This is a genomic window from Enterococcus aquimarinus (assembly GCF_001885765.1).
Lineage (GTDB): Bacteria > Bacillota > Bacilli > Lactobacillales > Enterococcaceae > Enterococcus_I > Enterococcus_I aquimarinus.
Window position 1 is genome coordinate 57,672 of the sequence record NZ_JXKD01000003.1, and the last position, 57,671, is coordinate 115,342.

Below are 57,671 nucleotides of genomic sequence, written 5' to 3' on the forward strand. Positions count from 1 at the left end.
GATACAAACGTACTCTTCAACAGTAATCGTTATACAGCCTGAAAACACCCCTAAAAGTTAGATTTTTGGTCTAACTTTTAGGGGTGTTTTCATTGGTATTTAAAAAACTTGGATCCCTTCACGATCAATCGATAATGTTTCGATTCGCGCCGTAGAATCTAAAGCTTTCAATAACTGAACCATGCGTTCAGTCTTCGCTTCAGGACACAAGACAATCACTGTCGGACCTGCTCCACTTAAATAACAACCATACGCTTCTTCATCGTTGCATATTTGACGAATACTCGCTAAATGCGGAACTAACTTTTGACGGTATTTTTCGTGCCATCGATCTTCTTGCATCATTTTTCCAGCAAGAGGGAGATTCCCACTAATCACAGCCGCAATCATCACATTTGCGATTCCACTAGCTTCGACTGCTTCTTTATAAGAAAAAGAAGTCGGCAGCACTTCACGACTGGCAGAAGTCAGTAGTTCTTTATTTGGGATAAAAGCAATAATGTCACATTCTGGGAAGTAATGCTTCACATGACTGACACTATCTTGTCGACGATCTGGAAAATAGCACGCGACCGCAAAGTCCCCACAAATCGCAGGCGCAACATTATCGGGATGGCCTTCTATTTTTGTCGCAATTTCTATTTTTTCTTTAGGTGATAAATTTAATTGATTCAAACGATTCGCTAATTCAATTCCTGCGACAATAACCGAAGAGCTGCTGCCTAAACCACGGGCTAACGGGATATTAGAACTCATCTTAATTTTATGTGGTTGCATTGTTGGCGCCAGACTAAGGGCTGTTGTAATCATTAAATTCGACGCATCTGTCGGTACATCGTCTCCTAAATCGTGGAGAATTTCCCATTGTTCTTGCGCTTCTAAAACTTCAATAAAAAGATATAAGGACAAGGCGATGCCGCAAGAATCAAAGCCTGGACCGAGATTCGCACTGGTAGCTGGTACTCTAATTTTCATCGATTTCCCCCATTATCCGAAGTACACTTTGTACTTCACCGAATTGTGCCACAAAAGATAATTGTTCTTGCAATTGTTCTTCGGTCACGGTTTTAAGTAATAAGATGAGGCGATCCGTTTCCTCAATTTTAGAAAAAGCAATTGCTTGTTTTTGGTCGTCTAAATATGCATTCACTTTGTCTTGTGACGCCATCGTTTCTGCTAAATGGACACTGAGATAGTAATGATTAACAATCGTTTCTTTTGGAGCCAACGGAAGCTCTTCTTTTAATTCATTAAATGGTGGATACAATTGAGCTCCTTGAGATTGCTTGGCAATTTCGATTAAATCTGCCAGGACACTAGTGGCAGTTGGTAAAGCCCCCGCCCCTGGGCCGTAAAGCATGGATTTCCCAATCCCTCGGCTTTCAATATAGACCCCATTATTTTCGTTTTTAACGGTAGCTAATGGATGCTCTTTCGGTAACAAGACCGGTCCGACTGAAGCTGAGATACCAGCAGAAGTTTGCTTGACCTCTCCCACTAACTTCACTTCATAACCAAGTGATTGCGCACTAAAAATATCTGCTAAGTCTAAGCGACGAATCCCTTCGATTGATAAATCATTGATCGTTAAGCTTTTTCCAAAGGCAAACGCGCCTAAAATAATCATTTTATAGGCAGCATCGATCCCATCCACATCGTTTGTTGGATCTGATTCAGCAAAACCTAGTGCTTGTGCTTTCGCTAAAGCAGTGGCATAATCCATTTTTTCTTCAACCATCTTTGTTAACATATAATTCGTTGTACCATTCACAATTCCTTGAATACTCGTAATGTGATCTGCCATGTAGCTAGTCGCTAAACTCCGTAAAATCGGGATGCCTCCTGCCACGCTAGCTTCATAATAAAACCCGACGTGGTGATCTTTTGCGACTTGAATTAATTCCTCTCCATGTTGTGCAATTAAATCTTTATTCGCTGTAACCACATGTTTTTTGTGTCTTAATGCGGCTAAAATATAGTCTTTGGCCGGTGAAATACGACCAATCAGTTCGATGACAATATCAATCGTTGGATCTTCTGTGATTTCTTTTAATTCGGTCACTAATTCAAAACCATGTTCTGCTGCTAGTGCTTGTTTTTCAGCTTTGTCCAAGACCAGGACTTTTGATAAATTCAACGTGACTCCGGTTTGTTTTTCGATTTTATGCTTTTGAATTGCGAGCATTTCTACCACACCCGTTGCGACGACGCCTAACCCTAATAGGCCAATATTCATTTCTGTTTTCATATGCTCCCCTATTCTTAAAAAATTATTAGAAAAAATTATCATTTTTTAATATTTACTCTTAATATATCAAAAACCGCCACAAAAAAAAAGAGAAGAATTGTCTTCCTCCTTTTTTTTCACAAATTAGTGACGAATATGTTCGAGGGTTTCTTCTAAAATATCAAAAACATGCTGATCATCTAAGCGATAAAAAACCGTCTTTCCTTCACGACGAGCCTTCACCATTCGATTGTCTTTTAATAATTTCAGTTGATGAGATACGGCCGATTGCTCCATTTGGACTACTTCAGCAATTGACGTCACATTTCGTTCACCTTGCTCCAAGGTCAATAAAATTTTCAGACGTGTCGCATCACTCAAAAGTTTAAATATCCGGCTGACTTTCTCGATTTCTTGAAGCGTCGGTAACTCTTGCATCCTACACCTCCGTGATTAATCTCTTTATTTTTACTTTTTTGAAAACCACTAACCAACGATTTCGTTAATCGCTGCTTCGAGGGCCTCAATTTTTTCATCCGCAGCTACTTGTGAGTCCGCTTTGACACCAATGTAAAACTTCATTTTTGGTTCTGTTCCAGATGGTCGTACCGCAATCCAACTATCATCCGCTAAGACATATTTTAAAACATCTGACGGTGGCGTTGTTAGCATTTCAACTGTTCCATTTTCAAACGTTTTCGTTAAGTGTTTGAAATCTTCTGTTTGAATGACTTTGACATCGGCAAAATGCGTTGGTGCTTTTTCTCGGAACGTCTGCATCAAGGCTGCAATTTGAGCTGAACCTTCTTGCCCACTCATTGTCACTGAAATCGTCTTTTCAGAGAAATAACCATACGTATCAAAAATTATTTGTAACGCATCATACAATGTTTTGCCTTGTTTTTTATAGTAAGCGGCAACTTCAGCAAATAAAACTAAAGCTTGAATCGCATCTTTGTCCCGTACAAAAGGTTTTACTAGATAGCCATAACTCTCTTCAAAACCAAACATAAACGTATGAGAGTGATCGGTTTCAAATTGTTGAATTTTTTCAGCAATGAACTTAAAGCCTGTGAGCACATTCATCATTTCTACGCCATAGCTATTGGCAATCGCGGTAGGGAGTTCACTTGAAACAATCGATTTTAAGACAACCGCGTTTTTCGGTAAAGTTTTTGCTGCTTGATGGGCCTCTAAAATATAGTGGATCAAAATCGCGCCAATTTGATTTCCTGACAACACTTGATATTCCCCATTTGGTAAACGAATCGCCGCACCTAAACGGTCAGCATCTGGATCGGTCGCAATGAGTAAATCTGCCCCTTCTTTTTCTCCTAGGGCAATCGCATACTCAAAAGCGGAGTGTTCTTCAGGATTAGGTGATTTTACGGTACTAAAATCTGGATCAGGCTCGCCTTGAGTCGGTTCAATAATAAATTTTTTGAATCCTGCCTGCATTAATGCCCGTTCTCCTAACATTTTTCCAGTTCCATGTAAAGGCGTATAAATCAATTTTAACTCATCACCCATTTCATCAATTAATGGTTGATTAATCGTTACGGATTTAATTTCAGCTAAATAGGCTTGATCGACTGGTTCACCAATAAAATGAATCAATCCTTGTGCTTTTGCTGCTTCTTCAGATAAAACGGCAATGTCTAATGGATTTTCAATTTCACGAACAAACGTGGTTAAGGCCGCAGCATCGGCAGGCGGCATTTGCCCTCCGTCTTCTCCGTAAACTTTATAACCATTGTAATTCGCTGGATTATGCGATGCCGTGATCATAATGCCCGTAAAGGTATTTAAATGACGAACCGCAAATGATAATTCGGGTGTCGGTCTTAAACTCTCAAAGACATACGAAGGAATGCCATGTTGGGCTAACGTACAGGCCGCTTCTAAGGCAAATTCTGGCGATAAGTGACGCGAATCGTAGGCAATTGCAACTCCTCGTTTGCGTGTGTCTTCATCTTGTGTATCAATGAAACGAGCTAGCCCTTCCGTTGCTTGACGGATCGTATAAATGTTCATTCGATTAATACCAGGACCTAAAATACCACGCATTCCTGCCGTTCCAAATTCAAGTGGCGCATAAAAAGCATCTTCTAGTGCATCTGTTTGATCGCTTAACGCGGCCAATTGTTGCGATAACGACTCATCTAAATTTTCATAAGTAGACCATTGTTCGTAAATTTTTCTCCAAGACATAAAAAAACCTCACTTTCAAAATAAGTAGATAAACCAATTATACCATTATTAACTTTAGACTAAAAGAGCTTGTCTTCTTTCTGTTATCATTCTTCTAAACGCTAAAAAAGTGATCAGCCTTCAAAGCTAATCACTTTTTTATTTTAGAAAATAACTGTTATCTATCTATTACTTTTTGAACGATTATATCTTTACTTAGACGGTTGTCTTAGGATCTTTTTGCTCTTCAATAAATTGAAAAACTTGTTGTCCAGCAATACTACCATCGCCGACTGCGGTAGTCACTTGACGTAATTCTTTCTCACGCACATCACCAACCGCATAAACACCCGGAACGGAGGTACGCATTTGCGTATCTGTGATAATCCATCCGTCCTCATTGGTAATTCCTGTATCTTTGAAAGCTTCAGTTAGTGGATCTAAGCCTACATAAATAAAGATACCGCCCGCTTCTTCTTCATGAATTTCTTTTGTTCTCACATTTTCAATGACGGCACCCGTCATGCTCATCTTGTTTCCTTTAATTTCTGTGACAACTGAATCCCATAGGAAAGAAATTTTAGGATTCGCAAATGCGCGATTTTGAATGATTTTTTGTGCACGTAATTCATCACGACGGTGAACAATCACAACTTCTGAAGCAAACTGTGTCAGGAACAAAGCCTCTTCGACAGCAGAATCGCCTCCACCTACGACTAATAGTTTGCGATTGCGGAAGAACGCCCCATCACAAACCGCACAATAGGACACGCCGCGACCCGCAAATTCTTGCTCGCCTTTAACACCTAATTGACGGTGTTCACAGCCCGTTGCAATAATAACCGTTTTGGTTTGATAAATCTCGCTGTCTGTTTTGACTTCTTTATAGTCGCCACAATCGTTTATCCCTTCTACAATTCCATAGGCATGTTTTGTACCAAATTTTTCAAGGGGACTATACATTTTTTCGGCTAATTCTGGTCCCATGATTCGGTCAAATCCTGGATAATTTTCAATTTCAGCGGTGTTATTCATTTGACCACCTGGAGCACCACGTTCGATTAATAAAACTGATAAATTCGATCTTGAAGCGTATAATGCTGCCGTCATTCCTGCCGGTCCTGCACCGATAACTATTACATCTAACATATATTGTATCCCTCCGATATTTTCACTACAATCACTTTATTCTTTTCATTATCCATTGTCTACCAATACGCTCTAATAAAATGAAAGGAAGTGGCTGAAAACCCTTGACATTTTATACCTATCTTGTAAAATTGCCAAGACATTACAAATAATAACTATAAGAGAGGAAAAGCAATTTGACAAGCATAAAAAAAATTACGCCATCTGATCGTGAGTTACTCTTTCTCAGCTGGCCGATCTTTGTGGAATTATTTCTCAGAGTCGTCATCGGAAATATTAATGTGTGGATGATTTCCCACTATTCAGAACCTGCTGTCGCTTCCATTGGCGCGGCCAACCAATTATTAAACCTGATGGTATTTGTTTACGGTTTCATTACGATTGGTACCCAGATTATTATTGCTCAATACATTGGGGCCAACAAATTACGCGACATTAAGCACGTGATACACACGGCATTATTTGGTTCATTTACAATTGGCATGATGATTAGTATCGTGTTCTTCTTTTTCTCCAAATCTTTACTCACTTTCATGAACTTAAATGAGGAACTAATACAAATTGGAAATAGTTATTTGCAAATTTTCGGTGGTAGTCTCATTATTTCTGCGCTCTCTGCGGTGATTATTGCCATCTTACGAACACATGGTCATACAAAACCAGCCCTGCTTATTCCAATGACAGCCAGTATCTTATCGGTAATCGGTAACTATTTTGTACTATATCAACCTTTTGGCTTGCCAAGTTTTGGTGTCAGTGGCCTCGCGTACTCGAGTGTGTTCGGTAATATGATTGGCTTAATCATTTCAGTAGCACTCTTAAAACGCTACATCGGCTTTTCTATTTTCTCTTTCCGCTTCAGAAAAATTTCGTTTCCTATTTTGAAAGCCATTTTGATGTATGGTTTACCTTCGTCAGGAGAAACATTATCTTATCAAGGCGCCCAAGTTGTGGTGACAATGATTGTGGCATCACTGGGTGCTAGTGTGTTAATTGCCAAATCTTATATTAGTGCGATTACCCAATTCGTTTATTTGATTGCTTCAGCTTTAAGTCAAGGGAATCAGATTATGGTTGGTCGTGATGTCGGAGCAGGCGAATTTGAGCGTGCGTATAACAGAGGCATGCGAACGACGATCATCGGTGCAAGTGCGTCTTTGATTATTTGTCTGATTACGTTTATCTTTATCGAACCAATCATGGGGATTTTCACAAGCAATCCGGAAGTCATCCATATCGCGAAAGAAGTCTTTTTAGTGGAAATTGTCCTCGAAACCACTCGTTCGATTAATATGATTTTAGTGGGTTCGCTCAATGCAAGTGGCGATGTCAAATTCCCACTCATTTGTAGTTTGCTTGTCTTATGGGTGATTAGTTTACCCTTCTCCTATTCTCTTGCAATTTGGGCAGGATTTGGCTTAGTTGGTGTGTGGATTGCTTATGCGATTGATGAAGCCTTGCGGTCGATTTTAATGATTCGACGGTGGCGCTCCAGAATTTGGGAATCCAAGTCACTCGTGCAACAGACGACCACATTAGATGAAGTTTCCGTTTAAAAAAATGAACGACTTGCTTTTTGTAAGTCGTTTTTTTATCATCTTTTTTTTATATCTTGTATACTTAAAAAAAGGAGATGAATACGATGTCAATTTATCAATTTAATGCTACTTTGGAAACAGGAGAAATTTACTCTCTCGAACAATACAAAGGCAAAGTCATTGTGATTGTCAATACAGCAACAAAATGTGGGTTAGCCCCTCAATTTAAAGAACTAGAAGCCATCTACCAGACCTATAAAGATCAAGGTCTCGTCATTTTAGGCTTCCCATCGAATCAATTTCATCAAGAACCCGATTCAGGAGAAAAAGCTGCAGAAGCTTGTCGAATGACTTATGGTGTAACGTTCCCAATGCATACACTAACAGTGATTAACGGCAAAGAAGCCGATCCTTTGTTTCTCTACTTAGAAGAACAAGCACCTGGTCTCTTAACGAACGATATCAAATGGAATTTCACAAAATTCTTAATCAATCGTGAAGGAGAAGTCGTTGAGCGTTTCGCTCCAAAAACAAGTCCAAAAGAAATGATCGACCCTATCGAAAAAGCATTAGGCTAACAAAAAAGACAACGATCTCACAGTCGTTGTCTTTTTTGTTGCACTAATTTAAAGGTGTTTTGTGAAACTTAGACGTCACTACTTTGCAGTTGATACATCGCCGAGTATAAGCCGTCGAACTGAACTAATTCGTCGTGATTTCCACGTTCGACAATCTTCCCTTTGTCTAAGACTAAAATTAAATTCGCATCACGGATCGTCGACAAGCGATGCGCAATGGCAATCGTTGTCCGGCCTTGTCGCATATTCGTCAAGCCTTGTTGAATCAGACTCTCTGTCTCGGTGTCAATATTGGCCGTCGCTTCATCCAAAACTAAAATCTTAGGTTTCATCACCATCGTTCGTGCAAACGAAATTAATTGTCGTTGCCCACTCGAATAACTCGCACCACGCTCGATCACTTTTGAATAATAAGTATCTGGTAAGCTTTCAATAAAGCGATCTGCTTGGACAAATTTTGCCGCTTGAACGACTTCTTCATCCGTAATCTCTTTATTCAACAAGCGGATATTATCGGCAATATTCCCATAAAACATAAAGGCATCTTGTAAAACCAAGCCCATTTTTTGTCTTAATTCTTCCAAAGAAAAATCACGAATATCTTGATCGTCTATTAAAATTTGACCTTCGCCAAATTCATAAAAACGCATTAAGATGTTAATAATCGAACTTTTACCACTCCCGGTATGCCCGACTAACGCAACCGTTTCTCCGGGATTTACGATAAACGAAATATTTTCTAACACATTCACCTTCCCATCATAAGAAAACGTCACATTTCGAAATTCAATTTTTCCTTCGATGATTTTCGCACGGGCGTTGTCTTTTTGTTGGGGCGTGTACTCTGTCTCATCCATAATTCGCAACACACGACTACCCGCTACGATTCCATCCGTAAACGTACTTAAAAAGTCCATCATTTGTGTCATAGGATTAAAAAATGTTTGAACGTAGGTTGTAAAGGCAAAGATTAACCCGACTTCAACGGGTGATTGCATGGCGTTGAACCCAAAAGCCGTTAAGACGACCGCTAAAGCAAATGTATAAAGTAGACTGATAATTGGGCCCAATAAGAGGGAGTTCATCTTAATCATCGCGTATCGGGTAGCTAAGTACTCGTCATTCGTCTCTTCGAATTCTTTCATGAACCGTCTTTCTTGTCGGAATTGTTGAATAATTTGCATACCTGAAATCGATTCATTCAATTTTGTATTTAATTGACTTAATTTCTCACGCATTTGGCGATAAACACGGGAACTAAAACTTTGATAATACCAAATCACAAACCCGAGAATTGGCAAGAAAGCTAAGATGAGTAGGGCAATTTTTTGATTAATTTGAAACATCGCAATAAACGATGATACGACCGCAAAAATCCCGGTTAACACGGTTAAGAAAACGTGCCAAAATTCAAATAAGGTTTCCGTGTCGTTAGAAACTCTTGAGACAACGGATCCTGCCGGCGTTTGATCAAAATAACGCATCCCGAGGGTATGTAATTTTTCAAATAATTTGACACGAATATGTTGATAACTTTGGAGTGACGCATTGGAGTATAAAAACCATTGAAAGAACCAAATGACAGCTTTCAAAATCGTCCCTAATAAATATAGCATCGCAAAAAACAAAATAATTTGTAACGTTGCACTTTGGGTCGTTAAATAGCGATCAATCAACGTTTGCAAAATTCTTGGCATTAAAACATTAATTGTCGCTAAAACAAGTGCAAAACCAATAGCGATGATAAACGTCATTCTAAACGGTTTCGCATAAGCAAACAAGCGTTTAATCACAACGAGTTGTTCTTTAAAGGGCATTGATGTTGCCCATTCGGATTGCTTTTTTTCCATCATTCTTCTCCCCCTTCAATTTTAGCTTCTAACTGTTGTTTTTCCCACATTTTTTGATACCAACCACCTGTTGTGATTAACGTTTCATGAACACCACGCTCGACGATTCTTCCTTCATCTAAGACAATAATCTCTTGCGCATGCATGACACTACTCAATCGATGAGCCGCAATAATCGTTGTTTTGTTTTGACGATACGCTTTTAAATTAGAAAGAATGACTTCTTCCGTTTTCGCATCGACGGCCGACAGGGCATCATCTAAAATCAATAATTCAGGATTCGTAATTAAGGCACGGGCAATTGAAATGCGCTGCTTTTGTCCGCCTGATAGGGACACACCACGCTCTCCGACTAATGTATCATATCCTTGCGAGAAGGCTTCGATATCCGAATGAATGCCTGCTAATTCAGCCGCTTGATTGACACGCTCTTGTGGTAACTGCGGATTCGCAAAACGAATATTATCCCGAATACTCATCGAAAATAAGAAGTGATCTTGTGGCACATACCCCATTGATTGCAATAAAGCGTCTAAGGTATAGTCTTTAATATTATGCCCACCAAATAAAATCGTGCCTTCGTAATGATCATACTCACGCATTAACAATTTTAAGAGCGTTGTTTTACCGGCGCCCGTCTTGCCAACGATGCCTAAAACAGTTCCTTCTTTTAGTGAAATTTGAATCTCTTCTAGGGCTGTTGTATCAGCATCTGGATACGTGAAAGAAGCTAAATCAAGCATGATATTCCCTTTAGCAGGTTCTTTCCGCGCATTAAATGCTTCGACAATATGCGTTTTCTCCCCTAGTAACTCTGAAACACGATCGTAACTCGCATTGCCTCGTTCCAAAACATTAAACAGACGACCAATGGCAAACATCGGCCAAATCAGCATCCCAATATAACTCACAAATGAAACCAATTGTCCAATCGTGATAATGTCATTCATAATAAATTGTCCACCTACGATGATTGTTAAAACATAAGACAACCCAATAATTAGTGTAATGACTGGGTCAAACAGGGCGTCTAAAAAGTTCACTCGTCGATTTTTTTGAATCGCTTGTTGGACTTTTTCGGTAAATTCGGCAATATCTTCTTGCTCTTGACCGAATGTCTTCAAGACTTTCATGCCTGTAATACTTTCTTGTGCTTTATCATTAATCGACGAGAAGGCTTCTTGGGAATCCCGAAACGCATCATGTAACTTTGAGCCTAAGACGCGTGAAGCGACCGCTAATAACGGTAAGGGAATCAGCGCAATCAAGGTTAAACGCCAATCCACAAAAATCATCATCGCAATCAAGGTCATGCCACCGGTAATCATCGAGTCAGCAAACGTTAAAATTCCGGCACCTGCCACATTTTGAATTGCTGATAAGTCATTGGTTGCATGAGCCATTAAATCACCGGTCCGGTATTTTTGGTAAAACAAGTGATCCATTTGGGTGAAATGATGAAACAACTGACGACGCAGACTTCTTTCTAAACGTGCGGCGCTCCCCCAGATGTTCGTTCGCCAAATGAAACGAAAGACGTATTGCGCAATGGCGGCTAGCAGTAATAAACCAATCCAGGCAAAAATTTCTTGAAGATTAATTTCATCGGCTGCGATTTTATCAATAATAATTCCAATTACTTTCGGGGGAACAAGTTGCACAATCGCAACGACTACGAGCGCAAAAACCCCTAGCAGATAGTGCTTTTTCTCTTCTTTAAAGAACCAACTTAATTTGCGAAAAATAGACATTTTAACACTCCTTTATTTTTTCTCTCCTAAAAAAAAACAGGCTATAATCAGCCCGTTTAAAAAATCGTTTATTTTTGATTTTTCATTTGTTGCAACATTTGACGTATTTTCTTTTCAGAAGGCTTTTGACCCATTGATAACATCATTGTGCGCAACATATCTTCATTAATTGGTGGGTTTTTCTTTAAATAATCTTGCATGTATTTACGTGCAAGAAAGAAACCACCGACGGCACCGATCGCTGCACCGATTGCAATAAATAAAATAGCTAGTCCCCAGTTCATGGTAACACTCCTTCCTTACGAATACTCTCAACTAAACATTTTACTAGATATTAAAACAAAAGAAAAGGCGCAATCGGTAAAGATTTTAAAAGAAAGAGCTTTTTTTACTGATTATGCAAGTAAAGCTATCTTTTATCCTTGATTCTCAATTTTTTCTAATAAAATAGGATCAAACACACCACTCTTTAACATCGCAATTTCAAAGGCATATGGCGGCTTTTTATTTTTCTTATCTTCGCCCACATAAGGGGTTTCTAAAATTTTAGGTAAATGAGCTAATTGCGGATGATGAACAATTTTATGTAAGGCCTCAAAACCAATTTCACCAAAACCAATATTGGCGTGGCGGTCTTTTTTCGCGCCTTGAATGTTCTTGGAATCATTAATATGAATGACTTTTAAGCGATCCAAACCAATGATTTTATCAAATTCATTTAAAATACCGTCAAAATCCTCTCTGACATTGTAACCAGCATCATGAATGTGACACGTATCCAACGTAACCGATAATTTTTCGTTTAGTGTCACGCCGTCAATAATGCGCGCAATTTCTTCAAAACTACGGCCGATTTCCGTCCCTTTACCTGCCATCGTTTCGAGGGCAATTTGCGGAATTTGATCAGCAGTTAAGACTTCATTCAATCCTTTCACAATTTGCGCAATCGCAGCGTCCGGACCCGCACCGACATGCGCACCTGGATGCATGGTGATTTGAGTGCCTCCTAATGCTTGCGAACGGATAATTTCATCGCGCAAAAATTGTGTCGCAAAGCCAAAATTCTCGACTTTTACGGTATTGCCTAAATTAATAATATAAGGAGCATGAATCACCATATGACTCATTCCGTGTTCTTTCATAAAGGCAGTACCCGCTTCAATATTCATTTCTTCGATTGCTTTACGGCGCGTATTTTGCGGGGCACCAGTATAAATCATAAAAGTAGAAGCGTCATAACTGGCTGCTTCTTCTGCAGCACCCAGTAACATTTTTTTCCCATTCATTGAGACGTGTGATCCTAATAACATGTTTATTCCTCCTCTTATCTCTTCCTTTCAAAGTATGAAGGAAGAAGTCCAATTTAACAATACATTTGCTTACATTTCAAGCATAAACCAGCAAGACAATCGTCATTAACGGTAAACTCAATAAGAAACTCATCGAAGCAGCAAAACCTAACACTTCTTCTTTTACACCAGAAGCTACCGCAAACATAATACCAAATAAGGGAATTGGGGTGAGTGCTAACAAACTTAGCATTGATTTGATTAAGTCACTTAACGGTAAGAAGTATAACAGTGCAATGACTGAAAAACCAATTCCATAGCGTAACGCTAACACACCAATCACTTCTTTTATCGAATCTCTTGGTAAGCGGAACTCCAAGTATAAGCCAATCATAAACATCGATAAGAATACATTCGACGACGCTACCGGTTGCGTTACAATTTTGACCACTTCAGGTAAATCGATGGCGAAGTATCGAAGAAAAAACATCACGAGATAACACACAAAAGGAACCGATTTAGCTAATTGCGAAAAAACGTGTTTGAAGCGAACTTTCGTGGAATGACCAATCACTTGATCCACGATAATCTTATTCCCACCTGAGAGTAACAAATTGTTCCCCACATCAAACATGGAAATAAGCGGAATGCCCAGTGGTGCGATACTTTGCACAAAAGGTAGTGTAAAGTTCCCAATATTAAACCCAGAGGCCCCATACAGATAAAGGGCTTTGGCTTGTGGATTTTTTTTCCTAGAATAAAGATAGGCCAGTAACAGTTGGAGCATAAACCAAATAAGAGCTAGTAACGTAAATAATAATAACTTTTTATCCATTTTTAAATCGATAAAATTCACGATAATCACTGCTGGTAACGTAATATTCATAATAATTCTGGCAATCATTGTGCCATCATTTTTTTGTAAAATCCCGACCCGTTTCATGATGAATCCTAAAAAAATCATGAAAAACAAACTGATAGCTTGCAAAATAATGTCGACCATTGACTTCACTCCTTCTAATCAAAATTGAGGCATTGTCGTAATCGACAGCGCCTCAATTCTTTCTATCCATTAAACTTAAAATTGTAACAAATGATATTTCTTCTTCCCACGACGGATAACGGTTGAATGACGGTCGATTTTATCGCTCTCACTGATCACGTAAGTAAGCTCTTGGATTCGTTCACCATTAATGTAAATGGCACCATTTTTGATATCTTCACGCGCTTGGCGCTTAGAAGGCACGACATTGGCTGTAATTAAGAGCTCCACAAGTGCTAAATCATCTTCTTGTGTCACGTTATAAGTCGGAACACCTTTAAATCCTTGTTTAATCTCTTCACCAGAAAGACCTTTAATGTCTCCACTAAAGAGCGCTTGCGAAATGCGTAAAGCTTGTTCATACGCTTCTTGACCATGTACTAAGCTGGTCACTTCTTCGGCTAATTTCTTTTGTGCAAGACGTGATTCCGGTGCTGCCAAGAATTCTGTCTCAATCGCTGCAATTTCTTCTAAACTTAAGAAAGTGAAATATTTCAAGAATTTAATGACATCGCGGTCATCTGTATTAATCCAAAATTGATAAAATTCGTAAGGGGTTGTTTTTTCGGCATCTAACCAAACGGCATTGCCTTCTGTTTTTCCGAATTTTGTGCCATCTGCTTTGGTAATTAAGGGCATTGTCAAACCAAAACCTTGCACTTCTTTTTCACGACGCAACAATTCAATTCCTGCTGTAATATTTCCCCATTGATCGCTCCCGCCGAGTTGTAAGAGACAACCATGAGTTTCATATAATTTTAGAAAATCGTACGCTTGGAGTAATTGATACGCAAATTCCGTATATGAAATCCCTGTCTCAATACGACGTTTGACGCTTTCTTTACTCATCATGTAGTTAATCGTAAAATGCTTTCCAACATCACGCAAGAAATCGATTAGTAGTGTTTCTCCTAACCAATCATAATTATTGGCAATGACTGCTGGATTCGTTGCATCTTCAAAATCAATGAAGCGCGAAAGTTGATGCTTAATACTTTCAGACCAGTTTTTAACTGTATCGAGTGTATTTAATTGACGTTCTTGATCTTTAAATGAAGGATCGCCAATCATTCCTGTACCACCGCCCACTAACGCAATTGGCACATGTCCGTGTTGTTGAAAACGACGCAACATTAACACGGGAAGTAAATGACCAATATGTAAACTATCGGCAGTCGGGTCAAAACCAACATATAATTTCACTGTCTCTTCATTTAGTTGTTTTTCTAATGCGACCTCATCTGTTGTTTGATGGATCAATCCACGATCTTTTAATTCGTGAAAAAAGCCTGATACCATTTAAAATTCCTCCTTGCAATTGGTGATAATGCTAATCTTAACTGAAAGATTAAGGAAAGAAAAGGTAATTTTCAAATTTAACGACATTTCTATCTATTAGAATCGTTTTTTGATATAATAATAGCGTTACAAATTTTAAAAATGAGGTGACAATTTTGCCCAAACCAAAGAAACAACGAACCGAACAATCCCCCTTCTTTTATTTAAATGTGGTATTGCGGGTGTTCTACTCTATTTTGCTAGTTGGTATCTCCTTTCTAGTGATTGGAGGCGCATTAGGTGCAGGTATTGGAATTGGTTATTTTACGTACTTAGTTGAAGATACGAAACTTCCCGAAAAGAAACAATTACAACGTGATCTGGGTGAGATGACACAAACATCCCAATTAACCTATAACGATAATAGTCAAATCGCTACTATCCGCTCAGATCTTTTACGGACGAATGTCTCCTTCGATGAGATTTCACCGCTGATTACAACGGCCATTATTGCCACAGAAGATGAGCATTTCTACGAGCATAATGGGATTGTGCCAAAAGCGGTCATTCGCGCGCTGGCTTCCGAAGTCACAGGTTTTGGTAGTAGTGGGGGCTCCACGCTCACGCAGCAATTGGTCAAACAGCAAATTTTAAGCAATGAAACGACCTTTAGCCGAAAAGCCAATGAAATTTTGCTAGCCACTGAAGTTGAAACCTCTTTTACAAAAGAAGAAATTATAACGATGTATTTAAATGTTTCTCCTTTTGGACGTAACAACCGCGGTCAAAATATTGCAGGTGTGCAAGAAGCCGCGCTAGGAATTTTTGGTGTGAATGCCAGTGAAGTGAATTTGCCTCAAGCAGCCTTTATTGCAGGATTACCGCAAAGTCCGATTGTCTACAGCCCGTATTCAAATACAGGAGAGATTAAAGAGGCGGAATATTTAGCATATGGCTTAGAACGAAAAGATTTTGTCTTGTTTAGTATGTATCGCAATCATGATATTACAAAAGAAGAATACGAAGAAGCTCTAGCCTATGACTTAGCCGCAGATTTTATTGAACCACAAGCAATCGAGCAAGAAGATCAAAATTTCCTATATTATGCCATTATGGGAGAAGCAGCTTCAATCGTTGCGCAAAAATTAGCGGAAGATAACAAGCTATCTGAAGAAGAATTTGCGAAAGAAGACGTTCAGGCTCAATATTTAGAACGCGCTAACCAATTATTAGCAAACGGTGGGTACACCGTTCAATCAACGATTGATAAAACAATTTACAATGCGATGCAAAATGCAGTCGCAAATTACGGATCCTATCTAGATAATTGGGCTGGTGCCACGATTGAAGTCGGAAATGTTCTAATGGAAAATAAAACTGGACGTATTCTTGGTTTTATTGGCGGACGCGATTACGACAAGAATTCTTACAATCATGCCTTTAGTTCAAAACGTCAAGCCGGTTCTGCCATCAAACCCGTGCTCGTTTATGCACCGGCGATTGACCAAGGTTTAGTTGGTAGCGAAACGCGTGTGTCCGATTTCCCAACGACTTGGCAAAACGGTGAAGATGCCGGAACGCCGATCTTAAATGCGACGAATGCAGGGTCAAAAACATTTGAGACTGTCCGAGAAGCAATCGTTCGTTCTGATAACATTCCAGCTCACCATCTGTATCAACATACTTTGGAAAACATGGGAACACCTGATGCCGTCTATCAACAATACTTGAAAAAAATGAACTTTCCAGAAACGCCAGTGTGGCAATACGCTGCTGCGCCACTTGGGGTAACCGAAATCACTACTTTGGAACAAACAAACGGATTTCAAACGCTCGCAAATGGTGGCGTCTACGAAGAAGGCTACTTAATTGAATCCATTACCGATTCTGAGGGAAATGTGTATTATCAACATGAAGCCGCACCTGTCCAAGTCTTTTCAAAAGCGGCAGCATCGATTACGATTGATTTACTCCGGAGTGTTATTACCGACGCATTCACCACTGATGTGAAATATCAGATGAGCAACTTAGATTGGAATCTAGGTAATGCCGATTGGGTCGGAAAAACAGGAACAACCGATGAGAACGTTGACTCATGGCTTGTTCTTTCGACACCTGAAATCACTTTAAGTAGTTGGTCAGGGCGAGAAGATAGCAAACCCTCCGATTCGTATGGTGGTGCTCGTACCGCAAATTACATGGCTCATCTTGCCAACGCGATTTATCAAGCAAAACCAGAAGTTATTGGAACAAATAAGAAATTCAATCTCGATTCAAGTGTGATTAAAGCCAACGTTGCCACTTTTACCGGCGTAAAACCTGGTGGGACAATGACGGTTAACAACACTACTTTCAATACTCCGACTGAAACAACAACTTCTTATTGGGCTAAAAATGGTCCTGCAGATCTTAGCTTCCGCTTTGGAATTGGTGGTACAGATGCCAATTACGCAGACTATTGGAAAAAAGTGATTCCAAAACCAAAACCGAAACCGACGACTCCTAAAAAAGAGACCGAGGACGAGAAGAAAACGGACGAAAAAGAAGAAGATAAAAAAGAAGAAAAAGAAGCAGACGATGAGAAGAAAGATGACACTGAGACTGAAAAAGAAAATGATTAGGACGACTGATTAGCAACACACAAAAAAGGGCCTGACTCAATCAAACTTGAGCCGGCCCTTTTTTTGCGTGTTAATTTTTGGTAGAACCTCTTTCAGCAATGCCGTAAGGTAAGATAATTGTTTTTTCTTCGACTTCTTCTTTGTTCATCAATTTTGTTAATAAACGCATTGAAACCGCACCGATATCATAAAGCGGTTGCGTCACACTTGATAGTTTTGGACGAGCGACTTGTGTTAATAACGAGTTATTGCTCGTAATGATTTCAAATTGTTCAGGAACTTTGATTCCTTTGTCAATTAAACCATCTAAAATACCAATTGCTAATTCATCATCCGTCACATAAGCTGCTGTTGCCCCACTATTTAATAAGCGATCGACTAAAGCTAAACCGTCATTAAACGAATAACGTGATTCAAAGACTAATCCTTCATTGTATTCTAATTGGTTTTCTTTCAAACCTTCTTTATAGCCGACGATTCGTTGTTGACCATTAATAGCATCAATTAATGCCCCACTAATAAAGGCAATTTTTTGATTGCCATTTTTTGCAAGTAATGAAATGGCATCTTTTGTTGCTTCGAAGTAATCAATATTTACACTACCTACTTGATGATCTGGATCAATCGAGCCTGCTAAAACAACTGGTGTTTTCGAGCGAGAAAATTCGCCACGGACTTCATCTGTAATTCGATGTCCCATAAAGATAACACCATCAACTTGTTTGGCTAACAAATTATTTAATACGTTAACTTCCTTCAAGTTATCACCGTCAGAATTCGCTAAAATAATGTTGTATTTGTACATTGTTGCGACATCATCAATTCCACGAGCTAAGGAGGCAAAGAACATGTTACTTACATCGGGAATAATGACCCCCACCGTTGTTGTTTTTTTACTTGCTAGACCACGCGCAACTGCATTTGGTCGGTAATCAAGACGATCGATGACTTCTAATACTTTTTTACGAGTAGCTGGTTTCACGTTTGGGTTTCCGTTTACGACACGAGAAACGGTTGCCATTGAGACGTTTGCTTCACGCGCTACATCATAAATGGTAATTGTTTGTTTATCCATCTGACATTTCTCCTTTTAAATTAATTTATTTTTATTTTCAGAAAATGTTGTTTACATTTCTTAGTTAGAATAGCAAAGATTTGGTTTATTTGCAACCGTTTTAGTTTCATTTTCATGAAAATTAAATCTAAGTAGTTAATTTTCTCATTCATAGTATAATGATAGTAAGAAAAAGAGAAAGAAGGATTAAGATGAACATCCAAAAAATCAATGAACTAAAAGAATGGTTGAATGAACAAAAGATTCCCCTAGCCTATATCAGCAATCCTCAATCAATTGCTTATTTGACAGGTTACCATAGTGATCCACATGAACGTGTACTGGCACTTTTCATTTCGTTAGACCAAGAGCCTTTTTTATTTACACCCGCTTTAGAAGTCGAAGCCGCTAAGAAGAGTCCTTGGAATCAAGATGTTGTAGGGTATTTAGATACAGAAGAACCATTTAAAATAATAGCGAAAGAAATCCTTTTGCGCTATGGGAGTCCACAAATTTGCGCATTAGAAAAAGCAGCTCTTTCTGTCGATCGTTACGAAGAACTGACAAGTTATTTCCCTAATACTGCTTTTACCAGCGATATTTCACCTTTTATGCAACAAATGCAATTAATCAAAACACCAAACGAAATCAGCGGACTTTTAGAAGCAGGCTCATGGGCAGATGTTGCGTTTGAAGTTGGGTTTTCAGCGATTCAAGCAGGCATTAGCGAACAAGAAATCGTAGCGGAAATTGAATATCAACTCAAACGAAAAGGCGTCTCACAAATGTCCTTTGACACGATGGTACTGACTGGATCCCGGGCAGCGGATCCCCACGGTACACCGAACCAAACACGTTTAGTCGATCATTCATTCGTGCTATTTGATTTAGGTGTGGTATGGAATGGCTATTGCAGTGATGCAACCAGAACTGTCGCCTACAAAGAGCCTACTGCCTTCCAGGAAGAAATTTATGCACTTGTTCTAAAAGCCCAGTTAGCGGCTCAAGAAGCGGTAAAACCAGGGATTACCGCGAGTCAATTGGACAAAGTTGCGCGCGATGTCATTGAGGACGCAGGCTATGGTTCATACTTTAATCATCGCTTAGGCCATGGAATTGGAACCAGCGTCCATGAATTTCCTTCCATTGTCGAAGGAAATGATTTGGTAATCAAAGAAGGAATGTGTTTCTCAATTGAGCCAGGTATTTATATCCCTAATCAAGTCGGTGTCAGAATTGAAGATTGTGTCTACGTAACCAAAGATGGCTGCTTACCTTTTACAAAAACAACCAAAGAGTTAACAATTATTGGTGGATAAAATCAGCATCTATGGCACTTGTCATGTTCCCAGATGACTTGTAAAGGATTTGAAGCATGATACAAATATCAGTCGTCTACACTAAAAGTAATACAGTAAAAAAGCAAGCACAGTGAGCTTGCTTTTTTACTGTATTAAGATTGAGCGACATTTATGTCTTAATGCGTTGCTGATTCCTGTTCGTGATCTGGATTATTTTCTTCAATCACTTCTTTAAGTTCTTCAATTTTCTCTTCAAGTTCTTCTTCTTCAATTGCTTCAACAATCACGTCGTCTTCCAATACGTCCTCATGGTCATCCGCGGCTAATTCTTCTGTTTCTTCAGACGCCAAATCGATGACAATGTCTTCGACTTCTTCAGCCATTGGGATGATAATATCTTCAATCGCTTCACTAGTCTCATCTGAAACCGACATTTCTTCGCTTATTTCAGCTACTTCCTCTTCTATTTCTGATAAAATATCGTCGGAATGATCTGTTACTTCATCCACTACATCTGAAACTTTTTCTTTTAGCATTTCTGCTAACTCTTCCAATCGTTTTGTATAAATCGTCGTTTTATCTTTAATTGTTTGCTTCATATCTTGGCCTTTTTCTACCGTGTCATCAGTATAATCAGAAGCCGTATCTAATAAATCATCGACTTGTCTTGCTAAACGATTCCGTAAGTCTTTGCCTGACTCTGGTGCTAAAATCAATGCGGCTACGGCTGCTGCTGTTCCTCCAACAATTGCACCTAATAAAAATCCACTTTTTTTACTCATATACTTTCCCTCCATTATTTGCTTTCGTTTGATTATGTTTAAAGCGGTTAATTGTCGCTTGACTCACTTTTCCAATGATACTTGCTTGGGTCACAGATTTTCCCATTGTGGCAAAACGAGTTGCCATTTCTCTACCGGATGCATTCAGGTCAGAAACGCTCGTACTTAAATCGGCTACAGCATCAAATAATGGGTCAATTGTTTCGACTTTCTGATTGACTTTTCCCATTAATTCGTTACTTTTCACTAGTAATCCTTCAACTTCTCGGACTAAAATATCCACGTCTCTAGTCACTACTTGAATCGTTTGATTGACTTGTGTAACAGTTGTTTCCGCTTTTTGGACCGTTTTACCAATTTGTCCTAGTAACCGTACGACTGCAACAACCAGTACTGCAAATGCTCCCGCTGCAATTAAGGCAGCAATTTCTCCTCCTGACATTGTTTAACCCCTTTTCTTTTTCAAATTTTTTAGCAAAAATAAGCTCAGTTCTTGTAAATAATAGATTTTGTAGACGTTATTACTCGTTAAGATCTTTCTTTATCTCTTCTTGTATAACGGGATCTTTTCTTTTTTTTTCTTTTGATAATTTTTGACCTAGTTCGATAATATAGTCCGTTAAACTATCTTGCACTTCAGGATGTTTTAACCCATATTCGATACTTGTCTTCATAAAACCGAATTTATCTCCGACATCATAACGTGTCCCTTTAAATTCACGAGCAAACACGCGTTGTGTTTTATTCAATGTATCGATTGCATCCGTTAATTGAATTTCACCTCCTGCACCAGGCTCTTGATTTTCTAATACACTAAATATCTCAGGCGTTAATAAGTAACGACCAATAATCGCTAAGTTACTTGGTGCCTCTTCTGCCTTTGGTTTTTCAACAAAATTCTTTACATTATAGAGTCCTGGCGAAACTTCTGCACCTGGGTTAATAATGCCATACTTATTCGTCTCTTCATGAGGGACTTCCATAACCGCAATAGCAGACGCATGAGTCTCTTCGTAGTCCATCATTAACTGTTTCGTCAAGGGAATCTCATCTTCCATCAGGTCGTCTCCTAACATTACCACAAAAGGCTCGTTCCCAATAAATGATTTGGCTTGAAGTACCGCATGACCGAGACCGAGCGGATGTTTTTGACGAACAAAATGTAAATTAATATCCGTTGTTTCTTCGACTAATTTTAATAATTCTGCTTTGCCTTTTTCTTTTAAGTTTGTTTCTAATTCTAAATTCGCATCAAAATGATCTTCAATAGGTCTCTTTGCTTTTCCAGTTATAATAATAATATCTTCAATTCCTGATTTTAAAGCCTCTTCCACAATAAATTGGATTGTCGGCTTATCAACAATCGGTAACATTTCTTTGGCCATCGCTTTTGTAGCAGGTAAAAAACGTGTGCCTAAACCTGCTGCTGGAATAACCGCCTTACGAACTTTCATTTTGCAAGTCTCCTTTGCCTCTTTCATCTCAAAAACTCCTTAAGTATATTCGTTTTCTGTTTTGCCATCACGTAGCATAATCGCTTTTAAAGCAGATTGGATATTTTGACCTTCGTATAATACTTGATAAATGGCTTCAGTAATCGGCATTTCCACGCCTAGTTGTTGTGATAGTTCCATCGCCGCTTTCGTTGTTGAAACACCTTCAACAACCATTCCCATATTTTCTAATACGGTCTCAAGAGATTCTCCTTGGCCTAACAAATGACCTGTCCGCCAGTTACGTGAGTGAATACTTGTACACGTTACAATTAAATCTCCGACACCGCTTAACCCAATAAATGTCAACGGATTGGCACCCATCGCGACGCCTAGACGACTAATCTCGGCTAACCCACGGGTCATAATAGCTGCTTTCGCATTATCACCAAAACCAAGCCCGACCATCGCCCCAGCTCCTAAAGCGATAATATTTTTTAAGGCCGCTCCCATTTCTACTCCGATAACATCTTGATTGGTATAAACTCGAAAATAATCGTTCATAAATAATCGTTGAACGTACGTTGCAGCGTCAAGGCTTTTACTTGCTGCTGTAATCGTTGTAATGTCATGGACCGCGACTTCTTCTGCGTGACTAGGACCGGATAATACGATAATTTCTTTACGGGATTCAACAGGGATTTCTTCCGCTAAGATTTCCGATATCCGTTTGTGACTTCCTTGTTCTAGGCCTTTTGAAGCGTGAATAATAGACGGCTTATTTTGAAGTAATGGTGTCAGTTGGCGCGCTGTTTCTCGAATCGCTTTTGTTGGAATAACAAAAAGAATGCTATCCGCTCCGGTAACTGCTTCTTCTAAAGACAGGGTCGCGCGGATATTTTTTGGCAGAACTAATTCTGGTAAATAATAGTGATTCGTATGTTTTTCATTGATCTCGTTAATCTGTTCAGGATTTTTCCCCCACAAAATCACCTCGTGGCCATTTTCTGATAAAACTTGTGCTAATGCAGTGCCCCACGAGCCCGGACCTAAAACAGCAATTTTTTGTTTCACAGTGGAAACCTCCTTAAATATTCTTGCGTTGTAATTGGTGCCTATTCAAATTCTAGCATATTTATTGAAAAATATCTGTTAAATAAGTGATTCATTTGGCCCATATGAACGATTATAAAATTTTAAGTTTGGATTTGTTTTACGACGCCAGATTAAAACAGCCCATCCTCCGAAAAATAACACGAGCGATAGCACTTGTGATACGCGAATATCACCGACTAAATACAAACTATCCGTCCGCATCCCTTCAATCCAAAAGCGTCCAAAGCTATACCAGATGACATAAGCGATCGCTATTTCGCCTTGTTTGAAAAGATTTTTTTGCTTACGTAAGAGAATCAGTACGATGAAGCCTAAAAAATTCCAAAGCGATTCATATAAAAATGTTGGTTGACGATACGCGCCGTCAATATTCATATTTTCAATAATAAAATTCGGTAAATAAAGACTTTCTAGAAACGCTCGTGTCGTCTTACCACCATACGCTTCGTGGTTCATAAAGTTCCCCCAACGACCAATCCCTTGCGCTAAGAGAATATTGGGCGTGGCAATGTCAAGAAACGTCCATGGAGAGATGAAATTTCTTTGACAAAAAAAGTAAAGCCAGATTCCACCCGCAATTAATCCACCATAAATGGCTAGACCCCCAGATCGAAGGTTAAAAATTTGCATTGGTTCTTCCAAATATGGTCCGATGTTAAAAAGAACATAATACAGTCGTGCCCCAATAAAAGCGACTGGTAAACCGACTAACATAAAATCTGAAACATCATCTGGTTTGAGGTTAACGCGAATCGATTCACGCGTACTTAACCACATGGCAACCACAATACCAAAAACAATAATTAAAGCATACCAATAAATTTCAATACCAAATAAATCAAAAGCTACACGATTGATCATTTTTCCACTCCTTAAATTCCTGAATTTTCTTCAATGAGACGCGATAAGCGCGATTCAAATTCTTTCGTCGCATCATATCCCATTGATTTTGCTCGGAAATTCATCGCGGCTACTTCCACGATAATCGAGACATTACGTCCTGTTTTTACAGGAATTTTGATGCGCGGAATGTCAACGCCACCCAATTGAACGATTTCATCGGCAGAACCTAAACGATCATACGTTTTTTCTTGGGTCCAATTCTCTAAGTAGACGACCAGTTGGACTTCCATCGAACCTCGAACCGCACTTGCACCAAAAAGATTCATCACATCAATGATTCCTACGCCACGAATTTCAATTAAATGTTCCAATACTTTGGCTGGTTCACCAATTAACGTGAGTTCATCTTGCTTGTAAATATCCACACGGTCATCGGCAATTAAGCGATGGCCTCGTTGGACAAGTTCTAATGCGGTTTCACTTTTTCCAATGCCACTGTCACCTTGAATCAAAACGCCGAGACCGTAAACATCGACTAGGACACCATGGACATTCGTTCTTGGTGCGAGTTCTCCTTCTAAATAAGACGATAATTCACCCATCAAGCGTGATGTTGAGATTTTTGATCGTAATAAGGGAATTTTATATTCATCACAAGCTTGGACCATTTCTTTGGATACTTCTAATCCACGAGAAACAATAAATGCCGGAGTATCCTCACAACACATCCGTCTCATCACCATCAAACGCTCATCTTCTGTCATGCGCTGAGCAAAGGTGATTTCCTTATTACCAAATAATTGGAGACGATTATGAGAATAATAATTAAAATATCCCGTTAATTCTAATCCTGGACGAGAAATATCACCCGTTGTAATATGACGAGTTAATGCTTCTTCATCTCCTGTTACAATTTCAAGTCCTAGAAATTGGACTAATTCACTGACTTTGACTACCTCTGACATCTTCCATCCTCTTTTCTAAACATTTTTCTGTCTATTTTATCATTTTATCACTCTCAAGGAAAAGATACTACCAATGATAAACTTTATCATTTTTTTTTCATATTTTATGCTATCATTTAGAAAAAGGAGGCATTTAACGATGAATTTTAACAACTACGAATACCTTCGTCCTAACTACGAAGAGTATCGAACAGAATTTTCCAAAGCACTACAACAATTATCCGAAGCAACATCGATTGAGAGCGCAACAGCCGCCGTCAGTCATCTAAATGAATTACGCGCACAGGTTGAAACCGCTTATAATTTAGCGACCATTCGTTATTCTATCGATACGAATGACACATTTTATGAGGAAGAAGATCAATTTTGGAATGACTATCAACCCCATTTCCAAGGGCTAGATTTTGAGTTCTATCAAACATTGCTCGCATCACCTTTGTTAGCAGCTTTAAAAGAACATTTTCCAGCGACACTTTTCTTATACGCTCAAAGTCGTATCAAAACGTTCCATCCAGATTTAATTCCTCTTTTTCAAGAAGAAAATCAACTAGGTTCCGATTACTCTAAACTCGTTGCTTCTGCTCAAATTGATTTTGATGGAAACATCTATACGCTGTCTCAGATTACCCCTTTAACTCAAAGTGTGGATGAAAAAACACGCCGTCGAGCAACTGAGAAAGTCGTCGAATTTTATGCGACACATGCCAACGAATTTGAAACAATTTATGACAATATGATCAAAACTCGGACGCAAATCGCGACTTCACTTGGTTTTGATAATTATGTCGCTTTTGCCGATGTCTTGATGAATCGTTGGGATTATGATCGTCCAATGATTGAAACGTATCGTTCGGAAGTTTTAAAGAAAATTGTACCCGTAACACAAAAACTTTATCAGCGACAAGCTCAGCGTAACGGTCTCGAACAACTCAACTTCCATGATTTATCACTCGTTTTTCCAACAGGAAATGCCACACCTCTTGGTACGCCCGAAGAATTAGTAGAAAAAGCACGAATCATGTATCATGAACTCGCACCAGAAACAGGAGAATTCTTTGACTTTATGGTTGAAAGAAATTTACTGGACTTATTAAGTAAAACAGGAAAACAAGCAGGCGGCTATTGTACTTATATCCAAGATTATCAATCACCTTTTATCTTTGCGAATTTTAATGGCACGTCGCATGATGTTGATGTCTTGACCCATGAAGCCGGTCATGCTTTCCAGACATATGAGTCTCGCTGGATTAATGAACCCGAAATTGTCTTTCCGAACTACGAGTCTTGTGAAATTCATTCGATGTCCATGGAATTTATTGCTTGGCCCTGGATGGAATCTTTCTTTGAAGATCAAACAAATAAGTATAAATTTAATCACTTAGCGAGCGCTTTACAATTTTTACCATACGGTGTCTTAGTGGATCACTTCCAACAAAAAGTCTACGAAAATCCGACATGGACAGCTGAAGAGCGAAATGCTTGTTGGCGTGAATTAGAAAAACAATATTGTCCAGAACGCAACTATGACTTATTTCCGGAAATGGAAAAAGGGATTTATTGGTTCCGTCAAGGACATATTTTTACTTCACCATTTTACTATATTGATTATACGTTGGCTCAAGTATGTGCCTTCCAATTTTGGAAAAGATTCAATGTCGAACAAGATCCAACAGCTTGGCAAGATTACTTAGCGATTTGCCAAGTCGGTGGAACAAAAACATTCTTAGAGATTCTCGATATCGCACACTTGCGTTCGCCATTTGAAGCAGGCGCGCTTGACGAAACCATTACGATTGTGGATGAGTATTTAACCCATGTGAGTGAAGAAGAAATTCAATAAATAAGAAAAGCCAGGAACACAAGTCGTGACTCGTGTTCCTGGCTTTTTATCTTTCATTTCATTCACTTCATTATTCTGGGTCAGGATTGACGTGTATATTTCTCTAATTGACGCTGATTGACAATCATATTCACGAAAGATAAAATCATCGCTACCAAAATTGCAGCGCCAAAAGAAGAAAAACCAAAGTTATATGGTCCGACTAAATGAGACGTCCACTGCAACATGATGGCATTCACTACAAAACTAAAGAATCCTAACGTTAAGAGTGTCAACGGGAACGAGATAATCATTAAGATTGGTTTGATAAGCACATTCAACACTGAGAGAACAAGACTAGCGACGATTGCGGTTGTAAAGCTTTTGACAAAAATCATCTCTGGAAACAACACGGTAAGAGAGATGAAGGCTAGAACATTCACCACCACACGTTGAAAATAGGTCACTAGAAATCACTCCAGTCGTCTTCGTCTACTTTCTCAGCTTCTTTGCGTGAAGTTGTTTTTTTATTCCCTTGCGCTTGATTTCCTCGATAATAGGGATTATCGTGTCCATAAAATTGTTGCGTCTTTTTTGGTGAAGGAATGATAATCGCCAATAGGATATAGAGTAAAATTGGTGATCCCATGCCCATTAATGAAATAAAGACGAATAGAATTCTAACAATCGTTGGATCGACTTTGATATAGTCAGCAATTCCTGCTAATGTTCCAGTAAGAACCACGTTTGTTTTTGATTTTGTTAATTTTCGTTGCATATTTTCCACCTTCCCTGATTGAAACAATGATAATCAATTTTCTATTTTGAAGGATTATCGAATTGTCCGTTCTAATTTAAATTGTTTCTTCGCTATTTTTTAAATAAATATTTCCTGTAGTACTTGTCAATTCGATTGTTGCCATTTCATCAGTCACACGACGGAATTGTAACAATTGGTTCATGCGCTCATTTTTTTCACGAACGACTTCGAAGTCTGTTAAACGGTTATGAATCTTTCCTAAACTAGAAGTTGCCGTGCCTTCCAGTCCTTGTTTGAGCGGTAGCGCAATTTTAACATCTCCATTGACCGTGTTCGCTTTTAATCGACGTAACGTTTCATCATTTAACGTCAAACGAATATCACCATTCACTAAATTCACGCTTAGGTTTTCTGGTATACTCTTCATGCGAACAGAACCGTTGACGGAATCAATGATTGAATCAATGATTCTGCCAGAACAAATCGTGATATTGCCATTTACCCCCGAAATTTCAAGCATCGACGCCTTAAGCTCTTCTAACGTGACATCCCCATTGGTTGATTTTACATAAATGTCCTTGACTTCAAACCCTTGAATTTCGAGGTCACCGTTTAATAATTTAAAAGCCGCATAGTCATACGTTCTTTGCGGTAAGTAAAAAATCGCATCAACCCGAACTCGTTTATTTGGTACTTTAAACACGAAACGATCTTCTGTCAGATCAATTTGGCTGCGTTCTTCAAAAGCAGCAAGCGGTGTCGCAGCATCCATTTTACCATAGAGTTTAATCATCGTTTCAACTTTAATTTCTTCTTTATCCCAAAATTTAAATTGTAACTGTCCATTGGCTACTTGGATATCTAAAATCGTTGCCGTCACCTCTTCAAAGAGGTACTCTTTTTCTAATTTCGTTGTCGCAACACCTGGGAATTTAACGTTAATATCTTTCCATTCAACATTTTCGCTGACACTTTGTGAAACTGTTTTAAATGTCTTTTTCAAGAATTTCCCCATTTGGTTCGTGACATCTACCACTTTCTCACCAACTTGGCTAAACGTTTCGTTGGCTTGTTCTTTCCAATCTTCAGGAATATCCATCTTTTGTTGAAATTCTTCTTTCTTTTGTGACCACTGAGATCGACGAATGTTTTTTAGTTGCCCTTCTAAATTTGCTTTTTCGTCATATAACTCGGACAATGTCCATTCTAATTCTTTAATTTCTTCTTCTAACGCGATGCGAACTTCTAGTTCCGCTTCCGTAAGAGCATCTAACTCTTCTTTCGTATTTAATTCCATCAACGCTTCTCTTACTTCAGCTAAAGTTGTTTTTAAACCATCGATTTCAACCATCACTTCATCTAAATCAACAGAAGCTTGATTTGATTCGGTCGCTAAACGATCTAAAATGTCCTCTAAATTTTTTTGATCTTGCGCTTGACGATCTTCCTCGTCTTCTTGTGATTCTTCTGTATGTTCAAATGCTGTATCGTCCATTATATTATCTACTGAATGCTGCGTCTCTTCATTTTGGGTTTCAGTCGTTTCAGATTGTATTTTTTTGCCCATTTCTTCCAATAAGTCTAAGGCTTCATCCGTAGAAAGCACACCTTTTTTGACTAATTCCAATATTCTTTCTCTTTCGTTCATGGAAATTGCCTCCTCAAGCAAATATTTTAGTACAAGTTTACCTTGTATCCCTATTATGCCCCTTTTCTCGAAAGAAATCATAGGTCTTAAGTACCAATTTTAGATAGATTTCGCTATAACAATTGATAAGGACTTGTCATTTTTTTGTAGAGTCAAAAATAACCAATAACCAAAGACGAAACTGACAGCCGTCTTTGGTTATTGGTTCATCTTAATTAACTATTTTTTAGAAAAATTCATCACGATTAGAGTTTAACTCACTAATTTTACCGGTTGCGAGGTAAACGATCCACTCACAAATATTGGTCACATAATCACCAATTCGTTCTAAATATTGGGCAATATTAATATATTCAGTCCCCATCACGATTAATTCCGAATCATTTTTCATTGCTTCAATCGTTTGATAGTAAATGTTGCTGTACCATTCGTTGACTTGATCATCCATTTTCGCAATCAATTTAGCATCGTCTTTATCCGTCTTCACATACGCAATCAAGACATTGTCTACCATCTTTTTGACGTAATCAGACATGTCATTCATTTCCTTCTCGATTTCCGGAATACGGTTTTCACCTTTAACACGAATCGTTGATTTTGCAATCGAAACCGCATGATCCCCCATCCGTTCTAAATCCGAACTGGCTTTCATCACGGTAATGATGCGACGCAAATCAGTAGTGACTGGTTGCTGAAGGGCAATCATTTCAAAACTTTTTTTCTCTAAACGGACTTCTAATTGGTTAATCATCTCATCTTGGGCAATCACTTCTTCTGCTAAGCGTCTGTCATGTTTCACATAAGCTTGAACGGAATTATGAATTGCTTTACTTACGAGCATTCCCATTTCATAAAATTGATTATGTAAGTTCAATAAATCTTCTTCAAATTGTGTTCGTAACATTCGTCTCTTCCTTCCGCTACTTTACTTTATAGGTAAGTTTATTATTAACCAAAACGGCCAGAAATATAATCTTCTGTTTCTTTCTTTTTAGGATCTAAGAAGATTTTTTTCGTATCTTCAAACTCAATTAAATCACCATTTAAGAAAAAAGCAGTTTTATCTGAAATACGTGAAGCTTGTGACATATTGTGCGTCACTATGATCATTGTATACTTTTCTCTTAATTCTAACAACGTATTTTCAATTTTTCCGGAAGAAACTGGATCGAGTGCGCTCGTCGGTTCGTCTAATAAAATAATTTCAGGATCGACTGCTAGCACGCGGGCGATACAAACCCGTTGTTGTTGACCACCGGAAAGAGACAAGGCACTTTGATGTAATTTATCTTTGACATCTTCCCAGACAGATGCAGCTTTCAAACTTTCTTCGACCACTTGATCTAAGACTTGTTTGTTCGTTTCGCCTTTTAGTTTTAAGCCGTAAATGACATTCTCATAAATCGAAAATGGAAAGGGATTCGGTTGTTGGAAAACCATGCCAATTTCTTTTCGTAATTCAACGATATCAGTCTTAGGGCTATAAATGTCACGACCTTTATACATGACGCTCCCGGTAATCGTAACACCTGGAATCAAATCGTTCATTCGATTTAATGAACGTAAATAAGTCGATTTCCCACAACCGGAAGGTCCAATCATCGCGGTAATTTCGCCTTTGTTAATCTCTAAATCAATGCCTTTTAAGGCTTCTTTTTTGCCATAATATAAATGTAAATCTCTCGAGGAAAGGATGATTTCACTCATTTTTTTCTCCTGCCTTTCTTAACCAAAATGTCCAGAAACATAATCTTCGGTCGCTTGGATTTTAGGACGAGTAAAGATTTTACTTGTTTCGTCGTATTCAATCGCATGACCAAGGTAAAAGAAGGCAGTATAGTCACTAATCCGCGCAGCTTGTTGCATGTTATGTGTCACGATAACGATTGAATAATCATCTTTTAAACTCACAATCGTTTCTTCTACTTTACCTGTTGAAATTGGATCTAACGCACTTGCTGGCTCGTCTAATAATAAAATATCTGGTTTCATCGCAATCGCACGGGCGATGCAAAGTCGTTGTTGTTGACCACCAGATAAAGCCAAGGCACTTTTATCGAGTGAATCTTTTACTTGCTCCCATAGTGCGGCTTGCTTCAAACTTGTTTCGACGATTTCATCGAGTTTATGTTTATCTTTTTCACCATGACGTTTCAAAGCAAAAGCGATATTTTCATAAATTGACTTACTAAAAGGATTTGGACGTTGAAAAACCATCCCGATTCGTTGACGCGTTTCATAGACATCTACTTGTTTAGAGTTGATATTCACGCCTTTATACATGATTTCTCCCGTTACTTTCGTATGCGCAATCTCATCGTTCATTCGATTTAATGACCGCAGATACGTCGATTTCCCACAACCTGACGGGCCGATTAATGACGTGACTTTATTCTTTTTGAATTGTAAATCGACACCTTTAATTGCTTCGTTGTCACCATACCAAACATGCAAATCATTCGTATGCAAAACAACGTCTTCAGGATTTTCCATTGTAATAATATTACGTTCTTCCCAATTATATGTTTTCATCTGAGTCTCCTTAAGCAGAAGTTAATTTTTTGTGTAGTCGTTTACCAATTGCCCGGGCACCAAAGTTAAAGCCTAGAACAGCCAAAATCAAGACTGCTGACGCTCCAGCAGAAACAGCTGCGCCATCAGGCATTGTGCCTTCTGTATTGATTTTCCAAATGTGAACCGCTAATGTTTCTGCTTGACGGAATAAACCGATTGGACTCGAAACACTCAATGGATTCCAGTTGGTGAAATCTAAGGCTGGTGCACTTTGCCCTGCCGTGTAGATGAGCGCGGCAGCTTCACCAAAAATTCTTCCTGAACTTAAAATAACGCCAGTTAAAATACCAGGTGTCGCTTCCGGCACAATGACGCGTAAGACTGTCTCCCAACGAGATAACCCTAGGGCAAGTCCCGCTTCACGTTGCGTGAAATGAACGGCTTTTAATGATTCCTCCACATTCCGAGTCAGCAAAGGTAAATTAAAGAACGTTAACGCTAATGCCCCTGAAATAATAGAAAATCCATATTCAAATTGAATAACAAAAATCAAGAATCCAAACAAACCGACGACCACTGATGGAAGCGAACTTAAAATTTCAATCGCCGTCCGAATCACATCAGTCACCCAGTTTTTCTTTGAATACTCTGCTAAATAAATTCCGGCACCTAAAGAAATCGGGAAACTGATTAACATCGTAATAAATAATAGGTAGAACGAGTTAAACAATTGAATCCCAATCCCGCCACCTACTTCATAAGCACGTGAAGGTTGTGTCAGAAATTCCCAAGAAATATGAGGAAGTCCACGAACTAAAATATAAAGTAACAACGAGGCTAAAATCATGACAATCACAGCTGCGATGCCATATAAAATACCTGTTGCTAACTTATCAACTTTCTTTGCATTCATTATTTCAGACTTCCTTTCTTCCCAATTAAGCGGATCACAATGTTAAAGACTAATGACATAAAGAGCAAAATTAACGCTAATGACCAAAGTACGTTATTTTCAACCGTTCCCATGATCGTATTTCCAATTCCCATCGTTAAAATCGATGTTAACGTAGACGATGGTGTAACCAAGCTAGTAGGAAGTAGTGCCGCATTTCCGATTACCATTTGAATCGCTAGCGCTTCTCCAAAAGCACGCGCCATACCAAAAACAACTGCGGTTAAAATACCTGGAACTGCCGCTCGTAAAACTACTTTATAAGTTGTTTGCCAACGAGTTGCGCCTAATGCGAGCGATGCTTCACGATAATGGCGTGGCACACTCTTTAAAGCATCGACCGTCATTGTCGTAACAGTTGGTAAAATCATGACAAACAAGACAAACGTCCCTGCTAGAATACCAAAACCTGTTCCTCCAAATACCGAACGGACGGCTGGAACAATAACCGATAATCCAATAAAACCATAAACAACGGAAGGGATCCCAACGAGTAACTCAATGACTGGTTGTAAGATTTTTTGTCCTTGTTTTGGTGAAATTTCAACCATAAAAACAGCTGCGCCAATCGCAAAAGGCGTCGCCACAATCGCTGATAAAAAAGTCACTAAAAACGAACCGACGATCATCGGTAAAGCCCCCACTAAAGGTTGCCCGTTTTCTCCTACTTGACTAGGATTCCACTTCGTTCCAAATAGGAAGTCAAAGAAATTTACTTTATCGACAAAGAACGTTGCGAGTCCTTTACTTGCTACAAAATAAAAGATGGAAACAACTACAAGAACAATTAATAAGATACAAAATAAGCTAATTAATTTTCCTCTTTGTTCCATTTTTGCACGTTTTGATTTTTTCATTAATATTTGTTTTACATCTTCCAAGAGAAAGCCTCCTCAAAATCTATTGATTCTACCTCTAACTAGTCTACTCGTTGTAAGTCAATTTTACTTTAACCTTTTGTAAATCGAACGTAAAGTTTGTAAATTTTGTGTAAACCCGGTATTAAGGTAGAAGATTTCCTTCCCAATCTCGTTGCACTTGCATTGAAGAAATGGAAATATAGCCTAATTTTCCAACAATATTTTCTTGTACATCCTCTGATAAAATATAGTCAATAAAATCTTTGGTTAAACCTGTTGGCTCTCCTTTAGTATACATATGTTCATAAGACCAAATAACCCATTGATTTGTCCGGACATTGTCATCTATCGGTTCTACACCATCAATTTTTAACGTTAACACCTCGTCATTGACATAAGAAAAAGCAACATAACTAATCGCACCTGGCGTGTCGGCTACAATTTGCCGTACCATTCCACTTGAATCTTGTTCTTGTGATTGTTTGGCTGTCGCACCATCTAAAACCCAACGTTCAAACGTATTTCTTGTCCCACTACCATTGGCACGATTTAATAAGACAACTTTGAGATCGTTACCGCCAATTTCACTCCAGTTTGTGACTTCACCAATAAAGACCCGTCGTAAATCTTCCATCGTAATATCCGTTAGTCCGACTTCTTTATTTACAATCGGTGTAATACCCACGACTGCAACTTGATGACTAATTAATTTAGAGGCATCAATTCCACTTTTTTCTTCCGCAAAAACATCAGAATTCCCAATTTGAACGGCTCCAGATTGGACTTGGCTTAAGCCTGTACCACTTCCTCCACCTTGGACATTAATAAAGCGGCCTGGATTCGCTGTTTGAAAACTCTCGGCCGCGGTTTCAACTAACGGTTGTAAAGCAGAAGACCCTACGGCCGTAATGGATTCCCCACGGTCAATCCAACTTGCACAACCACTTAAAACGGTCATTAATCCTAGTATTGCTATTGCTGCATATTTTTTTTTCATACTGAAACTCCTTATATTAAAATTAATAGGTATTTAAATTCCCTTTCATTTTCTATCTTAACATTTCCCTAAACTTTTTGAAATTAGAATTCACTAAAAGATGAACCTCTCTTTTCATTTCGAAAAAAAGAATGCCACCCATAACCTCCAAAAATTGAGATGATTCTTACACTTATTCTATCATAATGTTCTTACTAACACCCACTCTTACCTTTTTAGTAGAAAAATAAATTTGGTCCAGAACGTTTACGAATAGGACAAAAAAAAGAAGTAGCCCATACTTCACTACTTCTTTCTTATTGAAGATTAAATCTTTAAAAAACGTCTCATTGAGATAATCGAACCAAGTGATCCAATCGTAATACCAATAAGAATTAAAGCACCACTCACTTGAAACATTAAGACACCTGGTTCAAGTAAACTATAGTTAGAGCGGAGTAAAATAGGATTTAGCATCCGATAAATTTCAGGATAGCCCAAAATAATCAACGCAACTGGAAGCGCAGACCCGAAAAGACCAATCCAACCACCTTCTAAAAAGAACGGCCAGCGAATATACCCATTTTTAGCACCCACTAAGCGCATAATCTGGATTTCACGTTCACGTGATAAAATCGTGATTCGAATTGTATTAGAGATTAAGAACATTGCTACAAAAAGTAACAAACCTGAACCAACTAAGCCCCAAGTGCGTACGCCTTCTGCAATCCCAAAAATTTTATCTGATAAATCTTCCCCATACGTCGCTTTGTGCACCACTTTGCTATACTCTGAGGATTGTGCTGCCTTCGTAATATCTTTAACATATTGCGGTTCTGTTGCACGCACAATAAAAACATTTAACAATGGATTATCTTGATCAAATAATCCCCAAACATCTCCGTAAGATTCTTTTACTCGTTCAAGTTCTTCATCTTGACTTGAAAATTCAACCGATTCGACATGGGGTAAAGCTTTTAAAGTCGCTTCTAGTTCATCTTGCTCTTCTTGCGTGACACCGTGATTCATGAAAACAGAAACTTCTACGTTGTTTTCCATGTCTTCAGCTAATTTAACAGTATTTAAAATAATCATTAAAAAGGCACCTAATAAAGCTAATGTAATCGTCACAGCACTAATAGAAGAGATTGTCATCCATCCATTGCGACGCAAACTTTTAAGACTTTCTAATATATGACGAAAGAATGTTCTAATCATCGTATCCATACTCTCCTTCTACTTGGTCACGAATAATGCGACCATTTTCTATCGCAATCACACGATGACGGATCGTATTAACGATGGTACTGTTATGGGTTGCCATCACAATAGTCGTTCCTTGGGCATTAATGCGATCAAGAAGTTTCATGATTTCCCATGAATTTTCTGGATCTAAATTTCCCGTTGGCTCATCGGCAATTAATACTTTAGGAGTATTGACAATGGCACGCGCAATCGATACCCTTTGTTGTTCTCCCCCAGATAATTCACTAGGAAAGACACGAACCTTATGCTTTAGTCCAACTAAATCTAAGACTTCCATGACGCGCTTTTTAATTTCACGCGGTTTACGACCGATTACTTGCATCGCATATGCGACATTTTCATACACTGTCTTTTTGGGAAGTAACTTATAGTCTTGGAAGACGACGCCGACTTCACGACGCATATTCGACACATCTTTATTTTTGATTTTTAATAAATCATAGCCAGCGATGTTTAACAGGCCTTTGGTTGCTTTTTCTTCTCGATACATTAATTTAATAAACGTTGATTTTCCCGCACCACTAGGACCAACGACATAAACAAATTCACCTGGTTTAATTGAAACTGAAAGGTTACGAATCGCAGTTGTACCATTCGAGTATTTTTTCATTACATCCTGCATTTCTATCATGCTTATCTCTCCACCTTTTTTATCGATACTGGATTATTATAGCATTGCTATGTTTCATTTCGCTTGCACTAAGTTACAATTTGATTGCAATTCCATCATTTTTGTGGATTATTTTCATTTAGTTGCATTTTTAAGAAAGCATCAATGAATCCATCCAACTCTCCGTCCATCACTGCTTGAATATTTCCAGTTTCATAATTCGTGCGATGATCTTTCACCATCGAGTAAGGATGGAAAACATACGAACGAATTTGTGAGCCCCAACCAATTTCTTTTTGTTCCCCACGTAGACTAGCAGCTTCTTGTTCTTGTTTTTCAACTTCTAACTGATAGAGTTTAGCCTTTAACATCGACATCGCTTGGTCTCTATTTTTTAACTGCGATCGTTGTGCTTGGCTAGCAACGACCACACCTGTTGGTAAATGGGTAATACGGACGGCTGAATCGGTCGTATTAATATGTTGTCCTCCAGCACCACTTGCCCGGTAGGTATCGACTTTTAAATCATCTGAGTTAATGGCAATATCAATCGTCTCATCGAGTTCTGGCATGACATCAACTGAACAAAATGACGTATGTCTACGCTTAGCTGAATCAAAAGGTGAAATACGAACCAGACGATGCACGCCTTTTTCAGATTTCAAATAACCATATGCGTTGTGTCCTTTAATTAATAAAGTTACACTCTTAATACCCGCTTCATCTCCTGCTTGATAATCAATCATTTCGACTTTAAAGCCTTCATGATCGGCCCAACGTTGGTACATGCGCAACAACAAACTACCCCAATCTTGAGATTCTGTTCCACCAGCTCCAGGATGTAGTTCTAAGATAGCATTACTATGATCATATGGACCATCAAGTAATAACGATAGTTCGTAGACACTCATCTCTTCTTTTAAAGTACGCAATCCGGTTAACAATTCCGTTTCGATTTCAACATCGTATTCGTCTTGCAACATCTCAAGCAACATTTCTAGTTCTTCTACTTGACTAGCCAGTCGATGAAAACGGTCATAGGTTTCTTTGTTACTATTATTCGCATTGATAATACTTTGAGCAGCCATACTATCATCCCAAAAGCCAGGTTCGGCCATTTGATGTTCCACTTGGGCAATTTCTTCTTCTAGGCGATCTAAGTCAAAGAGACCCCCTAAAGCTTGTGATTTTTTGATTCATCTCTGTGAGTTGATGACGGATTTCTGATAATTCCATATTCATTCCTTCTTTCTATTATTCATCATTACCTTAAGCGGCACTTATTTATCGTAATACATCTATCTCATATTCGCTAACTTAACTAAAAAACGGTCTGTTTTCTAAAGACCCATACAAAAAACGGAGCCATGACAGATATATGCCACAGCTCCACCAATCCTTATACTGTTTGGTTTCTACCATGACAGTTTTTATATTTTTTCCCACTACCACATGGGCATAAGTCATTACGACCGATATTTTTTGCTTCAATCGCAGGTTGCGTTGTTGGTTGAGCTTCAACGACTTGTTCTCTTTGAACATTTTGACGAATCTCAGATTTCATGAATAAGCGCGTAACTTCATATTCAATCGCCCCAACCATTGTTTCAAACATATCATAGCCTTCTGTTTGATATTCAACTAATGGATTGTTTTGCCCGTATGCACGTAAGCCAATAGATTGACGTAATTGATCCATTGCATCAATATGATCGGTCCATTTTGCATCAACAACTCGCAAAATAACAACTTTCTCAAATTCTAACAATTGTTCTGGACTATTTAAATGTTGCGCTTTTTCATCAAATTTCGCTTGCGCTAAGTCAAGTAACATCGTTTTAATTTCTTGTGGTTTTTTGCCTTCTAAATCTGCAAGCGAAATGGAATCTTCATGAACTAAGGCACTTCCTGCAAAATCAACAATTCCTTGATAATTCACGACATTACTTTCTAATTGAACGTGACCGTCGACAATCCGATCAATCGTACGTTTTACCATTCCCATTAATTGAGCAGATAGCGTCTCATCTTCCATAATCACTTGTTGACGTTGACGGTAAATAACTTCACGTTGTTCACGCATCACATCATCATATTGTAAGACGTTTTTACGAGTATCATAGTTATTTCCCTCAACCCGTTTTTGCGCAGATTCTACTTGTTTCGAAAGCATTCTACTTTGAATCACAGCATCATCTTCATCGATATTCATGCGATCTAAGAAAGCTTTAATTCGTTCAGAACCAAAGCGTTTCATCAAATCGTCTTCAAGAGAAAGATAAAATTGAGAAACACCTGGATCTCCTTGACGACCTGAACGTCCGCGTAATTGATTATCAATCCGTCGAGATTCGTGACGTTCTGTCCCAATGACAGCTAACCCACCTAACTCGGCCACACCTAAACCAAGTTTAATATCGGTTCCACGACCTGCCATATTGGTGGCAATTGTTACCGCCCCTTTTTGACCAGCGTTTAAAATAATTTCGGCTTCTTTAAAGTGATTTTTCGCATTTAACACTTCATGTGGTACTTTTGCTTGGTGTAATAACTCAGAAAGATACTCCGATGTCTCTACTGCAACGGTTCCGACAAGGATTGGTTGCCCTTTACGGTAACGCTCTTTAATGTCTTCTACAACTGCTTTAAATTTACTTTGTAGTGTTGGATAAAGTAAATCTGCACGGTCATCACGGACAATGGGACGATTCGTTGGAATTTGAATGACTTGAATGTTATAAATTTCGCGGAATTCTTCTTCTTCTGTTTTGGCAGTCCCTGTCATTCCGGCTAATTTTTTATACATCCGGAAAAAGTTTTGGAACGTAATGGTCGCAAGTGTTTTCGTTTCATCTTCAATTTCAACATTTTCTTTTGCTTCAATTGCTTGATGTAAGCCGTCAGAATAACGACGACCATCCATAATACGACCGGTAAATTGATCGACGATTAAGACTTTTCCTTCTTGAATCACATAGTCAATATCGCGTAACATAATATAATTTGCGCGAAGGGATTGATCCAAGTGATGCGTTAACGCCGTGTTCTCAATGTCATATAAGTTCTCTAAGACAAAGGTTTCTTCCGCTTTTTCAATTCCTGCTTCGGTTAAAGTAATGGTTTTTGATTGAACATCAATTTTATAATCTTCGTCTTCTTTCAATCGTTTGACAAAGTTGTCTGCGCGAGTATATAAAGCAGTCGACTTTTCTGCTTGCCCTGAAATAATCAACGGAGTACGTGCTTCATCAATTAAAATCGAATCGACTTCATCGACAATCGCATAATTAAGCGGACGTTGAACCATTTGATGACGGTACACGACCATATTGTCTCTTAAATAATCAAAACCTAATTCGTTATTGGTACTGTATGTAATATCTGCCGCATAGGCTGCGCGTTTTTCTTCTGATGTTTTTGAGTTGATATTTAAGCCTACTGTCAATCCTAAAAACTCATATAACTCGCCCATTTCAGTTGAGTCACGAGTCGCTAAGTATTCATTGACCGTCACAACATGGACACCTAGTCCAGTAATGGCATTTAAGTACACAGGCATGGTAGCCGTTAAGGTTTTCCCTTCCCCGGTTCTCATTTCTGGGATATTACCATCATGTAAAACAATCCCACCCATTAATTGAACGCGGTATGGATATAATCCTAAGACACGTTTAGCCGCTTCACGAACAACTGCAAAAGCCTCCGTTAATAATTCATCCAATGTTTCACCATTTTTATATCGATTGCGAAATTCTTCTGTTTTCGCTCTAAGTTCTTCATCTGATAAAGCGCTCATTTGTTCTGCTAGCAGTTCAATTTTATCTGCCATTTGTTCTAAACGCTTTAATTCTTTTTTATCATTTTCTATTAAATTCTTTAAAAAATTAGCCATTACAAAGCAAGTCTCCTTCTAATTCAATTCTTCTTACGTTTTAGTAATCAAAAAGTCTCCAATCCATTTTATCATTTGTTCCTCGGGAATGCTACATTTTCTACTAATCTCTCGCTAAAATCAAATAGCCATGCTTCTTTTGGCATCAAGGGTTAATCTGATAGATTATCTTTGAAAAAAGATAATTTCACGATAAAAGAAAGTAAATGAGAAATCTTGCGTTCGAGGAGTTTGCAATATACTCAGTCTACTTGTAAAAAAATCGTTCATAATTTTCTTTTTATGATACGATTCTTAGGTGCCCTATCATTTTTTCTATGAATCGCTCAAACACTGCAATCGCGGTTGTATAACGTTTAGTGTTGATGACTGATATCCGTATCTTTCTTCAACACTTTACTTAGGATAGTTTATTTTTAGAGATGATGGGCTCATTACTAAACTATTTTCTTTTATCATTTCTTTCAATTTTTGACAAAATATGCACCAAAAAGAGATTAGAAACTAGCGGACCGGAGAAAAACGCCTTGTGTTGGCTGCGTCAAAAGACGAAATGTGAATGACTCTAGGTTTGTGCTTTAGCACTTACCTAGAGTTTGAAGCTTTTGAGCTGAGCGACCTAGGCTCGAAGCGGTCTCGCAGCCCCCTCACACAAGGCGGTTTTTCGTAGGGAAGCGCGAAATTCCATCAACACCATTTGGTGAAGAGCCACAATATCGTTATAAAAATACAAAAAAGCAAAAGTCACATAGGACTTTTGCTTTTTATTCTAAAATTTATTAAAAGTTAGTCTGTTTCGATTAACCCGTATTTTCCATCTTTACGACGGTAAACAATGCTTGTGCCATTTGTTTCTGCATCTTCAAAAATAAAGAAGTTATGACCTAGCATGTTCATTTGTAATACGGCTTCTTCACTATCCATTGGTTTTAATGATAAACGCTTCGTACGAACAATTTCTAATTCTGAATTGTTTTCTTCTTCGGCTTCATCCACAAAGATTGAACTTGTCTTCATATTTGGAATTGCTGTTTCACGAGATTTCCGGTTAATTTTTGTTTTAAATTTGCGAATTTGACGTTCTAATTTATCGACAACCAAATCTACGCTTGCATAGAGATCTGGTGAAGTTTCTTCAGCTCGCAATACAAGATAAGGTAGCGGGATCGTCACTTCGACTTTCGCAGTTTTTTCTGTGTACACTTTCAAGTTGATGTGTGCTGTTGCATCAGGAACATCATTAAAGTAACGTTCTAATTTACCAACTTTCTTTTCTACATAGCTACGAATCGCTTCTGTGACTTCGATATTTTCTCCACGTACATTATATCTAAACATAACAATTGCCCCTTTCGTCTACCAATTAAAGAGAGAGAAGGACCACTCTTTCCCTCTTCTTACTTCTATTATATCGAACTTTATGAGAAATGCAAAAGAAATCGTTACCAAAATCCATTTCTTTTTAACAGTCTTAGCGAGCCAAGGAGATTGTCCGAATCATCGCTGGTTGATATTGCCTTAAAACATCTGCTGCATGAAAGAGCGTACGCCCTGTGGTATAGACATCATCAAACAAAATGATCTTCTTCCCTTTAATTAAATGGACCCTGTTAGTCGGCACAAAAGGTTGCGGTACCGCTAAGCGTTCAATACGATTTTTTTGCGCTTGTGGTGCAGTATGGATCGCTTTTTCTAATAATTGAACAGTTGGAATGCAAGCAGCATCTAACAACGCTTGGGTCTGATTGAATCCGCGCTCTAAAAACCGATCTTGCGAGAGAGGAATTGGACAAATCAGACTATGGCGCTCTTGTTTAAAATAGGATTTTAGTTCAGTTGTAAACGTGGTTCGTAAGCGATAATCCCCTAAAAACTTATACTGAAATAACCACTCTTGAAAAGCCGAATCATATACAAAAAAAGCATGATGCATAAAATCATAGGTTGGGAAGTGTCGTTGCCACAAAATACAATCCTCACACTTTTCCATCACCCCACTTTTTCGACAAGTGGGGCAAGACTGTTTTGGGGTTGGAGTTAAACGGCTATGGCATCTTTGACAACATTGATTCATAATCGTCGTCGGCCACAGCATTTCTTTGATAGTCAAATTGCGATTCATTAGTATTTGACACCAACTACATCTCATGTGTCACCAACTTTCTTCGCCAAAGCATTCATCTCCTTAATTTCTTTTTTCGCTTGTCGCATCGCTTGCGTATTTTGATTATAAAAAAAGAGGACTCGCCCATGATGATAGGCACCTTTACGATCAACACGTCCGGCAATTTGCACCAAAGCAGATTTGCTAAATACTGCGTGGTTAGCGCCCATCACAATCACTGAAACCCGTTCAAAGGTCACTCCTCGCTCTAAAATCGTACTGGTAAATAAGATTCGATATTTCTTTTGGCGCATCTTCTCAACTTTTTCTTTTCTATTTTCGTCTTCTGCGTGCACACTGGTAATGATATCCGCCGCAAAAAAACGGGAAGTTGCCCGACATAAGGCATCCATATAAGAAAGACTTGGACAAAAAACTAACACGTCATTGTCTTGTAATAATTCACGTAACAGCTTTAAGAATTTCTTCATGCGCGATGGCTTTTTGTAACAAGATTCCCACCGAAGGTACCAGTGACATTCAGGAACAATCAAGGGTCTTTTATGAAACCGAACGGGTAATTTTTCAATAGCAAACGTCGCTTCGACTTCTCTTATTAGATGTAGCGGAGGGGTGGCGGTTAAATAGATTAAACGCCCATTGAGATGTAATGCTTGTTTTAGACCATAGCGTAACATTTGATCCCCCTCATAAGGAAAGGCATCAATTTCATCCACAATAATTAAATCAAAAGCCTGATAAAAATGCAGTAATTGGTGGGTCGTGCAAATCGTTAATTTTCGATAGCAATAACTTTCTTCAGAATTTCCATGGAGTAATAATACAGTCTCTAACACAAACGCACTTTTTAATCTAGGATATAATTCGCGGCAAACATCTATTCGTGGCGACGTGACACAAACACGCCCGCCCTTTGCTAGAACTGAGTGTATCAGCGGGAAAATCATTTCGGTCTTACCTGAACCTGTGACTGCCCACAACAAGCTATCACGCCCTGCTTGAAGCGACTGTAACAAGCGATCAGTAATGGTTTGTTGGAGCGTTGTTAAAGAACCTTGCCACGTTAATAGAACCTCTCTAGGAAGCTGTGAGTCCGGTGATTCGATGATGGACACTAACCGATCATCACTCGTCAACTTCCCGAACTTTAAACAAACGGAACAAAAATATTTCCCGCTAGGCAAGCGATGTTCTGCTTTGGCTAACTGACTTCCACATCGCTGACAAGTAACATGTTTTTCAATCGACATCGCTGGACGTATATAAAAATGCGGGTCATTCAATTCTTGAACACGCGCTTGACTCAGGACCACTTGTCTACCGATGAACTCTTCCATTTAGGCCTCACCTCTATAATAGAGAATACGAAAAAACACGAAGGATTTTTTTCCTTCGTGCTTATTTTATCTTAATTAACTATTTTTATTTTTTTCAATCAAATCAAAGGCTTGTTGTAAAACTTTTTCGCCGTTCATCATGCCATAATCTGCCATATTAATGATTTCTAGTGGAATTCCTTTTGGTGCAAGTCGTTTCTCGAAATCCGCTTTCATAAAACGAACTTGTGGACCCAATAACAAGACATCCACTTCTTTATTTTCTAAATGATGATCTGCTTCTGAAGCTGATACGGCAAAAATATCGGTATCAAACCCCTGAACTTCTGAAGCCTTTTGCATTTTAGTGACTAACAAACTGGTACTCATTCCTGCTGAACAAACTAACATAATTGTTTTTTTCGCCATCTTATTTCCCCCACTTTATTGTTATTAAAATCAAACGAATCCTATCCTGTTAAATTATAAAACAATCTACTACTTTGTCAATGAAGATTGTTGTTATTTTTCTAACCATGTTGCTTTTAATAATGGTCTAAAAACCACATATTCTTTTTGTAAATCGACATGAATCACTTCGTAGTTCGCATTCAGCCAGGCATACGCACCTTTTTCAGGATATAAATAATCATTTGCCCACCAGTCTGTACTTGTCCGCGCGGTCCGTGGCAAGCCACTTGCTGGAAAAAGAAGTTCATTGATTTGGGTAAACGTTAACGTCACCTGGGTGCCCCCATTATTTCGAAGATAGTTTGTGATAACATCGTATTTTTTTTTGCGTTCAACCAAACTTCTCACCCTTTTCTTTCTATTATCTAGCTTCTTTGTCAAAAATGCAACCTTAAGAAAATTGATATCTCGTGCTTTTTTCCTTATACTAGAATAAACGAAAGCGAGGGATGACGTTTGCTAGAAAGTTATCGAACGATTAAAGAAAATGGCCAATGGGAAATTGACATCAAAAAATCACGTTTCATCTGTTTTCTTCAACGTGTCACAACAGAAGAAGAAGCGCGTACGATGATTCAACAGATAAAAAAAGAACATTGGAAAGCGAATCATAACTGTAGTGCTTTTATTATTGGAAGTGACGGCCATCTAATCCGTTCAAGCGATGATGGCGAACCTAGTGGAACAGCCGGGACACCGATGCTTGAAGTGTTAAAACAAAATGAGATCATTAACGTTGTGGCGGTCGTGACTCGATATTTCGGTGGCACAAAATTGGGTGCAGGTGGTTTAATCAGAGCCTATTCCACCGCGGTCTCTGAGGCGTTAAAACAAGTGGGAATCGTCGAAATCAAAACACAACAAGAACTGTTCGTTACGATTGAGTATTCTTTACTAGGAAAATTACAACATTTTTTAGAATTGAACGACTATCCGATTAAAGACACGCAATTTACTAACGAAGTGACCGTTTGCCTCACCGTCGATGAAATAGAACGCACACAAGCCGAAATTGTCGAATTATTAAATAACCAAGTCACTTTTGAAATAGGAAAATTTATTCCAACTGAAATTCCGATAACATAACAAAAAGAGATGAGGCTAAACTCATCTCTTTTTTAGTGATTTTTCGCACGCCATTTAATCGTTTGTTTCGTTGGTCGTTTTTCTGACACTCGAATTCCTTTTTGTGTGATGTTAACAATTACATTTTTTTTCGACAAATCATAAAGATGTTCAACGGCATCCACGATTTGTTCTTTTAAATGAAAATCAAATTTCATTTTTAATCACTCCTACTCTCTTTTATTTTACGTTTATTTAAGAGTAGCCTAAAAGACCGAATTTTTCAAATAAAAAAAGAGTAAACGATAAACGTTACTCTTTCGTTAAAATAACTGGGGTAGCTGGATTCGAACCAACGCGTGAGGGAGTCAAAGTCCCTTGCCTTACCGCTTGGCTATACCCCAATGGTGGAGGAGAGTGGATTCGAACCACTGAACCCGAAGGAACGGATTTACAGTCCGTCGCGTTTAGCCACTTCGCTACTCCTCCAAAAGGTTTACTGAAAAACCTGACTCACTTATAATACAAAATTTTTCAGAGTAATGCAAGTCTTTTTTCAAAAATTATTCATGTAAATTCCATTGACGAATAATTGCCTCTACCGCAAGTTCAAATGTCTTATTTGAGCCGATTGCTTCGTCATCCATGAATGCTTGAAAATCCTTCACACCATAAGCTAAAATCTCACCAATTTTCTTTTTCCCAATATAAAGTTCTGTCACTTCATATTCTTGTCCTTGAAGAATTCTTTTTTTCTCTTCCATACGGATTTGTATCTCTTTATTTTTTTTCATATTTTTCACCTCGTTCTCTATCTTAGCATATTTTTGATATTTTACGAGTACTATTTCACATAAAATAGGATCTCATTTGAAACTTTTAACTTAAAAAGCTAGAAACCAATCACTCGGTTTCTAGCTAACAACGTTAAGGATTCGTCACAACAGCACTGATGACGGTAAAGCCCGCATCGCTTAGAATATCTTTGACCAGTTGTGCCTCTTTTGTTTCAATTTGAAGTTCCACAACTGTTTGAGCATTTTGACGATCCACAACAACCGTTAAAATACTCAATTGTTTTTGCGCTAAAACGCGCGTAATATCGGCTAATACTCCAGGATGATCGTTAGCCACTGCTAAGGAAACACGCGTTCCACCCGCATAATAACCCGTAATTTTTAAGAAAGCATCGAAAATATCATTATTAGTAATGATTCCGACTAACTTTCCTTCTTCAATGACTGGTAAAACCCCAACGTTGTTTTGACGCATTTGCGCAATTCCATCTTCTAACAGAGCGTCTGGTCCAATGGTTTCGACTTTTTTAATCATGATCTCTTTTACAGATGTTTTGTTTAACAGATAATTGACTTCGTACACACTTAGACTTGTTGCTTTTGAAGGCAATGCTTCTTGAATCACACCTTCTGTAATTAATCCAATCAACGTCGTCCCTTCCACTACCGGCAAACGATGAATTTTATGTTGCTTCATCAAATCAACCGCATCGAAAATCGGCGTTGTCGGGCTAACCGTAATTAAATTGGTCGACATAAAATCTTTTACACTCATGATTTATCCTCCTAAGTATGCTTTTTTCACAGATTCACTCGTTAATAATTCTTGACCGGTTCCTTCTAACACAATTTTCCCAGTTTCTAAGACATACCCTCGATCTGCGATAGAGAGTGCCATATTCGCATTTTGTTCAATCAATAACACGGTCGTACCTTGCGCCTTGATTTCTTCAATAATCGAAAAAATTTCACGAATAAAAATCGGTGCAAGTCCCATGGACGGTTCATCTAATAAAAGAAGTTTAGGACGTGACATTAATGCTCGACCCATTGCCAGCATTTGTTGTTCGCCGCCAGAAAGAGTGGCAGAATCTTGTTTTTTGCGTTCTTTTAACACCGGAAAACGGCGATAAACCGCCTCATAGTCTTGTTTTAACTCGCTATCATTTCGAAGAAAAGCGCCCATTTCTAAATTTTCTTGAACGGTGAGTCCTGCAAATACATGGCGTCCTTCTGGTACTTGTGACAATCCTTGCATCACGATTTTTTGCGGTGCTTCTTTTTCAATCGCTTTTCCTTCAAAGGTGATTGAACCGCCTGAAGGTCGAACTAAGCCAGAAATCGTTCGTAAAATAGACGTTTTCCCCGCACCATTGGCTCCAATGAGTGAGACGATTTCTCCTTGTTCAACATGAAAGGAAACATCGTGAATGGCTTCAATTAGTCCGTATTTAACGAATAAATTTTCCACTTTTAACATTAGATTTCCCCTCCTAAATAAGCTTCAATCACTCGTGCATTCCCCTTAATTTCATCCGGGGTACCTTCAGCAATGACTTGACCGTATTCTAACACATAAATTCGTTCGCAGACATCCATGACTAGATTCATATCATGTTCGATCAAAATAATCGTAATTCTAAATTCCTTTTGAATTCGGTAAATTAAATCAGTTAACTCGGCTGTTTCTTGTGGATTCATTCCAGCAGCTGGTTCATCCAAAAAGAGAATTTTTGGTTGCGTCGCTAGTGCACGCACAATTTCAAGCCGACGTTGCTCCCCATAAGGTAAATTGCGTGCTAATGTCTCCATTTTATCTTCTAATTGAAAAATAGCTAAGAGTTCAGCCGCCTTTTCTTTTAAATTTTGTTCTGTTTGATAAAATTTTGGCAAACGCAAGATATTCGCTAAAAATGATGCCTTTTCAACCTCGCGCATCGCAATTAAGACATTGTCTAAAACAGTCAAATCTTTAAATAAGCGAATATTTTGAAACGTTCGACCGAGTCCAATTTCGGCAATTTTATAAGGTTTCATTCCATTTAAGCGCGTTGTTTTGCTGCCATCATTAAATAAGACATCACCTGACGTTGGTTCATAAACACCCGTTAATAAGTTAAATAGGGTCGTTTTTCCAGCGCCATTGGGGCCAATTAAACCGACAAGTTCATTTTCATTTAACGTTAAATTGACATGAGAAACCGCAGTTAAGCCACCGAAGTTTTTCGTTAATTTCTCAACGGTTAGTAGAGGCATTCGATTCTCCCCCTTTTTTTCCAAATCGTTGGAAGATTTTTTTGACTGAAAATTCTTTACTACCCAGTAAGCCACCTGGTTTAAAAATCATAATAAGGATAATCGCGAGCGCATAGAAAATCATCCGTAAGTTACCTAAATCTTGCAAATACATATTGAGGAAGCCTAAAACAACTGCAGATACAATTGCTCCAGTTGTACTACCAATGCCACCAAAAACCACAATGATTAAAATATCAATCGACTTCATAAACGTAAAGTCACTTGGGAAAACGGACTGTTGATAACTTGCATAGAGACTTCCACCAATACTAGCAAAAATACCGCCAATCACAAAAGCGAGAACTTTATATTTCGTTGTATTGACCCCCATCGCTTCTGCCGCGATTTCATCTTCTCGAACCGATAACGTCCGTCGCCCAAAACTACTATTCATGTAATTCGAAATAAAGACAATCGTTAAAACCATCACAATAAAGATAATTTGCCAGTTACTAAATAATGGAAGTCCAAAAATCCCGGACGGACCATTTGTCAAACCACTAAAGTTAATAATTAAGATACGAATAATTTCAGAGACTCCTAGTGTGGCAATCGCGAGATAATCACCTTTCAAACGTAAAGTAGGAATCCCTACGACTAATGCAATGACACCGGAGATAATGACTCCTACTAACATACTTAGAAAGAAGCTTAAAAAAGTTGGACTTTTTGCGGTAATAATCGCCGTCGCATAGGCTCCTATTGCCATGAATCCCGCATGACCGAGAGAAAATTGACCCCCAAATCCAATAATTAAATTCAAACTGACCGCTAAAATAATGTTGATACCAATGTTGGCAATAATGGCGTCAGTAAAAATATTTATTTTTCCCGAATTATATAAGAAAAACAATACAAAATAGAAAATGGCTGCGATGGCTGTCCAAGTTATATTATATTTTAGATTTTTTTTCATTTGTGTCCACCTACACTTTCTCTTTCACATTTTTACCTAAAATACCGGCTGGTCGAATAATTAAGATGACAATTAAGACGCCGTATACCAACGCATCTTTGTAATCCGAAAATCCAACCGCTGTGGAAAGTGTCTCGATTAAACCAATCACAAATCCACCTAAGGCAGCCCCTGGAATAATACCAATTCCTCCTAAAACCGCTGCGACAAATGATTTAAGACCGGGAGCGACACCCATCATTGGATCAATCGAATTATAATATAAACCAATTAACATTCCCCCTGCAGCTGCGAGCGCCGAACCTAATGCAAACGTAAAAGAAATCGTCCGGTTAACGTTAATTCCCATCAGTTGAGCAGCATCTGGATCGACACTGACTGCCCGCATCGCTTTCCCCATCTTTGTTCCTTTTACAATTATTTGTAATAATAACATCAAAGAGACGGAAACAAATAAGATTAACAATTGAATATTACTGACACTTATTCCACTAAAGGTATAAAGTTTCCGCTCAATTGCTTGCGGAAAAGGTCTTGTATCTGGAGAGAAAAAGTAAATCATGAGGTTTTGTAGTAAATAAGAAACCCCAATGGCCGTAATTAACGCCGAAATTCGCGTTGCGCCTCGTAAAGGGCGGTAAGCCAGAATTTCGATAATTACACCTAAAGCTGCACTGACAATCATTGAGACAATCATTGCTACAAAGAAGCCCCAACCATTCGGGAATATACCCCAATCATTGAATTGATGAATTAAAAAGTAGCCAATAAAACTACCAATCATATAAATTTCACCATGGGCAAAGTTGATTAATTTAATAATGCCATAAACCATCGTATATCCTAACGCCATTAACGCGTAAATGCTGCCTAGAAATAAGCCGTTAATCAGCTGTTGAATGATTATTTCCATTAGTATCACTTCCGAATCATTAATTTTCTGAAAAAAGCTGTGACAAAACCTAAAGTTGATTTTGCCACAGCTCACATTCCTTTATTTTTAAGGATTAATTACTTCTGCAGAACTTTCTTTCCCATCTGTAAAACCAACTACCACTAATGATTTTTCAGGGTTGTGTTGTGCGTCCATTGTGATATTACCCGTCACACCAACAAAATCTTTCAGGGTCGCTAATCCTTTTGTAATGGAAGCAGAATCTGCTGCATTTTCTTTTTCAATGGCTTGTTTGATCATGAACATCGCATCGTACGCTAATGCATTAAATGTCGAAGGTTCTTTGCCATATTTTTCTTTAAAGGCTGCAATAAATGGTTCAACTGTATCGTTAGACGGTGCAAGTGTTGAAAAGTGTCCAGTATAAAAGACGTTTGAAACATTTTCTGCGCCGGCTAATTGAACCATCTTCTCATCACCAAAGCCATCTGCCCCGATAATTGGTTGCTCAATGCCTAACTCTCGTGCTTGTTTGATGATTAAACCAGCTTCTTCGTAATACCCTGGAATGTAGAGAACATCAAAATCTGCTTTCTTTACTTTTGTTAAGATGGCTTGGAAATCTTTATCTCCTTTAGTAAAGTTTTCTTCTAAGACAATCTCACCTTGATATTCTTCTTTAAAAGCTTTCGTTAATCCTTTGGCATAATCACTTGAATTATCCGCTAGAATAATTGCTTTTTCGGCACCTAATTGTTCTTGTGCGTATTTCGCTAAAATAACCCCTTGGAAACTATCTTGGAAACATGAACGGAATAAAAATTCTTGGACTTGATCGCCATTCATCGTGACACTGTCATCTGTCGCTGAAGGAGAGATTACTGGCACTTGGGCTTTCGTCACATTAGGAATCGTCGCTTTCGTTGCTCCAGAAGTTGCTGGACCAATAATTGCTACTACTTGATCATTTGTTGCTAAGTTTGCAGCTGCAGTCGCCGCTTCACTTGTTTCAGATTTATTATCTTTCGTAATTAGCTCGACTTGTTTCCCTAAAATACCACCTTCGGCATTAATTTTTTCGACCGCTAATTCCACACCTTCTTGTTCTTGTGTACCATAACCGGCAACGGGACCTGATAACTCTAAGTTTAAACCAATTTTAATCGTTTCTCCCGCTTCATTTCCACCTGCGGCACCAGAACCACTTGTTTCATTACCGCCACCCGTTGGTCCTGCACTACATGCTGCCAAAAGGAACAAATTTGCAAATAAAAACACCATTTTTTTTCTCATTTTATTTCCCCCAATTTGTATAACTCGTTGAATATGTTTCTCAATATACCTAAATTTTATCTCTTTGTCAATGAATTTTCTGAATATTTCATCAATTCCCACTTATTTGACTATTTCTTTTCACTTTTTGTCTTACAACCCTTTAATGAAGCGTTACCAACCAAGAACCCCCGTCTAAAAGAACTTTCCCACAACCTCTTCTAATGAGTCATTATCGTCCGTCTGACTTCCTCACAAATTGAAAAATTACTGTGCGTCCAATAGGGATTACATTGAAAGGCTGTGTCTGTAAGAATAATCATTACAATTGGGCAGCTTAAAATCAAAAAGAATCACTCTTCCTTTGCTAACACATAAAAAAACACGAAACAGTCGTCTGTCTCGTGCCTTCTTAATAATGGGAATGTTTTCGATACGTATAGCGTGGCTCTTCTTGATCCACCTGATTTCGCTTTAAACTAAATTTGATTGGTACATAATCAATGCCTCCACGAACAAATGGATGACATCGCAATATTCTAGCAACCCCCATCAGACTCCCCTTCATACTACCATGAACTTTTAATGCATGGATTGTATAAGTAGAGCAAGTTGGGTAATAGCGACAACTTGGTGGGAATAAAGGCGAAATAAAACGTTGATAGCCTCTAACGATTTTTATTAATAAATTTTGCATACTGAACTCCTCACTTTACATAGTAAATATACCTTTCAACCTTAAAAATAACAAGTAAAAAAAACTGAATAAAAGCACGCTTTTATTCAGTCTCTTGCTTAAACTGCTTATTCTAAAATTGTTACTTTCACTTGTCGTCTCCCCCACTGAATACATTGTTCGTAGGTCGAGAAATGGACGTCTACAATATTACCTTTAATCGCTCCACCAGTATCACTAGCGATTGCTTCTCCGTAACCTTCTACATATAAACGTGTTCCTAATGGAATGACATTGGGATCGACAGCGACTGCCATTGGATTCGTTAATAAATTTTGTCCCGTCGCCGTTACGGTTCCTCCACCTAAAGCATCTGCCGGATCTGAACTATAAGCCGTAGACTCCATAATAAACGTTTGTCCCACGGGCTGGGTCGTCGCTGCTTGGGCTACAGCTTCAGCTGCGGCCTGTTCCGCGGCTTCTTTCTCAGCAGCTGCTTGGGCTTCGCGCGCGGCTTGTTCTTTAGCCGCTTTTTCAGCTGCTGCTTTTTCAGCCGCTTCTTTTTCAGCTTTTTCTTTTGCCGCAATTTTAGTCTTAGCGGATTGAACCGCTTCGCCTTCTGTTGCTAACGCTAAAAATGAACTGGAAATATCTTGTACTTCTTTTTCGCTCACTACTACTCTTGTAATCGTTTCTTCATTCTCTTGGTTTTCTGCCGCATAAACTGGCAGCACCGCTCCGACTAACATCATTGTTGCCAACATCGCAACAGGTAGAAAATGTCTCTTCATGAATATATTCCTCCTAATTTCTTACAAACCGTATCTTATCATGTCGCTATGACCCTTAGGTTACGAGTTCGTTAAAGAAAAGAAAGATAGCACGATTTTATACCTCAATTTGTTACAATCGAAACATTAAGCGAATTCAAAGTAATAATTACTGCAACAAAGACTGATATAACAACCTTTTCATTTTTTATATTTTTTATGCTTTAAATTTTTTCATCGCTTAGTGAGAAATATTTAGAAAATAAATCGCAATATACGCTTATTTCCACTAGAAAAAGACGTAATTTTACAAACAGATAACAATTACGACAAAAAAAGAGACCTCTTTTCCATGAAAAGAAATCCCTTTTTAGCTTTATTTCAAAAATCTCGTGATGTTTGCCCAAATGTTTGCATCAAAAACCGCCATGGGTGATCCATCACCAATCACGCCGTAACCAACTATTAAACCACCCAAAAATAATAGGAACGCAATGAAAAAAACGGCTGCGATTTTTAAAATAGTATAAAGAATATAGCGACTCGTTTTCATTTCATCTAGTCCTTTCTTAGGCTTCAACAGGTTGTGGTTCTTTATTCATCACTTCTTGATCAGAAACACGTTCGATATCTGCTCCTAGTGTTGCGAGTTTTTCGTGGAATTTGTAGTAGCCACGATCAAGATATTTTAAGTTACGAACTCGCGTGATGCCTTCTGCTCGTAGGCCAAGGAGAATGAGTGCCGCAGCAGCTCTCAAGTCTGTTGCGTAGACGACAGCCCCTTGTAGCGCCGTACCACCTTCAATCATCGCGATATTGCCTTCAATCTTCACTTTTGCATTCATTCGACGCATTTCTTCAAGATGTTGGAAACGATTTTCAAAGACCGTTTCGTTCACGACATTTAAACCGCTCGCAATCGCTTGGATCGCCGTCATTTGCGCTTGCATATCAGTAGGAAAACCTGGATGAGGTAACGTTTTAATGTCTGTCGGTTTTAATTCATCAGGCCCAATCACTCGAATACCGCCATTTTCTTCAATAATCGAAACACCCATTTCAACTAATTTAGAAATTAATGGTCGATTATGTTCAGAGATCGCTTCTTCAATCAACACATTCCCTTGTGTCATCGCAGCAGCAACCATAAAGGTTCCTGCTTCAATCCGGTCTTGAACAATGCTGTGTCGTGCACCAACGAGTTTTTCTACCCCTTCAATACGCATGGTTTGTGTTCCTGCTCCGTAAATTTTAGCGCCCATTTTATTTAAAAAATTAGCTAAATCAACAATTTCAGGTTCTCTTGCCACGTTATCAATGGTTGTGATGCCTTTTGCTTTAACAGCCGCCATCATAATATTTTGAGTTGCTCCCACACTTGGAAAATCCAAATAAATATTACTTCCGATTAATTCATCAGCAATCGCTTCAATGTATCCCTCATTTTGAATAATCGTTGCACCAAGTGCTTGAAATCCTTTTAAATGTAAGTCAATCGGACGCTTCCCGATAGCACAACCACCTGGCATTGCAACTTTTGCATGACCATTGCGTGCCAACAGCGGGCCCATCACAACAATTGAAGCGCGCATTTCACTCACGTATTCGTAAGGTGCTTCAATAGCTAGTGTAGGTTGTGCGTCAATTGTGACTGTATTTGTTTGTTCATTAAAATCAATTGTTGCATTTAAATGATGAATGACTTGATTCATTGTTAAAACATCCGATAAAACAGGAACATTTGTTAAAATCGATGTTCCTTCTTCGGCTAATAAACTCGCTGCTAAAATCGGTAAAACTGCATTTTTTGCCCCTTCAATTTTAACATTTCCTTCTAGTTTATTACCGCTTCGAACGATAATTTCTTCCATTATAGTATACCCTCCAATAGAACATTACGTGCTTTTTAAAAATCTTTTTAATTATACCACAGTTCATTCCTAGATTGTTTAAATATTCCTTAAAATGGGCATTCCTTCACAATTCAACTAACTACTAGCTTTTGACGAGCAAGGACCATTCACTAATAATTCAGAAATGAAGGAGTTCACTTTAAATCATTATCTTTTACAGTACAATCTTGTTAGAATCCTACCACAAAAAGATTTTTAGACAAAACAATCAGCTCTAAGACAAACGAACTTGCCAAATAGCCAATCCCAATGGAAAGTAACGTCAGTAGCATACGGACTTGGGGAATATGGTCCGCTTTAAAAAAAGCATCTAGCCGTAATGCACCCAGTGACCAAAATGCAAGATAAATAAAAATAAAATGAGTGACGATTCGAATAATCGTATCAATGCCATAAACGTCCATTTTTAACACCTCTCAATCAAAAATTACCTATTTATCATAACATACTTACAACTGTTTGGATATTTCTTCTCTTGACATAAACAATGTGTCTCACTTTCTGCATGATTGCTGGTGACGAGGGTCACACTCGCTCGATACGCTCATATTCATGGAAGTAGCCATCGACACTAATAAATATTATACCTAGAAAAAATCTTGAAAAATGTTGAAAGATTATAAAAATATCAGTCATCAACGCTAAAAGTTATACAACCTAAAAAAACCTCATAGGTCAACGTGCGTAGAAATTGAATAAATCGTATCAACAATTCTCTTGCTCTTTCTTGCAAACCATTTTCAAAAAAAAGCAAAAACGGCTCTTTCGAACTGTTTTTGCTTTTTGCGTTATTGATGTTTCGAAACATTAATACGATTAATCGCTCGATGAAGGGCAACCGTTGCTCGACGTAATTCATCAACATCGGCATGCGACTTCGCTTCACGAATTAATTCTTCTGCCCGATTTTTCGCACGTTCAGCTCGTGAAACATCGATGTCTCTTTCGCGTTCCGCACTATCAGCAATAATAGTGACGATATCATCACGCACTTCAATGACACCACCATTAATGGCAATCCAGTCCACATGATCATCAGAATCAATACGTTTGATCCGGACTTCATCAATCGCTAATGGCGCAATAATCGGGGCGTGTCGTGGTAAAATCCCCAAATCGCCATCAAGTGTTTTCGCCACAACCATGTGGGCGTGATGTTCATAAACCACGCCATTTGGAGTGACAATGTTTACTGTTAAATGTCGAGTCATTAGGCACCTCTTTCTAGTAACCTATTTTTTTCGCTTTTTCAACGACGTCTTCAATTGTTCCTACACTACGGAAGGCATCTTCAGGAATATGATCGTGAATACCTTCTAAAATTTCTTTAAATCCCTTAATCGTTTCAGCAACTGGGACGTAAGAGCCTGGTTGTCCCGTAAATTGTTCTGCAACGTTAAAGTTTTGCGATAAGAAAAATTGGATACGTCTAGCACGCGCTACTAAGATTTTTTCTTGATCGGATAATTCATCCATTCCCAAAATCGCAATAATATCTTGTAACTCGCGATAGCGTTGGAGTGTTCGTTGCACTTCCATTGCAACTTGATAATGCTCTTCTCCGACAATTTCAGGAGCTAAAGCACTCGAAGACGACGCTAGAGGATCCACTGCTGGATAAATTCCTTGTTCCGTTAATTTCCGTTCCAAGTTCGTCGTCGCATCCAAATGGGCAAACGCTGTCGCTGGAGCCGGATCAGTATAGTCATCGGCCGGTACATAAATCGCTTGAATAGATGTAATAGAGCCTTTTTTAGTTGAGGTAATACGCTCTTGAAGTTGCCCCATTTCTGTGGCTAATGTTGGCTGATACCCAACAGCAGACGGCATCCGTCCTAAAAGAGCCGAAACTTCTGAACCTGCTTGAGTAAAGCGGAAAATATTATCAATAAATAGCAAGACATCTTGTCCTTCAACGTCCCGGAAATATTCCGCAATCGTTAGGCCTGTTAAAGCAACACGCATCCGAGCACCCGGTGGCTCATTCATTTGACCAAAAACCATTGCCGTTTTTTCGATTACACCAGATTCTTTCATTTCAAAGTATAAATCATTACCTTCACGCGTGCGTTCTCCAACACCAGTGAAGACGGAGATCCCACCATGCTCTTGCGCGATATTATGAATCAATTCTTGGATTAAGACAGTTTTGCCGACACCAGCGCCACCAAAAAGACCCACTTTTCCGCCTTTTAAATAGGGTGCTAAAAGATCAATTACTTTAATACCTGTTTCTAGTATTTCTGTACTTGCACTTAAATCTTCAAATTTCGGTGCATTTTTATGGATTCCTTCACGCTTAACGGTTTCTGGGAAGGGAGTACCTTGATCAATCACTTCGCCTAAGACATTAAATACTCGTCCAAGCGTTTCTTTGCCCACAGGGACTGATATTGATTGACCGGTATCAAACACTTCCATTCCTCGCTGTAAGCCATCGGTGGATTCCATTGCAATCGTCCGAATCACACCATCACCTAGTTCCAATGCGACTTCAAGCACTACTTTTGTTTTTTCTTCGTTATTTTTATAGACAATTAACGCATTATTAATATCTGGTAAAGTTTGGTCGACGGAGAATCCCACATCAACAACGGGACCTACCACTTGGACAATCTTGCCTGAACTCATTCATTTTCCTCCATTCATTCAAGAAATTATTCGAGCGCAGCTGCGCCACCAACAATTTCTGTAATCTCTTGGGTAATCGCACTTTGGCGTGCACGATTGTACGAGATCGTTAAATCATCAATAATTGTTTTTGCATTATCCGTTGCCATCTTCATTGCTGCCATTCCGGCTGCATGTTCCGCCGTTTTTGCGTCAACAATCGCTCCATAGATTAAACTTTCC

Annotated in this window: 58 protein-coding genes and 2 tRNA genes (1 of these 60 only partly in view); 6 read left to right on the top strand and 54 right to left on the bottom strand. The window is 38.6% G+C overall.

All coding sequences use genetic code 11. The features are described from left to right. Nucleotides 1-99: 99 nt before the first annotated feature. The 5 genes from thrB to trxB form a co-directional block, all read right to left on the bottom strand. Complete coding sequence (gene thrB, locus RU93_RS03270) at nucleotides 100-975, bottom strand: homoserine kinase (RefSeq protein ID WP_071874179.1); 876 nt, start codon at nucleotides 973-975, stop codon at nucleotides 100-102. Continuing rightward, entirely contained in the window at nucleotides 965-2,248 is a 1,284-nt protein-coding gene (locus RU93_RS03275; RefSeq protein ID WP_071874180.1) for a homoserine dehydrogenase, read from the bottom strand. Before RU93_RS03275 ends, thrB begins: the two co-directional genes overlap by 11 nt. 123 nt (nucleotides 2,249-2,371) lie before the next feature. Next, nucleotides 2,372-2,665: an ArsR/SmtB family transcription factor gene (locus RU93_RS03280; RefSeq protein WP_071874181.1), complete on the bottom strand. Its 294-nt coding sequence runs from the start codon at nucleotides 2,663-2,665 to the stop codon at nucleotides 2,372-2,374. 48 nt (nucleotides 2,666-2,713) lie between these two features. Further along, nucleotides 2,714-4,438, bottom strand: coding sequence for a phospho-sugar mutase (locus RU93_RS03285; protein WP_071874182.1), 1,725 nt, complete (start codon nucleotides 4,436-4,438; stop codon nucleotides 2,714-2,716). 195 nt (nucleotides 4,439-4,633) lie between these two features. Beyond that, nucleotides 4,634-5,566 carry a thioredoxin-disulfide reductase gene (trxB, locus tag RU93_RS03290; protein ID WP_071874183.1) on the bottom strand — a complete coding sequence of 311 codons (933 nt, stop codon included), beginning with the start codon at nucleotides 5,564-5,566 and terminating at the stop codon, nucleotides 4,634-4,636. Between the two features lie 176 nt (nucleotides 5,567-5,742). Between trxB and RU93_RS03295 the strand changes: the two genes are divergently transcribed. Further along, nucleotides 5,743-7,122: an MATE family efflux transporter gene (locus RU93_RS03295; RefSeq protein WP_071874184.1), complete on the top strand. Its 1,380-nt coding sequence runs from the start codon at nucleotides 5,743-5,745 to the stop codon at nucleotides 7,120-7,122. A gap of 86 nt (nucleotides 7,123-7,208) precedes the next feature. Then, the gene (locus tag RU93_RS03300) at nucleotides 7,209-7,682 is read left to right on the top strand and encodes a glutathione peroxidase (RefSeq protein ID WP_071874185.1); all 474 of its coding nucleotides are present in this window, start codon (nucleotides 7,209-7,211) and stop codon (nucleotides 7,680-7,682) included. Nucleotides 7,683-7,750: 68 nt separating this feature from the next. On the opposite strand, the gene RU93_RS03305 is transcribed toward RU93_RS03300, so the two are convergent. The 6 genes from RU93_RS03305 to tyrS all read right to left on the bottom strand — a co-directional run bounded on the left by RU93_RS03305 (nucleotide 7,751) and on the right by tyrS (nucleotide 14,913). After that, entirely contained in the window at nucleotides 7,751-9,535 is a 1,785-nt protein-coding gene (locus RU93_RS03305; RefSeq protein ID WP_071874186.1) for an ABC transporter ATP-binding protein, read from the bottom strand. Further along, nucleotides 9,532-11,283 carry an ABC transporter ATP-binding protein gene (locus RU93_RS03310; protein WP_071874187.1) on the bottom strand — a complete coding sequence of 584 codons (1,752 nt, stop codon included), beginning with the start codon at nucleotides 11,281-11,283 and terminating at the stop codon, nucleotides 9,532-9,534. Before RU93_RS03310 ends, RU93_RS03305 begins: the two co-directional genes overlap by 4 nt. 68 nt (nucleotides 11,284-11,351) lie before the next feature. Then, a complete protein-coding gene (locus RU93_RS03315; protein ID WP_071874188.1) occupies nucleotides 11,352-11,567 on the bottom strand; it encodes a YneF family protein in 216 nt (71 codons plus the stop codon). A 132-nt stretch (nucleotides 11,568-11,699) separates the two neighbouring features. Continuing rightward, nucleotides 11,700-12,593 (bottom strand): deoxyribonuclease IV, encoded by an 894-nt coding sequence (locus RU93_RS03320; RefSeq protein WP_071874189.1) that lies wholly within the window; start codon nucleotides 12,591-12,593, stop codon nucleotides 11,700-11,702. A 76-nt stretch (nucleotides 12,594-12,669) separates the two neighbouring features. Next, a complete protein-coding gene (locus RU93_RS03325) occupies nucleotides 12,670-13,575 on the bottom strand; it encodes an AEC family transporter (protein WP_071874190.1) in 906 nt (301 codons plus the stop codon). Between the two features lie 75 nt (nucleotides 13,576-13,650). Next, on the bottom strand, nucleotides 13,651-14,913 hold the full coding sequence (tyrS, locus tag RU93_RS03330; RefSeq protein WP_071874191.1) for a tyrosine--tRNA ligase: 1,263 nt from the start codon (nucleotides 14,911-14,913) through the stop codon (nucleotides 13,651-13,653). A gap of 155 nt (nucleotides 14,914-15,068) precedes the next feature. Here tyrS and RU93_RS03335 point away from each other — a divergent pair, with 155 nt between their 5' ends. After that, on the top strand, nucleotides 15,069-17,513 hold the full coding sequence (locus tag RU93_RS03335; RefSeq protein ID WP_071874192.1) for a transglycosylase domain-containing protein: 2,445 nt from the start codon (nucleotides 15,069-15,071) through the stop codon (nucleotides 17,511-17,513). A 70-nt stretch (nucleotides 17,514-17,583) separates the two neighbouring features. On the opposite strand, the gene ccpA is transcribed toward RU93_RS03335, so the two are convergent. Beyond that, nucleotides 17,584-18,588, bottom strand: a complete 1,005-nt coding sequence (ccpA, locus tag RU93_RS03340; protein WP_071874193.1) for a catabolite control protein A — start codon at nucleotides 18,586-18,588, stop codon at nucleotides 17,584-17,586. Between the two features lie 191 nt (nucleotides 18,589-18,779). On the opposite strand from ccpA, the gene RU93_RS03345 reads away from it, so the two are divergent. Further along, entirely contained in the window at nucleotides 18,780-19,886 is a 1,107-nt protein-coding gene (locus tag RU93_RS03345; RefSeq protein WP_071874194.1) for a M24 family metallopeptidase, read from the top strand. 158 nt (nucleotides 19,887-20,044) lie between these two features. Here RU93_RS03345 and RU93_RS03350 read toward each other — a convergent pair whose 3' ends face one another. From RU93_RS03350 to hprK, 6 genes are all read right to left on the bottom strand, one after another. After that, entirely contained in the window at nucleotides 20,045-20,650 is a 606-nt protein-coding gene (locus RU93_RS03350; RefSeq protein ID WP_071874195.1) for a YtxH domain-containing protein, read from the bottom strand. After that, nucleotides 20,643-21,092 (bottom strand): DUF948 domain-containing protein, encoded by a 450-nt coding sequence (locus tag RU93_RS03355; RefSeq protein WP_071874196.1) that lies wholly within the window; start codon nucleotides 21,090-21,092, stop codon nucleotides 20,643-20,645. The genes RU93_RS03350 and RU93_RS03355 overlap by 8 nt, the downstream gene beginning before the upstream one ends. A gap of 79 nt (nucleotides 21,093-21,171) precedes the next feature. Continuing rightward, the gene (gene galU / locus RU93_RS03360; protein WP_071874197.1) at nucleotides 21,172-22,104 is read right to left on the bottom strand and encodes a UTP--glucose-1-phosphate uridylyltransferase GalU; all 933 of its coding nucleotides are present in this window, start codon (nucleotides 22,102-22,104) and stop codon (nucleotides 21,172-21,174) included. 39 nt (nucleotides 22,105-22,143) lie between these two features. After that, entirely contained in the window at nucleotides 22,144-23,157 is a 1,014-nt protein-coding gene (locus tag RU93_RS03365; protein ID WP_071874198.1) for an NAD(P)H-dependent glycerol-3-phosphate dehydrogenase, read from the bottom strand. A 78-nt stretch (nucleotides 23,158-23,235) separates the two neighbouring features. Continuing rightward, nucleotides 23,236-24,060 carry a prolipoprotein diacylglyceryl transferase gene (lgt, locus tag RU93_RS03370; protein WP_071874199.1) on the bottom strand — a complete coding sequence of 275 codons (825 nt, stop codon included), beginning with the start codon at nucleotides 24,058-24,060 and terminating at the stop codon, nucleotides 23,236-23,238. Between the two features lie 11 nt (nucleotides 24,061-24,071). Next, complete coding sequence (gene hprK, locus RU93_RS03375; protein WP_071874200.1) at nucleotides 24,072-25,007, bottom strand: HPr(Ser) kinase/phosphatase; 936 nt, start codon at nucleotides 25,005-25,007, stop codon at nucleotides 24,072-24,074. A gap of 139 nt (nucleotides 25,008-25,146) precedes the next feature. Here hprK and RU93_RS03380 point away from each other — a divergent pair, with 139 nt between their 5' ends. Continuing rightward, nucleotides 25,147-26,847, top strand: a complete 1,701-nt coding sequence (locus RU93_RS03380) for a M3 family oligoendopeptidase (protein WP_071874201.1) — start codon at nucleotides 25,147-25,149, stop codon at nucleotides 26,845-26,847. Nucleotides 26,848-26,927: 80 nt separating this feature from the next. On the opposite strand, the gene RU93_RS03385 is transcribed toward RU93_RS03380, so the two are convergent. From RU93_RS03385 to RU93_RS03470, 18 genes are all read right to left on the bottom strand, one after another. Beyond that, on the bottom strand, nucleotides 26,928-27,293 hold the full coding sequence (locus RU93_RS03385) for a phage holin family protein (protein WP_071874202.1): 366 nt from the start codon (nucleotides 27,291-27,293) through the stop codon (nucleotides 26,928-26,930). Continuing rightward, nucleotides 27,293-27,604 (bottom strand): PspC domain-containing protein, encoded by a 312-nt coding sequence (locus RU93_RS03390; protein WP_071874203.1) that lies wholly within the window; start codon nucleotides 27,602-27,604, stop codon nucleotides 27,293-27,295. Before RU93_RS03390 ends, RU93_RS03385 begins: the two co-directional genes overlap by 1 nt. A gap of 76 nt (nucleotides 27,605-27,680) precedes the next feature. Continuing rightward, nucleotides 27,681-29,234: a daptomycin-sensing surface protein LiaX gene (gene liaX, locus RU93_RS03395; RefSeq protein WP_071874204.1), complete on the bottom strand. Its 1,554-nt coding sequence runs from the start codon at nucleotides 29,232-29,234 to the stop codon at nucleotides 27,681-27,683. Between the two features lie 226 nt (nucleotides 29,235-29,460). Continuing rightward, a complete protein-coding gene (phoU, locus tag RU93_RS03400) occupies nucleotides 29,461-30,138 on the bottom strand; it encodes a phosphate signaling complex protein PhoU (protein ID WP_071874205.1) in 678 nt (225 codons plus the stop codon). 44 nt (nucleotides 30,139-30,182) lie between these two features. Continuing rightward, nucleotides 30,183-30,941 carry a phosphate ABC transporter ATP-binding protein PstB gene (gene pstB, locus RU93_RS03405; protein WP_071874206.1) on the bottom strand — a complete coding sequence of 253 codons (759 nt, stop codon included), beginning with the start codon at nucleotides 30,939-30,941 and terminating at the stop codon, nucleotides 30,183-30,185. An 18-nt stretch (nucleotides 30,942-30,959) separates the two neighbouring features. Continuing rightward, nucleotides 30,960-31,766, bottom strand: coding sequence for a phosphate ABC transporter ATP-binding protein PstB (gene pstB, locus RU93_RS03410; RefSeq protein WP_071874207.1), 807 nt, complete (start codon nucleotides 31,764-31,766; stop codon nucleotides 30,960-30,962). 10 nt (nucleotides 31,767-31,776) lie between these two features. Further along, nucleotides 31,777-32,661, bottom strand: a complete 885-nt coding sequence (gene pstA, locus RU93_RS03415; RefSeq protein ID WP_071874208.1) for a phosphate ABC transporter permease PstA — start codon at nucleotides 32,659-32,661, stop codon at nucleotides 31,777-31,779. After that, complete coding sequence (gene pstC, locus RU93_RS03420; protein WP_071874209.1) at nucleotides 32,661-33,581, bottom strand: phosphate ABC transporter permease subunit PstC; 921 nt, start codon at nucleotides 33,579-33,581, stop codon at nucleotides 32,661-32,663. The genes pstA and pstC overlap by 1 nt, the downstream gene beginning before the upstream one ends. 121 nt (nucleotides 33,582-33,702) lie before the next feature. Beyond that, complete coding sequence (locus tag RU93_RS03425) at nucleotides 33,703-34,557, bottom strand: phosphate ABC transporter substrate-binding protein PstS (RefSeq protein ID WP_071874210.1); 855 nt, start codon at nucleotides 34,555-34,557, stop codon at nucleotides 33,703-33,705. A 306-nt stretch (nucleotides 34,558-34,863) separates the two neighbouring features. Continuing rightward, nucleotides 34,864-35,754 (bottom strand): permease-like cell division protein FtsX, encoded by an 891-nt coding sequence (gene ftsX / locus RU93_RS03430; protein WP_071874323.1) that lies wholly within the window; start codon nucleotides 35,752-35,754, stop codon nucleotides 34,864-34,866. Continuing rightward, nucleotides 35,747-36,433: a cell division ATP-binding protein FtsE gene (ftsE, locus tag RU93_RS03435; protein WP_071874211.1), complete on the bottom strand. Its 687-nt coding sequence runs from the start codon at nucleotides 36,431-36,433 to the stop codon at nucleotides 35,747-35,749. The genes ftsX and ftsE overlap by 8 nt, the downstream gene beginning before the upstream one ends. A gap of 95 nt (nucleotides 36,434-36,528) precedes the next feature. Then, nucleotides 36,529-37,648 (bottom strand): peptide chain release factor 2 gene (gene prfB / locus RU93_RS03440; protein ID WP_143139411.1). Its coding sequence is split into 2 segments (ribosomal slippage): nucleotides 36,529-37,575 and nucleotides 37,577-37,648, totalling 1,119 coding nucleotides; the frame shifts between segments, so codons are not numbered across the junction. Nucleotides 37,649-37,811: 163 nt separating this feature from the next. After that, nucleotides 37,812-40,304, bottom strand: coding sequence for a preprotein translocase subunit SecA (gene secA / locus RU93_RS03445; RefSeq protein WP_071874213.1), 2,493 nt, complete (start codon nucleotides 40,302-40,304; stop codon nucleotides 37,812-37,814). A gap of 786 nt (nucleotides 40,305-41,090) precedes the next feature. Then, nucleotides 41,091-41,642, bottom strand: coding sequence for a ribosome hibernation-promoting factor, HPF/YfiA family (gene hpf, locus RU93_RS03450; RefSeq protein ID WP_071874214.1), 552 nt, complete (start codon nucleotides 41,640-41,642; stop codon nucleotides 41,091-41,093). 133 nt (nucleotides 41,643-41,775) lie between these two features. Then, complete coding sequence (locus RU93_RS03455; protein WP_245785363.1) at nucleotides 41,776-42,426, bottom strand: ComF family protein; 651 nt, start codon at nucleotides 42,424-42,426, stop codon at nucleotides 41,776-41,778. 23 nt (nucleotides 42,427-42,449) lie between these two features. Further along, nucleotides 42,450-43,766 (bottom strand): ATP-dependent helicase ComFA, encoded by a 1,317-nt coding sequence (locus RU93_RS03460; protein ID WP_071874216.1) that lies wholly within the window; start codon nucleotides 43,764-43,766, stop codon nucleotides 42,450-42,452. Between the two features lie 75 nt (nucleotides 43,767-43,841). Continuing rightward, nucleotides 43,842-44,174: a PTS sugar transporter subunit IIB gene (locus RU93_RS03465; RefSeq protein ID WP_071874217.1), complete on the bottom strand. Its 333-nt coding sequence runs from the start codon at nucleotides 44,172-44,174 to the stop codon at nucleotides 43,842-43,844. A 93-nt stretch (nucleotides 44,175-44,267) separates the two neighbouring features. After that, nucleotides 44,268-44,555, bottom strand: coding sequence for a DUF7662 domain-containing protein (locus RU93_RS03470; RefSeq protein ID WP_071874218.1), 288 nt, complete (start codon nucleotides 44,553-44,555; stop codon nucleotides 44,268-44,270). Between the two features lie 117 nt (nucleotides 44,556-44,672). On the opposite strand from RU93_RS03470, the gene RU93_RS03475 reads away from it, so the two are divergent. Beyond that, nucleotides 44,673-45,302, top strand: a complete 630-nt coding sequence (locus RU93_RS03475) for a YigZ family protein (protein WP_071874219.1) — start codon at nucleotides 44,673-44,675, stop codon at nucleotides 45,300-45,302. Between the two features lie 32 nt (nucleotides 45,303-45,334). Here RU93_RS03475 and RU93_RS12045 read toward each other — a convergent pair whose 3' ends face one another. From RU93_RS12045 to RU93_RS03560, 18 genes are all read right to left on the bottom strand, one after another. Further along, nucleotides 45,335-45,499 carry a hypothetical protein gene (locus tag RU93_RS12045; protein ID WP_169818083.1) on the bottom strand — a complete coding sequence of 55 codons (165 nt, stop codon included), beginning with the start codon at nucleotides 45,497-45,499 and terminating at the stop codon, nucleotides 45,335-45,337. 114 nt (nucleotides 45,500-45,613) lie between these two features. Continuing rightward, nucleotides 45,614-45,685 (bottom strand) — tRNA-Gln (locus RU93_RS03480). Between the two features lies 1 nt (nucleotide 45,686). After that, nucleotides 45,687-45,770 (bottom strand) — tRNA-Tyr (locus RU93_RS03485). A 74-nt stretch (nucleotides 45,771-45,844) separates the two neighbouring features. Beyond that, nucleotides 45,845-46,075 carry a DUF2969 domain-containing protein gene (locus RU93_RS03490; RefSeq protein WP_071874220.1) on the bottom strand — a complete coding sequence of 77 codons (231 nt, stop codon included), beginning with the start codon at nucleotides 46,073-46,075 and terminating at the stop codon, nucleotides 45,845-45,847. Nucleotides 46,076-46,208: 133 nt separating this feature from the next. Then, nucleotides 46,209-46,853, bottom strand: a complete 645-nt coding sequence (locus RU93_RS03495; protein ID WP_071874221.1) for a CBS and ACT domain-containing protein — start codon at nucleotides 46,851-46,853, stop codon at nucleotides 46,209-46,211. 3 nt (nucleotides 46,854-46,856) lie between these two features. Next, entirely contained in the window at nucleotides 46,857-47,558 is a 702-nt protein-coding gene (locus RU93_RS03500; RefSeq protein WP_071874222.1) for an ABC transporter ATP-binding protein, read from the bottom strand. Next, complete coding sequence (locus tag RU93_RS03505) at nucleotides 47,558-48,334, bottom strand: ABC transporter ATP-binding protein (protein ID WP_071874223.1); 777 nt, start codon at nucleotides 48,332-48,334, stop codon at nucleotides 47,558-47,560. The genes RU93_RS03500 and RU93_RS03505 overlap by 1 nt, the downstream gene beginning before the upstream one ends. Beyond that, nucleotides 48,315-49,292: a branched-chain amino acid ABC transporter permease gene (locus RU93_RS03510; RefSeq protein WP_071874224.1), complete on the bottom strand. Its 978-nt coding sequence runs from the start codon at nucleotides 49,290-49,292 to the stop codon at nucleotides 48,315-48,317. Before RU93_RS03510 ends, RU93_RS03505 begins: the two co-directional genes overlap by 20 nt. A 10-nt stretch (nucleotides 49,293-49,302) precedes the next feature. Continuing rightward, a complete protein-coding gene (locus RU93_RS03515; protein WP_071874225.1) occupies nucleotides 49,303-50,205 on the bottom strand; it encodes a branched-chain amino acid ABC transporter permease in 903 nt (300 codons plus the stop codon). A gap of 87 nt (nucleotides 50,206-50,292) precedes the next feature. Further along, nucleotides 50,293-51,480, bottom strand: coding sequence for an ABC transporter substrate-binding protein (locus RU93_RS03520; protein WP_071874226.1), 1,188 nt, complete (start codon nucleotides 51,478-51,480; stop codon nucleotides 50,293-50,295). Nucleotides 51,481-51,871: 391 nt separating this feature from the next. Continuing rightward, the gene (gene yidD / locus RU93_RS03525; protein WP_071874227.1) at nucleotides 51,872-52,156 is read right to left on the bottom strand and encodes a membrane protein insertion efficiency factor YidD; all 285 of its coding nucleotides are present in this window, start codon (nucleotides 52,154-52,156) and stop codon (nucleotides 51,872-51,874) included. Between the two features lie 107 nt (nucleotides 52,157-52,263). After that, complete coding sequence (locus tag RU93_RS03530; RefSeq protein WP_071874228.1) at nucleotides 52,264-52,926, bottom strand: 3D domain-containing protein; 663 nt, start codon at nucleotides 52,924-52,926, stop codon at nucleotides 52,264-52,266. A 355-nt stretch (nucleotides 52,927-53,281) separates the two neighbouring features. Then, nucleotides 53,282-53,485 carry a DNA-directed RNA polymerase subunit beta gene (locus RU93_RS03535; protein ID WP_245785364.1) on the bottom strand — a complete coding sequence of 68 codons (204 nt, stop codon included), beginning with the start codon at nucleotides 53,483-53,485 and terminating at the stop codon, nucleotides 53,282-53,284. Next, a complete protein-coding gene (gene murA / locus RU93_RS03540) occupies nucleotides 53,475-54,776 on the bottom strand; it encodes a UDP-N-acetylglucosamine 1-carboxyvinyltransferase (RefSeq protein ID WP_071874230.1) in 1,302 nt (433 codons plus the stop codon). The genes RU93_RS03535 and murA overlap by 11 nt, the downstream gene beginning before the upstream one ends. A 212-nt stretch (nucleotides 54,777-54,988) precedes the next feature. After that, nucleotides 54,989-55,222 carry a DUF1146 family protein gene (locus tag RU93_RS03545; protein ID WP_071874231.1) on the bottom strand — a complete coding sequence of 78 codons (234 nt, stop codon included), beginning with the start codon at nucleotides 55,220-55,222 and terminating at the stop codon, nucleotides 54,989-54,991. 384 nt (nucleotides 55,223-55,606) lie between these two features. After that, nucleotides 55,607-56,029: a F0F1 ATP synthase subunit epsilon gene (locus RU93_RS03550; RefSeq protein ID WP_071874232.1), complete on the bottom strand. Its 423-nt coding sequence runs from the start codon at nucleotides 56,027-56,029 to the stop codon at nucleotides 55,607-55,609. Between the two features lie 13 nt (nucleotides 56,030-56,042). Beyond that, complete coding sequence (atpD, locus tag RU93_RS03555) at nucleotides 56,043-57,449, bottom strand: F0F1 ATP synthase subunit beta (RefSeq protein WP_071874233.1); 1,407 nt, start codon at nucleotides 57,447-57,449, stop codon at nucleotides 56,043-56,045. Nucleotides 57,450-57,475: 26 nt separating this feature from the next. After that, a protein-coding gene (locus RU93_RS03560) for a F0F1 ATP synthase subunit gamma (protein WP_071874234.1) crosses the window boundary here: on the bottom strand, nucleotides 57,476-57,671 show its 3' portion. It continues 716 nt past the right edge of the window; the window shows 196 of its 912 coding nt (coding positions 717-912); the start codon falls outside the window, past its right edge — the gene reads right to left on this strand; it ends in the stop codon at nucleotides 57,476-57,478.

What these genes read in the sequence shown, in the direction of transcription:
- liaX (WP_071874204.1), bottom strand. Translation starts at nt 29,234, where the DNA reads ATGAACGAAAGAGAAAGAATATTGGAATTAGTCAAAAAAGGTGTGCTT.
- RU93_RS03505 (WP_071874223.1), bottom strand. Translation starts at nt 48,334, where the DNA reads ATGCCTCTACTAACCGTTGAGAAATTAACGAAAAACTTCGGTGGCTTA.
- hpf (WP_071874214.1), bottom strand. Translation starts at nt 41,642, where the DNA reads ATGTTTAGATATAATGTACGTGGAGAAAATATCGAAGTCACAGAAGCG.
- RU93_RS12045 (WP_169818083.1), bottom strand. Translation starts at nt 45,499, where the DNA reads ATGAAATTTGATTTTCATTTAAAAGAACAAATCGTGGATGCCGTTGAA.
- RU93_RS03500 (WP_071874222.1), bottom strand. Translation starts at nt 47,558, where the DNA reads ATGTTAAAAGTGGAAAATTTATTCGTTAAATACGGACTAATTGAAGCC.
- RU93_RS03520 (WP_071874226.1), bottom strand. Translation starts at nt 51,480, where the DNA reads ATGAGAAAAAAAATGGTGTTTTTATTTGCAAATTTGTTCCTTTTGGCA.
- phoU (WP_071874205.1), bottom strand. Translation starts at nt 30,138, where the DNA reads ATGTTACGAACACAATTTGAAGAAGATTTATTGAACTTACATAATCAA.
- RU93_RS03275 (WP_071874180.1), bottom strand. Translation starts at nt 2,248, where the DNA reads ATGAAAACAGAAATGAATATTGGCCTATTAGGGTTAGGCGTCGTCGCA.
- pstA (WP_071874208.1), bottom strand. Translation starts at nt 32,661, where the DNA reads ATGAATGCAAAGAAAGTTGATAAGTTAGCAACAGGTATTTTATATGGC.
- RU93_RS03320 (WP_071874189.1), bottom strand. Translation starts at nt 12,593, where the DNA reads ATGTTATTAGGATCACACGTCTCAATGAATGGGAAAAAAATGTTACTG.
- RU93_RS03490 (WP_071874220.1), bottom strand. Translation starts at nt 46,075, where the DNA reads ATGAAAAAAAATAAAGAGATACAAATCCGTATGGAAGAGAAAAAAAGA.
- RU93_RS03510 (WP_071874224.1), bottom strand. Translation starts at nt 49,292, where the DNA reads ATGAAAAAAAATCTAAAATATAATATAACTTGGACAGCCATCGCAGCC.
- RU93_RS03460 (WP_071874216.1), bottom strand. Translation starts at nt 43,766, where the DNA reads ATGGAAGAGTTCATCGGTAGACAAGTGGTCCTGAGTCAAGCGCGTGTT.
- RU93_RS03325 (WP_071874190.1), bottom strand. Translation starts at nt 13,575, where the DNA reads ATGGTCGACATTATTTTGCAAGCTATCAGTTTGTTTTTCATGATTTTT.
- thrB (WP_071874179.1), bottom strand. Translation starts at nt 975, where the DNA reads ATGAAAATTAGAGTACCAGCTACCAGTGCGAATCTCGGTCCAGGCTTT.
- RU93_RS03550 (WP_071874232.1), bottom strand. Translation starts at nt 56,029, where the DNA reads ATGACTCGACATTTAACAGTAAACATTGTCACTCCAAATGGCGTGGTT.
- RU93_RS03350 (WP_071874195.1), bottom strand. Translation starts at nt 20,650, where the DNA reads ATGAGTAAAAAAAGTGGATTTTTATTAGGTGCAATTGTTGGAGGAACA.
- RU93_RS03300 (WP_071874185.1), top strand. Translation starts at nt 7,209, where the DNA reads ATGTCAATTTATCAATTTAATGCTACTTTGGAAACAGGAGAAATTTAC.
- RU93_RS03280 (WP_071874181.1), bottom strand. Translation starts at nt 2,665, where the DNA reads ATGCAAGAGTTACCGACGCTTCAAGAAATCGAGAAAGTCAGCCGGATA.
- RU93_RS03355 (WP_071874196.1), bottom strand. Translation starts at nt 21,092, where the DNA reads ATGTCAGGAGGAGAAATTGCTGCCTTAATTGCAGCGGGAGCATTTGCA.
- pstB (WP_071874206.1), bottom strand. Translation starts at nt 30,941, where the DNA reads ATGAGTGAAATCATCCTTTCCTCGAGAGATTTACATTTATATTATGGC.
- lgt (WP_071874199.1), bottom strand. Translation starts at nt 24,060, where the DNA reads ATGATCAATCGTGTAGCTTTTGATTTATTTGGTATTGAAATTTATTGG.
- RU93_RS03425 (WP_071874210.1), bottom strand. Translation starts at nt 34,557, where the DNA reads ATGAAAAAAAAATATGCAGCAATAGCAATACTAGGATTAATGACCGTT.
- RU93_RS03455 (WP_245785363.1), bottom strand. Translation starts at nt 42,426, where the DNA reads ATGAATCGCAATTTGACTATCAAAGAAATGCTGTGGCCGACGACGATT.
- yidD (WP_071874227.1), bottom strand. Translation starts at nt 52,156, where the DNA reads ATGCAAAATTTATTAATAAAAATCGTTAGAGGCTATCAACGTTTTATT.
- RU93_RS03495 (WP_071874221.1), bottom strand. Translation starts at nt 46,853, where the DNA reads ATGAGTGTAAAAGATTTTATGTCGACCAATTTAATTACGGTTAGCCCG.
- pstB (WP_071874207.1), bottom strand. Translation starts at nt 31,766, where the DNA reads ATGAAAACATATAATTGGGAAGAACGTAATATTATTACAATGGAAAAT.
- secA (WP_071874213.1), bottom strand. Translation starts at nt 40,304, where the DNA reads ATGGCTAATTTTTTAAAGAATTTAATAGAAAATGATAAAAAAGAATTA.
- RU93_RS03545 (WP_071874231.1), bottom strand. Translation starts at nt 55,222, where the DNA reads ATGGACGTTTATGGCATTGATACGATTATTCGAATCGTCACTCATTTT.
- RU93_RS03465 (WP_071874217.1), bottom strand. Translation starts at nt 44,174, where the DNA reads ATGGCGAAAAAAACAATTATGTTAGTTTGTTCAGCAGGAATGAGTACC.
- ftsX (WP_071874323.1), bottom strand. Translation starts at nt 35,754, where the DNA reads ATGATTAGAACATTCTTTCGTCATATATTAGAAAGTCTTAAAAGTTTG.
- tyrS (WP_071874191.1), bottom strand. Translation starts at nt 14,913, where the DNA reads ATGGTATCAGGCTTTTTTCACGAATTAAAAGATCGTGGATTGATCCAT.
- trxB (WP_071874183.1), bottom strand. Translation starts at nt 5,566, where the DNA reads ATGTTAGATGTAATAGTTATCGGTGCAGGACCGGCAGGAATGACGGCA.
- RU93_RS03345 (WP_071874194.1), top strand. Translation starts at nt 18,780, where the DNA reads ATGAACATCCAAAAAATCAATGAACTAAAAGAATGGTTGAATGAACAA.
- RU93_RS03380 (WP_071874201.1), top strand. Translation starts at nt 25,147, where the DNA reads ATGAATTTTAACAACTACGAATACCTTCGTCCTAACTACGAAGAGTAT.
- RU93_RS03305 (WP_071874186.1), bottom strand. Translation starts at nt 9,535, where the DNA reads ATGATGGAAAAAAAGCAATCCGAATGGGCAACATCAATGCCCTTTAAA.
- RU93_RS03285 (WP_071874182.1), bottom strand. Translation starts at nt 4,438, where the DNA reads ATGTCTTGGAGAAAAATTTACGAACAATGGTCTACTTATGAAAATTTA.
- atpD (WP_071874233.1), bottom strand. Translation starts at nt 57,449, where the DNA reads ATGAGTTCAGGCAAGATTGTCCAAGTGGTAGGTCCCGTTGTTGATGTG.
- galU (WP_071874197.1), bottom strand. Translation starts at nt 22,104, where the DNA reads ATGAAAGTTCGTAAGGCGGTTATTCCAGCAGCAGGTTTAGGCACACGT.
- murA (WP_071874230.1), bottom strand. Translation starts at nt 54,776, where the DNA reads ATGGAAGAAATTATCGTTCGAAGCGGTAATAAACTAGAAGGAAATGTT.
- ccpA (WP_071874193.1), bottom strand. Translation starts at nt 18,588, where the DNA reads ATGGATAAACAAACAATTACCATTTATGATGTAGCGCGTGAAGCAAAC.
- RU93_RS03310 (WP_071874187.1), bottom strand. Translation starts at nt 11,283, where the DNA reads ATGTCTATTTTTCGCAAATTAAGTTGGTTCTTTAAAGAAGAGAAAAAG.
- RU93_RS03515 (WP_071874225.1), bottom strand. Translation starts at nt 50,205, where the DNA reads ATGGAAATAATCATTCAACAGCTGATTAACGGCTTATTTCTAGGCAGC.
- ftsE (WP_071874211.1), bottom strand. Translation starts at nt 36,433, where the DNA reads ATGATAGAAATGCAGGATGTAATGAAAAAATACTCGAATGGTACAACT.
- hprK (WP_071874200.1), bottom strand. Translation starts at nt 25,007, where the DNA reads ATGTCAGAGGTAGTCAAAGTCAGTGAATTAGTCCAATTTCTAGGACTT.
- RU93_RS03530 (WP_071874228.1), bottom strand. Translation starts at nt 52,926, where the DNA reads ATGAAGAGACATTTTCTACCTGTTGCGATGTTGGCAACAATGATGTTA.
- RU93_RS03390 (WP_071874203.1), bottom strand. Translation starts at nt 27,604, where the DNA reads ATGCAACGAAAATTAACAAAATCAAAAACAAACGTGGTTCTTACTGGA.
- RU93_RS03315 (WP_071874188.1), bottom strand. Translation starts at nt 11,567, where the DNA reads ATGAACTGGGGACTAGCTATTTTATTTATTGCAATCGGTGCAGCGATC.